General features: G+C 42.1%; 44 protein-coding genes (1 of these 44 only partly in view). 10 read left to right on the top strand and 34 right to left on the bottom strand.

Annotated features, from left to right (window positions below):
- The 13 genes from N4A56_RS12805 to N4A56_RS12865 all read right to left on the bottom strand — a co-directional run.
- On the bottom strand, positions 1 to 176 hold the beginning of the coding sequence (locus N4A56_RS12805) for a PTS sugar transporter subunit IIC (RefSeq protein ID WP_366519924.1). It extends 499 nt beyond the left edge of the window; the window shows 176 of its 675 coding nt (coding positions 1-176); its start codon is at positions 174 to 176; its stop codon lies beyond the left edge, outside the window.
- A 40-nt stretch (positions 177 to 216) separates the two neighbouring features.
- On the bottom strand, positions 217 to 675 hold the full coding sequence (locus N4A56_RS12810; protein ID WP_293669481.1) for a PTS sugar transporter subunit IIB: 459 nt from the start codon (positions 673 to 675) through the stop codon (positions 217 to 219).
- 3 nt (positions 676 to 678) lie between these two features.
- The gene (locus N4A56_RS12815) at positions 679 to 1,113 is read right to left on the bottom strand and encodes a PTS sugar transporter subunit IIA (protein ID WP_293669479.1); all 435 of its coding nucleotides are present in this window, start codon (positions 1,111 to 1,113) and stop codon (positions 679 to 681) included.
- A 29-nt stretch (positions 1,114 to 1,142) separates the two neighbouring features.
- A complete protein-coding gene (gene rapZ, locus N4A56_RS12820) occupies positions 1,143 to 2,033 on the bottom strand; it encodes an RNase adapter RapZ (protein WP_293669477.1) in 891 nt (296 codons plus the stop codon).
- Between the two features lie 12 nt (positions 2,034 to 2,045).
- A complete protein-coding gene (locus N4A56_RS12825) occupies positions 2,046 to 2,495 on the bottom strand; it encodes a PTS sugar transporter subunit IIA (RefSeq protein ID WP_293669475.1) in 450 nt (149 codons plus the stop codon).
- 8 nt (positions 2,496 to 2,503) lie between these two features.
- On the bottom strand, positions 2,504 to 3,040 hold the full coding sequence (raiA, locus tag N4A56_RS12830) for a ribosome-associated translation inhibitor RaiA (RefSeq protein WP_295547799.1): 537 nt from the start codon (positions 3,038 to 3,040) through the stop codon (positions 2,504 to 2,506).
- A 53-nt stretch (positions 3,041 to 3,093) separates the two neighbouring features.
- On the bottom strand, positions 3,094 to 4,521 hold the full coding sequence (rpoN, locus tag N4A56_RS12835; RefSeq protein ID WP_293669472.1) for an RNA polymerase factor sigma-54: 1,428 nt from the start codon (positions 4,519 to 4,521) through the stop codon (positions 3,094 to 3,096).
- Positions 4,522 to 4,720: 199 nt separating this feature from the next.
- Positions 4,721 to 5,443 (bottom strand): LPS export ABC transporter ATP-binding protein, encoded by a 723-nt coding sequence (lptB, locus tag N4A56_RS12840; RefSeq protein ID WP_293669470.1) that lies wholly within the window; start codon positions 5,441 to 5,443, stop codon positions 4,721 to 4,723.
- Positions 5,443 to 5,964 (bottom strand): LptA/OstA family protein, encoded by a 522-nt coding sequence (locus tag N4A56_RS12845; protein ID WP_295547802.1) that lies wholly within the window; start codon positions 5,962 to 5,964, stop codon positions 5,443 to 5,445. Before N4A56_RS12845 ends, lptB begins: the two co-directional genes overlap by 1 nt.
- Positions 5,964 to 6,551 carry an LPS export ABC transporter periplasmic protein LptC gene (gene lptC / locus N4A56_RS12850; protein WP_295547804.1) on the bottom strand — a complete coding sequence of 196 codons (588 nt, stop codon included), beginning with the start codon at positions 6,549 to 6,551 and terminating at the stop codon, positions 5,964 to 5,966. Before lptC ends, N4A56_RS12845 begins: the two co-directional genes overlap by 1 nt.
- Positions 6,552 to 7,073 carry an HAD hydrolase family protein gene (locus N4A56_RS12855; protein ID WP_293669464.1) on the bottom strand — a complete coding sequence of 174 codons (522 nt, stop codon included), beginning with the start codon at positions 7,071 to 7,073 and terminating at the stop codon, positions 6,552 to 6,554.
- Positions 7,063 to 7,887: a 3-deoxy-8-phosphooctulonate synthase gene (gene kdsA / locus N4A56_RS12860; RefSeq protein ID WP_293669462.1), complete on the bottom strand. Its 825-nt coding sequence runs from the start codon at positions 7,885 to 7,887 to the stop codon at positions 7,063 to 7,065. Before kdsA ends, N4A56_RS12855 begins: the two co-directional genes overlap by 11 nt.
- Positions 7,888 to 8,140: 253 nt before the next feature.
- Positions 8,141 to 9,775, bottom strand: a complete 1,635-nt coding sequence (locus N4A56_RS12865; protein WP_295547805.1) for a CTP synthase — start codon at positions 9,773 to 9,775, stop codon at positions 8,141 to 8,143.
- 280 nt (positions 9,776 to 10,055) lie between these two features.
- Here N4A56_RS12865 and N4A56_RS12870 point away from each other — a divergent pair, with 280 nt between their 5' ends.
- Both N4A56_RS12870 and N4A56_RS12875 read left to right on the top strand, forming a co-directional pair.
- A complete protein-coding gene (locus N4A56_RS12870) occupies positions 10,056 to 10,865 on the top strand; it encodes a phosphoribosylformylglycinamidine synthase subunit PurQ (RefSeq protein WP_295547807.1) in 810 nt (269 codons plus the stop codon).
- Between the two features lie 68 nt (positions 10,866 to 10,933).
- On the top strand, positions 10,934 to 11,389 hold the full coding sequence (locus N4A56_RS12875) for a hypothetical protein (RefSeq protein ID WP_295547809.1): 456 nt from the start codon (positions 10,934 to 10,936) through the stop codon (positions 11,387 to 11,389).
- 97 nt (positions 11,390 to 11,486) lie between these two features.
- On the opposite strand, the gene N4A56_RS12880 is transcribed toward N4A56_RS12875, so the two are convergent.
- Complete coding sequence (locus N4A56_RS12880) at positions 11,487 to 12,326, bottom strand: MBL fold metallo-hydrolase (RefSeq protein WP_295547812.1); 840 nt, start codon at positions 12,324 to 12,326, stop codon at positions 11,487 to 11,489.
- A 416-nt stretch (positions 12,327 to 12,742) separates the two neighbouring features.
- On the opposite strand from N4A56_RS12880, the gene wtpA reads away from it, so the two are divergent.
- Positions 12,743 to 13,726, top strand: coding sequence for a tungstate ABC transporter substrate-binding protein WtpA (gene wtpA / locus N4A56_RS12885; protein ID WP_293669453.1), 984 nt, complete (start codon positions 12,743 to 12,745; stop codon positions 13,724 to 13,726).
- Between the two features lie 170 nt (positions 13,727 to 13,896).
- Here wtpA and N4A56_RS12890 read toward each other — a convergent pair whose 3' ends face one another.
- Positions 13,897 to 14,994 (bottom strand): choloylglycine hydrolase family protein, encoded by a 1,098-nt coding sequence (locus N4A56_RS12890; protein ID WP_295547814.1) that lies wholly within the window; start codon positions 14,992 to 14,994, stop codon positions 13,897 to 13,899.
- Positions 14,995 to 15,123: 129 nt separating this feature from the next.
- Entirely contained in the window at positions 15,124 to 15,756 is a 633-nt protein-coding gene (locus N4A56_RS12895; protein WP_293669450.1) for a queuosine precursor transporter, read from the bottom strand.
- Positions 15,757 to 15,916: 160 nt separating this feature from the next.
- Between N4A56_RS12895 and queF the strand changes: the two genes are divergently transcribed.
- Positions 15,917 to 16,420: a preQ(1) synthase gene (queF, locus tag N4A56_RS12900; RefSeq protein ID WP_295547816.1), complete on the top strand. Its 504-nt coding sequence runs from the start codon at positions 15,917 to 15,919 to the stop codon at positions 16,418 to 16,420.
- Positions 16,421 to 16,918: 498 nt separating this feature from the next.
- Here queF and N4A56_RS12905 read toward each other — a convergent pair whose 3' ends face one another.
- Entirely contained in the window at positions 16,919 to 17,548 is a 630-nt protein-coding gene (locus tag N4A56_RS12905) for an NAD(P)H-dependent oxidoreductase (protein ID WP_295547818.1), read from the bottom strand.
- Between the two features lie 418 nt (positions 17,549 to 17,966).
- Here N4A56_RS12905 and N4A56_RS12910 point away from each other — a divergent pair, with 418 nt between their 5' ends.
- A complete protein-coding gene (locus N4A56_RS12910) occupies positions 17,967 to 21,713 on the top strand; it encodes a DUF748 domain-containing protein (RefSeq protein ID WP_295547819.1) in 3,747 nt (1,248 codons plus the stop codon).
- Positions 21,714 to 21,863: 150 nt separating this feature from the next.
- Here the strand turns inward: N4A56_RS12910 and N4A56_RS12915 are convergent, their stop codons facing one another.
- Both N4A56_RS12915 and N4A56_RS12920 read right to left on the bottom strand, forming a co-directional pair.
- Entirely contained in the window at positions 21,864 to 24,173 is a 2,310-nt protein-coding gene (locus tag N4A56_RS12915) for an Orn/Lys/Arg decarboxylase N-terminal domain-containing protein (protein WP_295547821.1), read from the bottom strand.
- A gap of 24 nt (positions 24,174 to 24,197) precedes the next feature.
- Positions 24,198 to 25,502: an amino acid permease gene (locus tag N4A56_RS12920; RefSeq protein ID WP_295547822.1), complete on the bottom strand. Its 1,305-nt coding sequence runs from the start codon at positions 25,500 to 25,502 to the stop codon at positions 24,198 to 24,200.
- 646 nt (positions 25,503 to 26,148) lie between these two features.
- Between N4A56_RS12920 and N4A56_RS12925 the strand changes: the two genes are divergently transcribed.
- A complete protein-coding gene (locus tag N4A56_RS12925; protein WP_295547825.1) occupies positions 26,149 to 27,372 on the top strand; it encodes an outer membrane homotrimeric porin in 1,224 nt (407 codons plus the stop codon).
- Between the two features lie 134 nt (positions 27,373 to 27,506).
- On the opposite strand, the gene N4A56_RS12930 is transcribed toward N4A56_RS12925, so the two are convergent.
- From N4A56_RS12930 to N4A56_RS12940, 3 genes are all read right to left on the bottom strand, one after another.
- A complete protein-coding gene (locus N4A56_RS12930) occupies positions 27,507 to 27,956 on the bottom strand; it encodes a methylglyoxal synthase (RefSeq protein WP_295547827.1) in 450 nt (149 codons plus the stop codon).
- A gap of 162 nt (positions 27,957 to 28,118) precedes the next feature.
- A complete protein-coding gene (locus tag N4A56_RS12935; RefSeq protein WP_295547829.1) occupies positions 28,119 to 31,196 on the bottom strand; it encodes an efflux RND transporter permease subunit in 3,078 nt (1,025 codons plus the stop codon).
- 11 nt (positions 31,197 to 31,207) lie between these two features.
- The gene (locus tag N4A56_RS12940; RefSeq protein ID WP_295547832.1) at positions 31,208 to 32,296 is read right to left on the bottom strand and encodes an efflux RND transporter periplasmic adaptor subunit; all 1,089 of its coding nucleotides are present in this window, start codon (positions 32,294 to 32,296) and stop codon (positions 31,208 to 31,210) included.
- Between the two features lie 301 nt (positions 32,297 to 32,597).
- Here N4A56_RS12940 and N4A56_RS12945 point away from each other — a divergent pair, with 301 nt between their 5' ends.
- Entirely contained in the window at positions 32,598 to 34,211 is a 1,614-nt protein-coding gene (locus N4A56_RS12945; RefSeq protein WP_295547835.1) for a cation:proton antiporter family protein, read from the top strand.
- Between the two features lie 507 nt (positions 34,212 to 34,718).
- On the opposite strand, the gene N4A56_RS12950 is transcribed toward N4A56_RS12945, so the two are convergent.
- On the bottom strand, positions 34,719 to 37,085 hold the full coding sequence (locus N4A56_RS12950; RefSeq protein WP_295547836.1) for a hypothetical protein: 2,367 nt from the start codon (positions 37,083 to 37,085) through the stop codon (positions 34,719 to 34,721).
- Between the two features lie 644 nt (positions 37,086 to 37,729).
- Here N4A56_RS12950 and N4A56_RS12955 point away from each other — a divergent pair.
- Positions 37,730 to 38,686: an MBL fold metallo-hydrolase gene (locus N4A56_RS12955; RefSeq protein WP_295547838.1), complete on the top strand. Its 957-nt coding sequence runs from the start codon at positions 37,730 to 37,732 to the stop codon at positions 38,684 to 38,686.
- Between the two features lie 243 nt (positions 38,687 to 38,929).
- Here N4A56_RS12955 and N4A56_RS12960 read toward each other — a convergent pair whose 3' ends face one another.
- The gene (locus N4A56_RS12960) at positions 38,930 to 41,932 is read right to left on the bottom strand and encodes a hypothetical protein (protein WP_295547841.1); all 3,003 of its coding nucleotides are present in this window, start codon (positions 41,930 to 41,932) and stop codon (positions 38,930 to 38,932) included.
- 665 nt (positions 41,933 to 42,597) lie between these two features.
- Here N4A56_RS12960 and N4A56_RS12965 point away from each other — a divergent pair.
- Together N4A56_RS12965 and N4A56_RS12970 are read left to right on the top strand one after the other, a co-directional pair.
- The gene (locus N4A56_RS12965; protein ID WP_293669431.1) at positions 42,598 to 42,915 is read left to right on the top strand and encodes a hypothetical protein; all 318 of its coding nucleotides are present in this window, start codon (positions 42,598 to 42,600) and stop codon (positions 42,913 to 42,915) included.
- A 414-nt stretch (positions 42,916 to 43,329) separates the two neighbouring features.
- Entirely contained in the window at positions 43,330 to 44,259 is a 930-nt protein-coding gene (locus tag N4A56_RS12970; RefSeq protein WP_295547843.1) for a DMT family transporter, read from the top strand.
- Positions 44,260 to 44,466: 207 nt separating this feature from the next.
- On the opposite strand, the gene N4A56_RS12975 is transcribed toward N4A56_RS12970, so the two are convergent.
- The 10 genes from N4A56_RS12975 to N4A56_RS13020 form a co-directional block, all read right to left on the bottom strand.
- On the bottom strand, positions 44,467 to 48,423 hold the full coding sequence (locus tag N4A56_RS12975; protein ID WP_295547844.1) for an efflux RND transporter permease subunit: 3,957 nt from the start codon (positions 48,421 to 48,423) through the stop codon (positions 44,467 to 44,469).
- A 9-nt stretch (positions 48,424 to 48,432) separates the two neighbouring features.
- A complete protein-coding gene (locus tag N4A56_RS12980; protein ID WP_295547845.1) occupies positions 48,433 to 50,607 on the bottom strand; it encodes an efflux RND transporter periplasmic adaptor subunit in 2,175 nt (724 codons plus the stop codon).
- Between the two features lie 60 nt (positions 50,608 to 50,667).
- Complete coding sequence (locus tag N4A56_RS12985) at positions 50,668 to 50,928, bottom strand: hypothetical protein (RefSeq protein ID WP_295547846.1); 261 nt, start codon at positions 50,926 to 50,928, stop codon at positions 50,668 to 50,670.
- Positions 50,929 to 50,953: 25 nt separating this feature from the next.
- Complete coding sequence (locus N4A56_RS12990; protein WP_295547848.1) at positions 50,954 to 52,285, bottom strand: TolC family protein; 1,332 nt, start codon at positions 52,283 to 52,285, stop codon at positions 50,954 to 50,956.
- 488 nt (positions 52,286 to 52,773) lie between these two features.
- Entirely contained in the window at positions 52,774 to 53,790 is a 1,017-nt protein-coding gene (locus N4A56_RS12995) for a hypothetical protein (protein ID WP_295547850.1), read from the bottom strand.
- Between the two features lie 13 nt (positions 53,791 to 53,803).
- A complete protein-coding gene (locus N4A56_RS13000) occupies positions 53,804 to 54,772 on the bottom strand; it encodes a tetratricopeptide repeat protein (protein WP_295547852.1) in 969 nt (322 codons plus the stop codon).
- 59 nt (positions 54,773 to 54,831) lie between these two features.
- Entirely contained in the window at positions 54,832 to 55,635 is an 804-nt protein-coding gene (locus N4A56_RS13005) for a hypothetical protein (RefSeq protein WP_295547855.1), read from the bottom strand.
- The gene (locus N4A56_RS13010; protein WP_295547857.1) at positions 55,625 to 56,245 is read right to left on the bottom strand and encodes a glycogen-binding domain-containing protein; all 621 of its coding nucleotides are present in this window, start codon (positions 56,243 to 56,245) and stop codon (positions 55,625 to 55,627) included. The genes N4A56_RS13005 and N4A56_RS13010 overlap by 11 nt, the downstream gene beginning before the upstream one ends.
- Positions 56,238 to 56,798, bottom strand: coding sequence for an RNA polymerase sigma factor (locus N4A56_RS13015; RefSeq protein WP_295547931.1), 561 nt, complete (start codon positions 56,796 to 56,798; stop codon positions 56,238 to 56,240). Before N4A56_RS13015 ends, N4A56_RS13010 begins: the two co-directional genes overlap by 8 nt.
- A 223-nt stretch (positions 56,799 to 57,021) precedes the next feature.
- Positions 57,022 to 57,501, bottom strand: a complete 480-nt coding sequence (locus N4A56_RS13020) for a ferritin family protein (protein ID WP_293669418.1) — start codon at positions 57,499 to 57,501, stop codon at positions 57,022 to 57,024.
- Positions 57,502 to 57,671 lie beyond the last annotated feature (170 nt).

Raw genomic sequence — 57,671 nt, forward strand, 5'->3', positions numbered from 1 at the left:
AAAAGATCGAGCCAGAATAATTCATAAAAAATAGCGGCGGGAAGTGCTAACTCCCACTCCCCTGTTATTATTGCCCATAAAAAACCAATCGCCAGCGGACGTTCTACAAAGCCTATATTAATGTTTGTGCGTAATAGCGCTAGAATGGCAAAAAAAAAGCGTAGCCGCCAAGCCAGCTAATTGAGGATAATTGTAGAGCAGGAAATACGGCATCCATTACAATAACCCCTTAATTTGCAATGGTTGATTAGGGACGCAGCGAAAATCGAGATTGATTTCGTGGTTGGCAAAAAATTTCAGGCACTTTTCATCATAATCTGAAATTGCAATATGATCGCAAAGCTGCTTCTTACCAGGGGCATAATGAAGGTTGCCTATGTTTATTGATTCAAAGGAAAAGCCTTCGTCATGAATACGTTTTGCATCTACACAGTCAGCTAAAATAATGAGGGTATCTTGAAGATTGTTGCTTTGAGCATACGGCATAATTTCTGGAATATGGATAAAGTCTACAGAGATTCTGCCCGGAATTGCAAGTGTAGCAATTTGTTGCCGTAGAACATCTTCAGCAAAGTCATCATTAACGACAAGCAGATGTTTAGCGTTCGTGTATGGAATCCACGTTTCAATGACTTGTCCATGAATCAGGCGGTTGTCGATGCGAATCCAAGCCATACGTTACCCGTTAACCTTGCTTCGCAGGATTTCGCCCGCCATAACAATGCCCTTGCCTCCTGCGTCCTTTGCTTCAATTGCAAGACGATCCAATGTCATTGTACGGCATCCAAAAACTTTGAGGAGCATCGGAAGGTTTACACCTGTAAGTACTTCTAAATGTCTGGTGCCAAGTAAAGAAAGGCTTAAGTTAGTTGGAGTACCCCCGAACATATCTGTAAGCATGAGAACGCCACGTCCAGCATCAACTTTTTCAACCATTTCTTTAATAGTTGCTACCGTTTCAGATACGTCTTTCTCACTGTCAACACTTACAGTTTCGCAGGAAGGCTGCTTGCCCATAATAACTTCCGCCGCACTCAAAAGAGCTGCGCCGTAGTTAGTGTGGGTAACGATAACTACACCAATATTTGTTTCTTCAGGAAATGTGCTAGGCATGAGATACTATATATAATTAGCTTATGGCGTTACACCAAGTTAATATGACGGTGCTCTTTTGATACAGCAAAGTCAGATTTTTTCAAAAATTCGTAAATCGCCTCAGTTACTGCAACGGAACGATGGCGTCCACCAGTACATCCAAAACCAATGGTGATGCGGTAACGCCCTTCTTTTTCCATTTGCATAAGCGTAAAATGCAATAAATCTTCGAGCTTTTTTAAATAAATTTGCCCCATACTGTTGTCGAGTACGTATGAAACAACAACAGAATCCTGTCCACTATAAGAGCGAAGTTTAGGTTCGTGGTATGGGTTTGGTAAAAAGCGTAAATCTAAAATCATATCAGCTTCAGAAGGCGTGCTGTGCTTGAACCCAAAGCTCATAAGGTGAACTTTAAGTCCTTTTGCATCACTTTCTTCAGACTGCCATCTACGTTGCAACACTCGGCGCAAATCGTGGATAGAATATTCTGATGTATCAAATATAAAGTCTGCTTCAGCTCGCGCTGGAGCCATTAACTCGCGTTCGCGGGTCATGGCTTGCTCAAGCCCTGTGCCACTTCCCTCAAAAGGATGCGGACGTCTGGTCTCTTTGTATCTACGCAAAATCACGTCAGCACGCGACTCTAAAAAAATAACTGTAGGTGAATATCCGGCTGACGCCAACTCTTTGATTGTTGCCGCCCATTCGTCTCTGAATGTGCTTTGCCGAACATCCACCCCTAATACTATCCCTTTATAACTTTCGAGCGCACAGTTTGTAAGCACTTCGATAAATTGCGATGTCATTGATACCGGAAGACCGTCGATTGTGTAATACGCCATGTCTTCAAATACTTTAAGGGCACTACTTTTGCCTGCCCCGGAAAGTCCTGCAACTATAATTACAGGAATTGATCGCGAAGATACCGAAGTCATAATACTCTCACGCTACGCAGCAGATAAAAGGTTCCACAATGTCTCTTGTGTGTCGGATTCCATGAATAACTGTTTGAAATCTTCATCCTTCAAGAGTCGGGAAATTTGAGCAAGGATGCGTAGATGAGTACCGGCTACATTTTCCGGTGCTAACACCATAAAGAAAATCTTACACGGCTTTTGGTCAAGCGCATCAAAGTCCAGCCCGTCAGAGCTTCGACCGGCAACAACTACAATTTTATCAAGCGAAGATAATTTCCCATGAGGAATGGCAATGCCATTGCCAATGCCTGTGGTGCCGAGAGCTTCTCGTTCCATAAGTACGTTAAATACATCTTCAGCATTTAACGATGGATTTTTATCAACGACAGGAGCCAAGAGCTCCGCCAGCGCCTCTTGTTTGGTGCTGGCGGTAAGCTCCGGCAATACAAGTTCTTTTTCCAGGTATTCACCCAGTTTCATTGCGTTTCCTAGAGAACAGGGTCGATCAGCCCGAAATTATTATCTTTTCGGCGATAGATTACATTGACCCGTTCGGTTTCGGCATTAAGAAAAACAAGGAAGTCATAATCCAGCGCATCAAGTTGCATAGCAGCTTCGTCAAGTCCCATAGGTTTCGGCACAAAGTTGTCCATACCTATGATGGTTCTTTCTGATTCGGCTGCCTCTTCGGGAGGCATAGTGCCTTCGAGTACAAACTTTTCTGCACCCTTGCGTTTCGCTTGCGATTTTTCCGTACGACGTATGATCTGTGCTTTTAGTTTATCACGAACAAGATCAACAGTTGCATACATGTCTTCTGACTGTTCGGTAGCGGATAAGTTCAGGTTGTCCGATACCAATAGAATTTCTGCTTTGTGGCGGAAATTGTCAACAGAAAGTGAGACTTGCATTTCCATATGTTCAGGGTTCGGTAAGAATCTGCCAAGTTTGCTAAAGCGACGTTTGGCATATGCTTTCAGGTGATTGGAAGGCTCAAAGTTCTTGAAAGTGAATACGATGTTCATGGTGCCTCCTAATAGGATACTTTTGAAACCCTGTGAGTCAGCTGGTTTCGCTTCTAGAATACCACCTTTCTCTTGGATGATGAAGGGATATTCATTGCGGTACGGTATTTTGCAACAGTTCTTCGTGCAATGTTAACCTGTAGTTTTTCTTTTAAGATTTCTCCGATTTTTTCATCGCTAAGTGGTTTTTTAGTATTTTCTTCACTAATGAGTTTTTTAATGAGGGCTTTGACGCTCTCTGATCCGACCTGACTTCCATCATCAAGGCCAATTGCACTGTTAAAAAAGAACTTTAACTCAAAAATACCATGCGGGGTCGAAATATATTTATTTGTAGTAATTCGGCTGACGGTAGATTCGTGCATGCCGATATCATCTGCAATGTCTTTCAAAATAAGTGGTTTCAGCGCTGTCACACCATTTTGAAAGAATTCTTTTTGATATTTTATAATGCTTTCGACTACTTTATATAAAGTTCGTTGGCGTTGGTACAGACTTTTTATAAGCCAGGATGCAGAACGCATTTTGTCCTGATAGTAGTCTTTTTCTTCAGCATTCGTGGTTTTAGGAAGCTGCTCGGTTAACTCACTCAGCTGCAACTGCGGCAATCCGTCTTCGTTTAAAACGATGACAAAATCGCCTTCATATTCATAGATGTAAACATCTGGAGAAACATACTGCGCCTCTCCACCACCAAAGCGTGCACCCGGCATAGGGTCAAGACTTTGGATTACATCCAAATATTCTTTGAGATCTTCGAGAGAAATTTTGTATTTACGAGCAAGCGGTTTGTAACGACGCTTTTCCAAGTCTTCGAGATGATTTGTAACGATATCTACAAGAATTGGATCACGGTCATAGTTAAGCGCTTTAATTTGAACGAGCAGACATTCCTGCGGGGTGCGAGCAGCCACACCAACAGGGTCAAACTGCTGAATATGTTCGATCATTTCTTCAACAGTTTCTGTATCGCTTTGAGCAAGCTGCGCTAGTTCTTCAACTGATACATGTAAGTATCCGTTAGAACTAATGCTGCTTATGATAACCTCTCCTACTTTAATTTGTTCTTCAGTAAGCGGAGAAAGCATCAACTGCCAGTTCAAGTGTCCATCTAACGTTGGAGCAGGAGCAAGACGAGCTTCGAAGGAGCTCATTTCTTCTAGTGCTTCAGATTCTCGCATTGAGACCTGTTTGGTAGTGCTTGAAAAATCACCGAGATAGTCTTCCCAGTCAGCGTTATTAGAAAGCTCTTTATCATAAGCTTCCTGTTCATCTTTACGCTGTTCTGTAGCGGAAGTTTTGTCTGGATTGGCGGCTTCTTCCAAGGACTCTTCCAAAAAAGGATTCTCCAGCAACTCTTGCTGAACGGTTTCAGCAAGTTCCACGCGGGAAAGTTGCAGCAGTTTGATTGCCTGCTGTAACTGCGGAGTCATTACAAGCTGCTGAGCAAGTTTCAATTGTTGGCGAAGTTCAAGAGCCATATATAAGAATGTCCTATGTGGTTCGACTAGCTAAAAAGCTGAAATATAATGTATGAGTACTGCCTATCAAAAAACATTCCAAATCACATAACTAATCTCTTTTTTGCCATATAGGAACGTTATATGCAACAAAGAAAAAAGCCCGTTAGACGGGCTTTTTTGTGTTGCAAGGTCGCAAATTATATTTTTTATCAGCACACTAGAGTGTGAAACCTTCGCCAAGGTAGACACTGCGCGCCTTCGGGTTGTTTACAATCTCTTCCGGCGTACCGGAAAGAATAATTTGTCCTTCGTACACAAGGTTCGCACGGTCACAAATTTTTAGTGTTTCTCGAACATTGTGGTCGGAAATGAGTACGCCCATTCCTTTGTCACGCAGCTTACGAATAATATCCTGAATGTCATCAACCGCGAGAGGGTCAATGCCTGCAAAAGGTTCATCAAGAAGAATAAACTTAGGATCACGAATAAGTGCGCGTGCGATTTCGAGACGTCGACGCTCGCCACCTGAGATATGCATAGCGTGTGTGTCACGGATATGCGTAATCCCAAATTCTTCCAGCAACTCTTCTTCACGTTTTTTTTGATCGGCACGCGAAAGTTCTGTCTGTTCTAAAATAAGCTGCAAGTTTTGCGAAACTGTTAATTTTTTAAAGACAGAGCTTTCCTGCGGAAGATAACTTAGACCAATTCGCGCACGTTCATGGAGTGGCCAGTCTGTAACTTGCATATTATCTACACGTACAACACCGGCATTAGGTTTAACAATGCCGATAAGCATGTAGAACGTTGTAGTTTTACCCGCACCGTTAGGTCCGAGAAGCCCGACTATTTCCCCCTGCTCCATTTGCAGGTTGATATTTCGGACGACTTCGCGCTTGCCGTAGATTTTGCAAAGCCCCTCTGCTTGAATAACAGACATTATTTCTTCACCTTACCCGGTGCTGAGAAGATGGCTTCAACAGGTTTTGAAGAAGAACCGAGAACTTCGCTGCGGTTTTCTTTTACCCAGAATTTAATGACATCGCCGGTAATGGTATTTTTACCTTCGCTTAATTTCGGGGAACCAGTCATTACTAGAAGCTCTTCGTCTAATGAGTATGTTGCAGTCTGACAGAAGCCGGATCGATTTTTTTCCATTTCGATTCGTACGTTCCCTTCCGCAACAATCTTGTCCAATTTACCTGCGTCTACCCCGCTGGTAGAATCAGTTTTTTTTGAGCCTTCGTTGTTGCGTAAGTATACAGTGACTTTATTCGCCCACATATCTGCCTGTGGGTGCTTAACGACAACATTGCCTGTGAATACAACTGTTTGACCATCAGCACTGTATGTCATTTTTTCTGACGTTACTTTAACGTCTTCCATTGCAGGAGCTGCAAATGCGCCTGTAGCGGTTAAAAGGCACAGTGACAACACCAGAACTCGAAAAAGAGCTTTCATTATTTTTCTCCACCAACGGCGTCATTCAATTTTGCAGCGCGAAACTGCACAGTGACATTACCGGTTGCTGTGATTTGATTATCTTTTAAATTCCAACTTGCTTCATCGGAAGAACCGGCAAATCCTTCGCCGGTAAACGTAACGCTGCCAGTCATAAACAGCATCTTCTTTTTATCTTCAAAGGAGAGTTCGCTGCTTGTAATTGTCCCCTTAGGATTGCTGACTGTAACATCGCCCCACAATCGGGCTATGCCTTCGCGCTGGTTGATTGTTCCGTGTGGAGCAACAATATGTACTTTATCCCGATTTGGCTGAACGAAGTACATAATGTCCGGCTCGGCAAGGTCAATAATACTTTCATCTTTTTGATACCAGCCGTTACTGGCTTTGAGGGTCCACAGCTCTTTGCCGTCTTCCCCTTGTTTCAATTCGATGCCTTGCAAAGAAAGGTCTACATTTGTTTCAGCGTCGTTGCCGATGACATCTTTTACCTCTTCAGCAATCTGTTTTTCTACAGATGTTTGCAGGTAATATAATCCGCCACCTATCAGGACTAACAACACACCCCAAATCAACCATTTTCTCATTTATCCACCTATGGAATTGACAATTCCCTCAAGTTTTCCTTGAGCTTTCATAATAAAGTTTAATGCTTCACGAACAGCACCATGTCCGCCAGCAGCATCTGTGTGGAAGATAGCAACGTCCTTCACTTCAGGCATTGCATTCGCAACGGCAATTGGAAGTCCCACTTTTCGCATTGGTGGCAAATCAATCCAGTCGTCGCCAATGTATGCAATTTGATTCCACTCTAGATCATATTTATCTTTAATCTCTTCAATGCACACCATTTTTTTCAAATGTCCTGCATAATAATCAACAATACCTAGATCGTTCATTCGTGTGGCAACGGACTTAGCATCAAGTCCCGTAATGACGCCTATAACAAGGTCGCATGCTTGTGCTGCCTTAATGCCGAGTCCATCAAGAACATTAAAGCGCTTGGTCACATTACCATCGTGGTCGTAGTATAATCCACCGTCGGTGAGCACGCCGTCACAATCAAGAATAATTAGTTTGATGTCTTTGGCAAGACAATCAGCTTTCATAGGTCATACTCCAAAGTGCAGAGAGGTCTCGCAGCAGATGAGGAAGTTTGTCTAATGGCCAGCTGTTAGGACCATCACAAAGAGCGTTATCAGGGTCTGGATGAGTCTCAATAAAGACACCGTCTACACCGGCTGCAACAGCTGCACGGGAAAGACGTGGAACAAATGATCTGTCACCACCGGACGAGCCGCCCTGTCCGCCAGGAAGTTGTACAGAGTGGGTCGCGTCAAAAACTACTGGAACACCATAGGACTGCATAATTGGGAAAGAGCGGAAATCAACAACTAAATTGTTGTAACCGAAGGATGCGCCCCGCTCTGTCAGCATGATGTTTTTGTTCCCTGTAGAAAATAATTTGTCTAATGCAGGCTTCATATCCCATGGTGCAACAAACTGTCCTTTTTTCACATTGATAACGCGCCCTGTGGAGGCTGCAGCAATGAGAAGGCTAGTCTGACGGCATAAAAAAGCCGGAATCTGCATAACGTCAGCTACTTCAGCGACTGGTGCAGCCTGTTCCGGCTCATGAATATCTGTCACAACCGGCAAGCCGGTCTCTTCTTTAATACGGGCAAGCCACTCAATGCCTTTAGAAAGCCCCGGACCTCTGAAGCTGGAAAGCGAAGTACGGTTTGCTTTATCGTATGAGCTTTTGAACACAGCCTTTAAGCCCGCTGCCTCGGCAGCTTCTTTTACGGCATGTGCTGTTTCCATTGCAAGCTCAAAACTTTCAAGCGCACAAGGTCCTGCAAAAATAAAGGGAGATGTTGTCAGTTCTGCATAGAGCGCAGACCCGTTTTTGATATGTTTCATGGTCGGTAATCCTGTTTGGGAATGTAAAGTGTAAAATTACTCGAATCACAGGGGGATTGAAAGAGAAAATCGGGACATGCAATCCGCATATCCCGATTTTTTATATAACTGATAATAGTATATGTATTCTATGTTCGCTGAACTATCTATTGAGCCTAGCCATTCTACTGACTACTGCCAGATCATCTGTAAAATGATGTTAAGATAGTTCGCATGGCTCCGACATCAGTTTTGTCGAGACAACTAGCGGTAATTATTTTTTGCTTGTTTTTGAAGCCTTAATGAACTCACGGAAAAGTGGATGCGGGTTCATTGGTGTTGATTTAAACTCTGGGTGGAACTGACAAGCGAGGAACCATGGATGATCTTTTACTTCTACAATTTCAACAAGAGTTTCATCCGGAGATACGCCAGAGAAGGTCATGCCAGCTTCTTCAAGGCGTTTGTAGTATGCATTGTTGAATTCGTAACGATGACGATGGCGTTCTGAGATCATCTCTTCACCGTACGCAACCTGTGCATTGGTTTTTGGACGAACTTTACATGGGTAAGCGCCAAGACGGAGAGTGCCGCCTTTGTCTGTTTCTTCATCACGCTTTTCAACTGCTTCTTTACGGAAGTCGTACCACTCAGTCATAAGGTAGATGAGAGGCTCTTTCGCGTTTTCGTCAAACTCAACAGAGGTAGCATCTTTAATGCCAACAACATTTCGAGCGTATTCGATAACAGCAAGCTGCATACCGAGGCAGATACCGAAGAATGGTACTTTTTTCTCACGTGCGTAGCTGATTGCAAGCATTTTGCCTTCTACACCGCGATGACCAAATCCACCCGGTACGAGGATACCGTCGAGACCTTTCAATTTAGAAGAAACATTTTTTGCGTTGATTTCTTCAGAGTTAACATATTCAAGATCAACAGTAACACGGTTTGTAAGACCACCGTGCACCAATGCTTCGTGAAGGCTTTTGTACGCTTCTTTAAGGTCAACATACTTGCCGACGATACCGATTTTTACGTTGCCTTTTGGATTATTGAAGTTGTGCAGCAGATTTTGCCAAGGAGCAAGGTCTGCGTTTTTCGCTGGAAGGCGAAGCATGATTGCGATTTTTTGGTCAAGACCTTCATCGTAGAATGCGAGAGGAACTTCGTAGATGTTTTTAACGTCAGCACAAGAGAATACCGCGTCACGATCTACGTTACAGAAAAGAGCAATCTTATGTTTAAGATGGTCGTCGATTGGTTTTTCACAACGGCAGATAATCATATCCGGCTGAATACCAATAGAACGCAGTTCTTTTACACTATGCTGTGTAGGCTTGGTTTTGTGTTCACCAGCAGCTTTAAGGTAAGGAACCAGTGTGAGGTGGATGTACATGCACTGCTCACGACCAAGATCTGTACGCAGTTGGCGAATTGCTTCGAGGAATGGGAGTCCTTCGATATCACCAACAGTACCGCCGATCTCGATAATTGCTACATCGAGATCATCGCTTGCAAGGCTGAGAACACATTTTTTGATTTCATCAGTAATATGCGGGATAACCTGCACAGTACCACCGAGGTAGTCACCACGACGTTCTTTGGTAATTACTTTGTGGTAGATGGAACCGGAGGTGTAGTTGTTTTTCTGAGAAAGAGGAACGTTGAGGTAGCGTTCGTAATGACCAAGGTCGAGGTCAGTCTCTGCACCGTCATCCGTTACATATACCTCACCATGCTGAAACGGGTTCATTGTGCCCGGGTCAACGTTGATATAAGGGTCGAGTTTTTGAATGGTTACATTTAAGCCTCGAGCTTTTAAAAGAACACCGATTGATGCAGCTGAAAGGCCCTTCCCTAAAGAAGACAAAACCCCACCAGTAACGAATATAAACTTAGTTTTCATTCTTTCTCGCCTACAACGTAGTTATTAAAAAATTAGTTAATGACCAAGGGTACATATATTTTTGTTTCGAACGTATCCCGTCCGTATACACTTTTTTTGAAGTTACGTCAGCCGTTGACTGTTATCTCTGACGCAACTATAACTATCAGTCCCGAATTATTAAAACGGTGACTATTTTTTTGCTTTCAAAAACCGTGAGTCACTACCCGAACTAATCAGGTAAGTAAAGCGACTTTTTGTAAAGCCCCGTGTTAATCTTTTTTTAGGAGAAACTTGAGCAATGACCCAGATTAATACTCTGGTTATTACCGGCTATGGGACGAACTGCGAGGTTGAATGCGCGCATGCTGCAAAAATTTCTGGAGCTGACCGTGTTGAAGTTAAGCATTTTTCAGACCTTATTTCCGGTGACACCAGTTTAACAGATTTCAATTTTTTGATTCTGCCGGGTGGTTTTCTTGATGGTGACGATCTGGGTGCTGCTCAAGCTGCCGCAAACCGCTGGCGGCATGCGAAAACAGAGCAAGGCGAACCGCTTCTCGATCAACTTAAAACCTTTTTTACCAATGGCGGCATTATCTTCGGCATTTGCAATGGATTTCAATTACTTGTAAAGCTGGGGTTATTGCCTGCAATTGACGAATTGTACTTTGAGCGTCAGGTTTCCTTATCACATAACGATTCTGCCCGATATGAAGATAGATGGGTGCATCTTGCAGCTAATGCAAACAGCCCATGTGTTTTTACAAAGGGTGTAGACACGTTGTATATCCCCGTACGCCATGGCGAGGGAAAAATTATTGCCAAGGATGAAGCAACACTTGCTGCTCTGCAAGAAAACAACTTAATTGCATTGCAGTACATTGACCCAGAGTCTGGCGAAGTAACGCAGGAATACCCGATGAACCCGAATGGTTCTCCGTTAGGTATTGCTGGGTTAACAGACCCTTCTGGACGTATTCTGGGTATGATGCCGCATCCTGAGGCGTATAACCACCCTACTAACCATCCGGGTTGGACTGCTGGTGAAGAAGCAGAGCTTGGCACCGTTCTAATTAAAAACGGCATAGACTACTTAAAGAGTCTGTAGCAGCTTTTTGATATAGTATCAGATGGCTCCGACTCTTGTCGGAGCCTCATTTATTTTCAGGAGTGGATATGATTCCTTGTTTTATTTGTAAAAAAGATTCGATTGGAGGCTTTACGTATGGTCTCCCAACCACTCCTCTTGCTCTTCACGTGGGGCTTTGTCCTGAACACAACACGTTGGAAAATAGAAAAGCTGCATTGCTGCACTGGATTGAGTCAACCCAAGCTAGCGTAGCAGCCTATAACCAATCTCAAATGATGCATCACACAGAGTCTACTGAGTATATATTGACTGTATACTACCTTGCTGGCGGCTCTACTGATTTCCGTTGCACCAGCTGGAATGTACCCGATCAAGCGACGCTCAACATTGTTGATGCTGCTAAAAACAGCACTTTTATACCGCTTGCTCATGTAGAGTCATTTGAGGTTGTACCGGTTGACAATCCAAACAAGTTCACTCCTAATAAAACTGCACGCGAACGGTACTCCGTGGTACGCGGCACTCCGACACAGCTTCCATAGTTTTTATATAAAATTCACTGCAACGCTCGATGAATAGTGTGTGCCCGTATTTTATTTTCTTTCTTACAAATGTATGTCGGATCAATCTGTTGTGAGTTTAATGGAAGATGATAATGTCGCCCGTGGTTACCGGAACATTGTTTGGCAGCCATATTCCTCCTAAAGTCCCTGTACAATGACAGGCGTGTGAACGTGCAACGCCAGTGCTTTTGAAGAAATTTCTAATCTGAAATAAATGTGGAATACCCGCTGCGCGCAAATGAAGCCCCCCAACAATACCTGCTATGCGCTTTTCGCCTGTGATTTCTTGAGCTTTCTGTATAATATTACCTATTCCAGAATGGCTACAGCCAGTTATTATGACAAGCCCTTCTGCCCCTTTCCACACAATCGCGGTATCGTCGCGCAAATAGTCATCCACAAATTTCGTACCGTGCTTTGCAATACCAAATGCACCACCACCTAGGAATTCAGGACTTCTTGGTATTTCTCCCAAAAACAAAAATTTTGTTCCGATACGTTGAGGTTCTTTTGAGTCTTGCACAATGAAGTGATTTCTAACTTTATTTTCATCTAACCCCGCATCAAGTTTTCTCAAAAGACTGGGATGCGCTCCCTTTATTCTCTTGCCGACATAGCGCTCAATAAAACAATCAGGGTGACATGTAAGTATCGGGCGCTCCTTTTGTCCCTTTTGGACTTTCATAAGAGCCGGAATGCCACCGGCATGATCGTAATGTCCATGCGAAAGTGCGACCTGCTTGATGTTTTCCAGCTGTATTCCAAGCGTCTCTGCATTGTTAAGGAATGCCGCGTCTGCACCGGTATCCAATAAAAGCTTTTCGTCACCGTCTTCAAGAAGTAACGAAAGTGCTTTTGACGGAACAAGATCGTCCCGATGTGAAGTGTTTTCTACAAGGACTGTTATTGTAAGCATAAATATTCCTTTTGGGCGTATTGCAATAGCGTAGTAATGTAGCTTTGCAATTACTGTTAAAAATAAAGCCTATGAAGCAAATTTTCATTCTTTATTTTTCACATCTGACCTTGACGTAGCGTAGACTTGACGCACAAATGATGCTCTATCTGTTGTCAAGATGCCATCTTGTATACTTAGTTAGCTATATTAATGCAGGATAAAGTAACGTCTGGTGGTAAATTTAAAGAAAATTTCAATAGTATTGAATCAATTGTTGCCTTTAGTATCAATCTGTTACATGTAATTTAGTTTGAAGGTGTAACAAAATAATTTTTTTGAATTTCAAAATACATGCGTTTTTCCATTGACATACAAACATAATATGCTGATTTTACCTTTTAATATTTAATGCTTAATTTGCTATAGAGGGTATAATGAACAATAAATGGTTGCTTCGTGCATGTGCTTTGTTTTTGTTATTTTTTGGTTTGATTTGTACGCCTAACTTTTCGTTTGCTCAACCTTCTGGAACATTGACTATTTTTCATGCAGGTAGTCTTACTGTTCCGTTTGCTGCAATGGAAAAAGCCTTTGAGGCAAAGTATCCAGCCGTAGATGTTCAACGACGTGCTGGTGGTTCTACTAAGCTTGCCCGACTTATTTCTGAAAAAGGACAAGAGGCAGACATCATGGCTTCTGCTGATTATGTTGTAATCAACAAGAACCTCATTCCTAAATTCGCTTCATGGAATGTGCGTTTTGCTTCTAACCAGATGGTGCTGTGTTTTACAGATAAGTCAAAGTTTGCTGATAAAATTACCAGTGATAACTGGTACAAAATTTTGCAGAACAAAGACGTTGTTTGGGGACATTCTGACCCTAATCTCGACCCTTGTGGCTACAGAGCTTGCATGGTGCTCCAGCTTGCTGAGGAATTTTATAATATTAAAAACCTTAACGCTGACTTGATCGCAAATCGTCCAGCCAAAAATGTTCGTCCAAAAGCAACTGAACTTATTTCTCTCCTCAAATCCGGTCAGATGGATTACGCGTGGGAATATCGTTCTGTTGCTGTACAGCATGGTCTTAACTTTATCACACTTGACGCACACTTAAATCTTGGTGACTACAAGCTTACTCCTTTTTATAAAAAAGCAGTCGTAAAAGTTACTGGCAAAAAGCCGGGAACCTTTATTGAAAGAAAGGGTAAATCCATTACATATGGTATTACCATGCTGAATGATACCCAAAACAAAGAAGCCGCTGAACTTTTCCTTGCGTTTATGTTATCCCCTGAAGGTGGTATGCAGATTCTCAAAGATAAAGGACAGCCACCTTTCATCCCAGCGCGTACCACAGCTGAAGGCATGAAAGATATTCCTTTATCACTTCAGAAGTACATTGAAGTAAGCAACTAGTTTTCTGGAAAAGTTTATTTGCACTGAATTAAAAAATCCGGAGTAGTGTTTTTCACTATTCCGGATTTTTATTTTTGAACACAACAAGTAGACTGTCGCCTACCTAATTTATCAAGCGCCCTGCATAATGCTCATTACTTTTTCAAAAGGCTTTATGCTCTTCTTGATTGCTATAATGGCGCAGCCTTCCCTGTTGCATCATTAAAGTCAGGTTTTGTATCCCACAATGGAATCGAAAGAACTTGATCTCCATCCAGCGGGAGTTTGTCGAGCTGAACCATATTAATATCTTGGTTATTATAGCTTCTAAAATAGCACCTATGTCGTTTAAGGTCGTATACTGCTGTCCATTGCGTGTGGTCGTATGATGTTTTCCCGTTGCTGGAAGTTTCCCGCGCAATTCCTTTCACAATGGAAATATTATTAATGAGTAAGAATGCCTGATTAATAGCAGAGTCCGTTGTATCAACCTTTTCTGCTGCATTTCTATATAACGCTGCACGTACAAATCGGGAAGGTGGTGTTAAGTCTCCCGGAATCCCGAGTAAGCCTGTACCTTGACCAATTCCATTAATTATAAATTCGTCAATTTTTAATGGCTGGCTGTTACTTGGAGTAAGGTTTATATAGTTAGATAAATTTTGTAGATGCCAAGAAAATGTAGGGGAATTGGTAAAGACGCCAACCGGATTTTCTTTAACGACAACATTTCCTCCAATTGGCTCTATAGCTAACCCTTTTCCAGTGCTGTCCATTACTACCCAATGAAGAGGCAGCACCATGTTTAACTCTTTAAACTCTACACCCACTAGCGTGATTTCGGAAATTTTTTTCTGCACATCTTCAATTGTGGCACACGAACCAAGAACAAGCGTTGCAAGCATTTGTGGCGTGACTATGTTTGCTGTGTTTTCGCTTTCTTCTTGATATTTGGCATTCCCCGGGAACCAAAAGCAACCGATATATAGCCCTTTTTCATTCACGCCATCTATAAAGAATTTTTTATTAAAGGCGTTTACTCCAAGAAATGCGTATTGATTTTGCCATGTCATTCCATCTGAATTATTTGGCGCTTGGCTTATCCAGTTCTGGGCACGCGGAACAAACAGTATGTTTGATTTTAACGGCGTTCCAAACTCCATTGTTCGAGCAAAAACGACTGAACCATCTGTTGCCTGAACCTGTATGCCTGTGCATGCCGATACTTTGGTTGGCATTACACATGCCATGCAAACTAAAATAAAAAGCAAGTATTTGAAATTTCGCATTGTTTCACCTTCTTGTTCTAAAATTAGATACAAACACGATGATTGTATCACAATCTCTTACTTAAGACCGATGAGTTCTGTGTGAATTGTGGACATAAAAAAACGGGAGCGTTAGCCGCTCCCGTTTTTTTATGCAATTTGTGACAGTTGAGTTTTTCTGCGTATCCCGTAGCACAGCATATATACAATAGGTGTATCAATAAATGCTATTGCCATTTTGACAAGCCATTGTCCGAGAATGATTTCCCCAACCGGCAAAATACCCCAGAATGCAATACTTACAAATATGGTGGAATCAATGAGCTGAGAAATGACTGTGGATGCGTTATTTCGTAGCCACAAGTGCTTCCCGTTAGTTCGGCTTTTTAGAAAGTGAAATAACCAGATATCATGTTTTTGGCTCACAAGGTACGCAACAAGTGAAGCTGCAACAATTCTTGGGGTACTGCCAATGACGGCGGAAAAGCTTTCTTGCCCATTCCAGAACGGAGCGGCTGGCAGCGCAACAGCAAGCCAGGCAATGGCAGAAGTCATGACCAGGGTTATAAAACCACATTGCACAATCTCATTGGCACATTCTTTACCCCATACCTCACTCACAACATCAGAAATAATGAATGTAATTGAGTACGCAACAACTCCGGCAGGAACAGCAAAGCCCGCTACCATAATGATTTTGCTTGAAATTAACGCGGCAACAACAAGCCCGCCAATAAACAAGCTTAACAGCAAAGCAAGTGCCTTGCGGTCAAACGAATCCATACTATGTCTCCTTGGGATCAACAGTCCTAAAGATGGGGAACATCCCCTTCGCGATCGGGAAAACAGCCCCGGGCGAATTTTTTACCTGCGCTCCACTTGCCATTTGTGTTTTAGGAAGTCAAACTAACGCTCGTAAATAAAACAACAAGGAGCAATTGCTGTGACTATTACTAAAAGTCAGGATAAAACTGACCACCTTCAAGCGTTAGGCAAAGGTGGCGAGACTACATATACGTTGGAAGGACCTCACGCCGGAATTCTTGAAACATTCCCTAACAACTACCCAGACCGTCCTTATATTGTAAGCGTTGAATTTCCAGAATACACCTCGCTTTGTCCTATGACAGGGCAACCTGATTTTGGTGTTATTGTTATGGAATATATTCCTAAAGAACGGATTGTTGAATCAAAAAGCATTAAGCTTTACTTTTTTGCATACCGTAACCATCAGTCTTTTATGGAAACAATTGCAAATACAATGCTCGAAGATTTTGTAGAAGCACTTGACCCGCTTTGGTGCCGAGTAAAAGGACTTTTCAGCCCTCGCGGAGCGACAACCCTCCATGTTTTTGCAGAACATTTTGATACTCAGGCAGAAAATATCGATGAAATTCGATCAATTGTTTCAGAGTGGAAACGCGAAAACAACCGTCACTCTTCGTAACTTTTCAGCATAGGAAAAAACCAAAGGCTCTTGCAAAGATTGCAAGAGCCTTTGGGGTTTAATTTTAGGGCAATCAGATCAAACTATGCCATTGCATTAGAAACAAGAACAAAGAGCGCAAGCAGGCATAAGGCACAAATGATCCACTGTAGGACAGCATGAATAAATGAATCGGTACGCATAATTCCCCCTGTTCGTCTACAAGGTGTCGTATTTGCCAGCAAATATTGGCGATGAAAACTGTTATCCCTAGTAATATTTGAATGTCTGTTAGTGTCTAATGGATAACATCAAATAGCGAATAACTGAACTTATTTCCCATCATTCTTGTCCGACAACTAGCCACTGCCCCCTTCTTCTTTTGTTTCGTAGTTGTCTAAAAACAACACCTCTTTTTTTGCGCAATAAATTCAATTTACTATTGAAAATCAATTCGTTGTAATCTCTTTCAATTAAAGAACCTCCCTAAAAAATAGGGAGGTTCTTTTAAAGTCATTCCTATCGCATTGACTGGGCGATTGTTTTCGCCTGAGCCATTGCGCTTGCAATATTAGTTTCTTTAACTTCTGGAGCGCCTAAGGTTCCGTCAAGAATAATGCTTTGGATGTTAGTAAAGCCAATGAATGAGAGTAAAAATTCAAAGTATGTTTTTTGGTAATCTAGCGGCGCGGTTTGTTCGCTCGCATATTCCCCACCACGCGAATAAATAACTGTGCAAGGTTTGCCTGTTACCAATCCTTGATATCCAGTTTCGGGCGAGTATGAAAATGTAAGCCCTGGCTGCGTAATTATATCTATAAAATGTTTCAATTTATATGGAATAGAAAAATTCCACATTGGTAAACTAAATAAATAGTAATCAGCTGCCTTAAATCCATCCACAAAATGTGAAACTTCATCCCATGCTTCTTTTTCTTGCGGACTATGCTCTTTTCCATGCAGCACTTTGTATTTTGCGTTAATTCGTTCATCAGTGAATTCTGGTAAATTCATACTCCATAAATCAAGAGTTGTTATGTTGCAGTCAGTGTTATGTGCCCGAAAGACTTCTAAAAATTCTTGTGCAATTTTGATGGAAGTTGATCGTTCTTTTCGTGGAGAAGATTCTATATACAAAAGAGTACTCATACTATCTCCTTACAGGAAAAATATTTCATCCTGTCAAAATGTAATTTTTATGAAGAAAATTAATGTAAATCGTTATTACAGTATACATTGTATCATCACAATTATCGTATCTCTTTTTCTAGCCTTGTCATTTATTTAAAATACAACATATATATTAGCCAAACTTTTTATGGAATATTATGTAACTATTTTTAGACTGTAGAGAAAATTCTTTTTTTAAGTAACAAAAGAAAAAGTAAATAAGTAGAAGTAACGAAAAAATCGAGTTACTATTGTAGGTCATGAATTCTGTGAATAGGAAAAAAGCAATTCAAGAAAATAGTATATTACGCACTATAAATTTATATTTAAAAAGTAGTGCTTACTACATCTATAATAGATACTGATAAAGTTTATATAAAAGGACAAGAGGCATATTATGCATTGGAAGTCTTTTTTTGCAACACCATTACGTAAGATTACATCTATTTCTATACTTACTCTTATTTCTTTATGCTTGTTGTATATTACGGTTGGTTTTTTAGTCATTGCGCCTGTCGCAAAATGGCAGTTAGAAAAACAGCTCCCTCCGCTTTTGCATCGCAAGGTGTCCGTTGGAGAAATTACGCTTAATCCGCTCACATTACGCGTGCAGTTTAAAAACGTAATTATCTCTAAAAAGGAAGCCACCGGTAATCTTTTTTCTATCGAAATGTTGGAAGCGCAATTAGCTGGTGAATCGATTTATAAACTAGCACCAATTGTAGATCATATACGCATTGTAAAACCGTATATCAGTATTACACGGCATAAAGATGACCACTTATCTATCGACGACATCATCACAGAAGAGGAAGAAGCCAGTGAAAAGAAAAAAGAGCACCCTGTTGATAAGCAGGATGCTCGGATTTTTCCATTTAAAGTGCTGAATGTGATGCTTGAAGACGGAACAATTGAGTTTAATGATGAAAAAATGGATGCGGTGCAGACGATAAGCAACCTATCGCTATCAATACCGCTCGCCTCTTCTTTTCCCGTAGATCTTAATAGGCCCGTTAAACCTCAACTCTCTATGCAAATCAACGATACGCCTATTAAAGTTGATGGAGAGGCGTATCTTTTTTCTAATAATTATCTGACTAAATTTTCATTTACGACAGACAATATTTCGCTTGCCCGTTATTGGAGATATGTACCAATTCCTTCACCAGTAGCCCTTACATCCGGTGCTCTGAAGCTTGCAATTAATTTAGGGTTTAGCCGCCCTGAAGACAAACCGATTGATTTACACTTAGACGGGGTTGTAGAGCTAACAGATATTGGCATAACTAAAATGGACAAAGAGCCAGTCCTTACTATTCCTAACATTTCTTTAGCCCTTGAAGACTTTTCTCTTGCAGAAAAAAAATTGACTCTTAAAAGCATCGAAATTGACTCTCCGTTTGTTGAAGTTGTTAGAGAAAAAAATAACGCTATCAACTGGGCAACCTATTTTACTCCAGAAAAAAAAGAGTCAACGGCAAGTAACGAGACCACAGCAAAAAATACTTCGACAAAAAAAATAGATACAAGAAGTGTTGCTGAAGCTCCCTCTCCTTCAAAAGAGCCTTCTGAAAAATCTTCCAAGGCAGAAACCAGCACCGCGAAGAACACTTCCCCATCCTCAGAGCCACCTCAGGAAAAGGAAAAGGAAAAGCCCTTCACCGTGGTGGTTCAATCTTTCGCAATAAAAAAGGGGAAGCTCACTTTCAAAGATAATGCTGTTCCAAATACATTCAAAACAACACTCGAACCTGTTGATATCAGCATTCAAGGTTTTTCTACAACGTCTACTGATCCTGCCAAAGTGAATATATCCATAGGTCAAAAAAAGATGCTTTCTGTAGAAGGAGTTGTTTCACTGTCACCTTTTAGCGCTGATTTAAAGACAGCTGTCAATAGCCTTGCTGTTCCACAATTTATGCCATACATCGCTGCGGCAATCCCAGCCAACATATCCAGCGGAACCATCACAGCAGGAGCAGCGTTAAAAATATCCACCGCGCAGCCTTCCCGTACTGATATCACAATTACAAACGGTTCTGTTAATCTACAAAAGCTTGTTGTCACAGGGAAGAACTTTCAAAAACCGCCTATCGTGTTAGGGGGGCTGACTGTTGATGGAGCAACAATCGACGTTCCAAACAAATCGATCTCTTGCGGTAAAATTAACCTTTCAGCGCCGGACATAACAGTTACTCGTACTAAAAATGGTATCGATCTGACCTCACTTTTTAGTGCTGACTCAAAAAAGGGAGAGTCTGAAAAAAACACCTCATCTCAAGAAAAAACAGATACGTCATGGAAGTTACTTATTCAGACAATTGGAATACAAAACGGTACGATAACTTTTAATGACACAGCAGTTAAAAAAAGTGTCGTGACAACATTAAAAGATCTTTCGATTACCGCCAGTGACCTCACTCTTGCTCATAAGCCATCGAAATTTGCTGTATCGTCTGGAGTTAATGGTAATAGTTCCATAAAAGCAGATGGCACATTTGCCCATTCTCCTCTTATTCTTGATACAAAAATTGACATCAAAAATTTGAATATCCCTGACTTTGCGGGGTACATTGAAGAGTATTCTGCAATCAATGTTTCGAAAGGTGCTATTTCTGCTACAGCACAAACGAAAGTATCTGTGCCGGACTCTGGAACAGCGGCGTATAGTGTGGTCGGTAATGTCACTGTAGACAATATTGCAGCTGCGAATAAGGATACAAAACAGGCAATTGGCTCTGTCGGGCAACTAGCAGTTACTAATTTCGCATTTGACTCAGCAAAAAATAGCGCGGAGATAGGCTCTGTTAGCATTACATCACCTTCAACCAGCTTTACAAAAGAACGCGATGGTTCGTTGAGCATAGTGCGTGCTGTTGAAGGAAATCCAAGCAGGACACAAAGAGGACAAAATTCACAGGCTGCCGTGAAAGCAGCGACAAGCCCGTTCGGGCTGACAATTGGAGCAATTGCGATAAAAAATGGATCAGTTACGTTTGAAGATGCTTCTATTTCTCCACATGTTGTTTTTGATATACGCGATATCTCTGCTTCTTATAAAAAATTCAATTTGCAGCGAGCCAATACTTCGCCGATTAATTTTTCAGCAACCCTTCAGGGACAAAGAATTACTATTTCCGGTGCCGTCAACCCAATGGCGAAACCTTTTGCACTCGATATTACGGCGAAGCTTGAGGATATTGGCTTACAAAAATTCAGCCCGTACACAGTGAAATATATAGCGTATCCAATTAAAACAGGAGCGCTGGACGCTCATATTCAACTGAAAATACAGCAGAACAAACTTAATGCGCAAAATAAACTTGTATTCCAAGATATGACACTCGGAAAACGTAATCCAAATTCGAAAGCGCCTGCTGCACCAATAAAACTTGGCTTATCACTCATGCGCCAACCAAATGGTAATATTCCTATCAACTTGCCAGTTACTGGCAATCTCAATGATCCTAATTTTCATATTAACCAGATAATAACTTCAACATTAATTAATGTAATCGTTAAAGCCGCAACCTCACCGTTTGCTGTTCTCGGTTCAGTTATAGGCGAAATTACCCCTGAAGAAGCAAAGTTCGTTAAGTTTAAGCCAGGCTATGCAGCTGTAACCAAATCAGAAGCGGATGTTCTTAATAAGATTGGATCAGTTTTAGCTAAAAAAACGTCACTCAAGCTGGAATGTATTGGCTATTACAGTGCAGACGCCGACACAAACGGGTTGAAAGATCGAGCTGTCGAACTTGCCGTAATCAAAAAATGGTATGACAGTCTTTCCCGCGGGACACGGAAAAATATTGACCTAAACACTGCAAAAATTCCGAAGTATAATTACGAAAAATATCTGGAACAAGCGTATGAAGACGCACCTTCAAGAGGTGTTGATAAACGCCCGAGCGGGTTGTTTGGATATGATGACCAGACCCGAAAGCAAATGGAAGAATACTTACGCAGCACTGCCGATACTTCCCCAGAAGCGTTGAAAAAATTGGCAGAAGATCGGGCAAATGCTGTACGTGAGACCATACTCAAACGTTATCCGAACCTAAAAGACAGAGTTAAAGCAGTCGTAGGCGGAAGTGCTAAAAAAGGTGTGCCGAAATCGGCTGTTGAATTGAAAATATCCCAGTAAGCGTTGACCATAAAAAAGAGGCGACCCGCTATCGTATGGGTTGCCTCTTTTTTTATCGTCTATCCTCTTAGATGCTGCGCTATAAAGTAGTTAATCTTCATATGCTGTTTGAGCTTTTATACTCGCCCAACACTATAGCTCTGTATGGAATTATGGTTTTGCTGATTGCTTTACGCACAGCGTTTTAAAGTATGTTTTTCCATCCTTAGCAAACCGCTCTACTCCGTGAATGTCACTTTCATAACTAGGGAACGTATTTTCAAACGCTTCTCTTGCTGTCAGATATTCTAAAATTGGCAATGCGGTAGCATCAAGCATTTCTCCACCCATTAAAATCGGAATACCGGGTGGATACGGAACCAGCATCACGGCGAGAACGCGATTACGTAATTCGGCAAGGGGTACAAACTCAACGTTACGCTTCACTACCTGCTGATAAGCATCGGAAGGTTTCATGACCTGATGCGGTATGATCTCAAAAGCATCATGCATTTTCCCAAGCAAATCATGCTGTTTGTAGTATTCATGAATTGCGTCGCAATGTTCACGCAACCCCACATGGGCGTAATGTTCTGGATGCTGTTTAACAAGATTTGGGAATACTTCTGAGAGCGGAACGTTGTTGTCGTATCGTTCTTTAAACTTCAATAGTGCTGTCAGTAGGGTTCCTTGCTTGGCTTTTGTGGTGCCAATGGAGTTGAGCATTAAAAAAGAATAGTAATCTGTTTTTTCGCATACAATGCCATGATTGATAAGATAATTAGTCACAATCATGGCAGGTATGCCCTTACGCTGATACGAGCCATTTGTTTTCAAGCCCGGAGTTGTGATCGTAAGCTTTATAGGATCAAGCATGACAAAGTTGTCTTCAATATCGCTAAAGCCATGCCAGTCATCTTTGGACGAAAGAATCCACGGTTCCTGCGTAGAGCTCAAATATTCTGGTGGTACTTTTGTAAACGCAACGTGATTATTTTCATATTTAACTTGCTGTGGCTGCCACATGGAAAAGAACCAGCTACCTTTTTCTTTCATCTCCATAGCAATGCTGGCTATACGTTGTCGCAGCACAACAGCATCATATAAGCAATCAGAAAGAAGTACTGTTCCGCTATCTTCAACAATCTTGGTCGCAACATCTAAAGAAGCAATCATGCTGTACTGAGGGGAGGTAGAGCCGTGCATCATATACGACTCATTCATCTCCACTGGATTGATAGAAACATGGCTTCCATTTTTCACATGCAGCATAGAGGCTTGTGAAAATGCCGTCAGTAATTTGTGGGTGGATTGAGAGCAAAAAATAGGCGGGTGATTTTTGTGTTGCGTTTCTGCCATGCCAAAATGATTAGCATACATCGGATGAAATTTAGCATACGCGTACCATGCTTCGTCAAAATGCATATTTTGGACGCTATGCTCAAGCTCATCTTTAATTGTCGATACGTTGTAGCATAGTCCGTCATAGGTTGAGTTTGTCAATGCAGACATGACAGGGCTATGTTTTCGTTTTGAAGCTGGAATAATCGGATTTTTATCGATATTTTTTTGAATTGTGCTTTTATTGAATTCAGTCAGCCTACATGGACCAATAATGCCTAACTGGTTTCGTCGTGGCTGCATGTAGACAGGGTAAATGTCTGTGATAACCATCGCATAGTTAAGCGATTTATGGCAATTACGGTCAACAATAGCGATATCATCACGAACAGCCTGCGACCGCCAGATTATCTGATTAGCATTTGAGGTTCCGTTCAGCACATAGAATGTAAAATCTGCGCCAAATGTTTTTGCAGAGTTTTTCTCAGCGTCACCTGTCACACCGCTATGATCGAGCAATGATCCTAATTCTGGTACTGAAATAGATAGATCTGAGCGGAATACATTTTCGCCAAAAAATTTATGCATGCCGACACCAGCAGGGCTTTTAAGAAAACCCTCTCCCCCCATATGACCGGGGGTGTGCCATGCATATTTATATGCTTCTGCATATTGAACAAGCGCAGAAAAAAAGACAGGATTAATACGCTTAATATATTCTATCAATAACGTTTCTATCCTGCCTGCTAAAAAGTCGGCAGTATCTACGTGCTTCAACAACAATTCATCAAGCATGGACAACATTTTTGTCGTAATTTTTTCTTTTGTTTCATCATCCATAAGAAGACAGATTGGTATCTGCTTATTACGGATACGTATTTCTTCAAGTAAAGCTTGAGGTTTTCCACAACTCCCCTTCACTTCTTGGGCAATGTCCCAGTCGATGACTATGACACCAATATCTGCGCGGCTATGAACAATCTTGGCGGCATCGCTGTAGCAGTATGCACGCACCACACTGCAATGCTGCTCTTCGATGAGAAAGCCCTCTAATTCTCGAACCCGTTTGCCTGCATCATTTTTCATATCAAATAGACCGGAGACGATGAGTACCGGCCAATCTGCCTTTGTAAGCTTCATGTCACGCTCCTGCGTTCAATACGATTATTCACGATTACCTTTTTGATACGCAAAAACCAAAGAGTATGCCGCAAGTGCGAGCATAATACACACAACAACCATCCATAGTTCGGCAAAGTCCGCCGAGACAAAAGCAGAAATCAGGAACACGGAAGATAGTGAAGCGATGGTGATGTCAAAAACCGAGTGGTTTCCGCTTTCAAACCCCTTTTTAATAAGTGCAATGCCAGACCAGAAATATGGAAACAAAACCAAAAGTACTGAGATGGTGACTGTAAGATTAAAGGCTAATGCGATGTTACTACCAAAGAACATCAGCGCTATTTCAGTACAAGTCATCAATACAGCATTTACAAGCAGCCCACGACTGCCGACTTTGTATTTATTTGTGTACGAGTAAATTTTAGGAAGAAAGCCATGATCTGCGCTTGTCTTTGCTGCGCTGACAACAGAAAGGTTCCAAACAAGAAAGCTGGAAAGACAGGCGATTGCCATCACTAACGATGAAAGTTGTCCAAGAAGCTTAGAACCAAAAATATGGGCGATAGATAATGAAAACGAGGCGGGCTGCGCTTGAATAACCTTTGCAGTAAACATACCCTCAATCACAGTAGTTGAAATAATGTAAAGTACTGCAACAACGAGGAAACCAACAATTGTGGCGATGGGAACATTTCTTTTGGGGTTGTTCACCAGTTCATAATTGTTGGCGACAGCCTCAACACCTACATAGGAAAATAAAAGAACAGCAAAGCCAGAAAGAACAGCTCTGCCCTGCGGCAAATGTGAAACATTCCAATTTTGTTCAAAAAGTGAAACGTCAAACGACATCCAACCAAATACAGCCGTAATTACAACAGACAATAGCAAAGCAGTCACGGAGCATGAGACAACCATTGTAATAAATTTTGCGCCGCGTAGTGCAAGAAAAGTAAATACCCAAATGAGGGTAATCACCACGCAGCCAAGTACTATCGGATGGTTTAGAGAAGGTACAAAGTATGTCAGATACCCCAATCCAGCAATTAAGATCGAAACATTCGAAATAAGGTTAGAATATACATAAAACAATCCACTTTTAGCTCCAAGAAGTGGATTAACGTATGCAGACAACGCCGTTGGGCTTGGATTATCAAATAGCGCTCCAGCTCGAACATACACTAGCGTAAGGCAAAATGCCCCTGCCGTAACAAGTAGGAATGATAACAAGGTAATTGAGCCTACAGCAGCAAGCTGTTGTGGAAGCGCAATAACACCACTGCCTGCAAGACTGGCAATAATGAAAAATGTTGCCCCTACAAGTCCTAGCTTGTGTTTCGATGTGTCCATACCGCTCCCTATCTCAAATTGTTGAGAAGCCGCTGTAGGCTTAAATTATGGTATCTATCTATAAGTCTACAAAAAAACTCTTGTAGACTGCACTAACGCTTTACAGGGCAACATGCTGTTGCATCATTAGCTTCCTTTTTTGCACAGTTTGAACAGCGAAACGCATACTGTATTTTAAAGTATAGTGTCTCTTTCTTCTGTGATTTGTCTGCGAAAATGCAGAGTTGTACTGCGCAATTGAGAGAAGTTCATATGAAAAACTGTTGGGTATTTTTGTATTAGGCTAAATGTAAAAATGCCTGCTCTTTCTACTTTACTGATATTTTTCAAAATAAATTCCTGTTAATTTCTGACGTGCTATATAGCACAACTCAACAAAATGACATTTATTAGAAAACGTTGCTTGACAGCCGTCTGCATTCAGTTTTAAACAGGCTTCACATAATGATAACGGATTTCATTTTCATCAAAGAATTCTAGCCTCCTCACAATCACAATTTTTTTGTACATCTTCTCGCCAAAGAATTGTGCCGTAATTTGTGATTGCATACCCCGCGTTGGCTGCTTTTCTCAAATTGATGATAATGAATTTCATTGTCTGTTTCTAATCTGTCTTTGGAATACATGAATTAAGAAGGTAAATTTAATGAAACGCTTTATCGTTTTAGCTCTTGCTGCATGCATGATTTTGAGCGCTGCGGCAGGTGCATCTGCTACTGAATTTAAGGTTTCTGGCTCCATGTGGGCTGGATATGACTATGTTAACATTGATAGCTCTTCAGATGATACCAACAACTTTATCCAGCGTATGGATACTCAAGTAGATATCATCGCGACAGAAAATCTTTCCGCCACCACTCTCTTCCGTATTGAACAAACATGGGGTCAGTCTGGTAATAACCTTGGTGCAGGCTCTGGTGGTGCCCTTGGCGCTGACGGCGTTAACGTAAGCACTCTTCGTGCGTATGTTGACTTCCTCGTGCCTTCAACTTCTTTGAAAGTTCGTGCAGGTATTCAGGGTCTTGGTCTTCCGGGCGCAGTTACTGCATCCAGCGTGCTTGACAACGATGTGGCTGCGATTGTTCTTTCTCAGTCTTTTGATTCTGTTGAATTGACCGGTTTCTTCGCACGTCCTTACGACAGCACTGGTAGCAATTCTTCTACCATGGATCTCTTCGGTGGTGTTGTGGCTGCTGATCTTGGTGTTGCTACAATTTCCCCTTACTTCATGTTCGCAAACGTAAGCGGCTCTGTTGATGCAGACGGTAACATCTTCAACGATGATCTGTACTGGGCTGGTATTTCTGCTGAAGCTGCTCCAATGGCTAACCTTGCACTCGCATTCGACGGCGTATACGGTAAAGAAAGCGGTAAAGATGCTGGTTTTGCTCTTGCAGGTAAAGCAGCTTACACTACAGAGTTCATGGTTCCTGCACTCGTAGCTTGGTACGCTTCCGGTAATGATGACGACGGCGAAGGTCGTATGCGTAGCATTGACGATGACGATTTCTCCATGACTACTCTGATTGGTGCTGGCGCAATGGGTCCAGATAGCGACAACGTTTTCGGTAGCGCTCTTGGCAAATGGGGTGTTGGTCTTCAGTTCGAAGAAATCAGTTTCGTTGAAAAGCTTAGCCATACCGTTCGTGTAACATACGTACGCGGTACTAATGATGCCTCTGAAGATATCACTAATTGGGGTGATGACGACAGCGCAACTGAGTTTGACGTATCTACAATCTACAGCATGTATGACAATCTCGACCTCCTCGTTGACTTTGCATACGCAGTAACCGACTTTGATTCTGGTGCTGCTGCTGACGTAGATAACGTATTCAAAGCTGCTGCGATTGTTCAGTACAATTTCTAAAAACTAACTAGCTATTCCAAATACAGACAATAAACAAAAGGGTCACTTCGCCAGTGACCCTTTTTTATGTATCGATGTAATACTTAATTTTTACCAGACAAAGCACAATATGCAGCTCTGTCATCAAAAAGAGGTTATTTTATATGACCGCAATCCAGTATTTCATAAGCACTTTTGAAAAGCGGGGATGAAATAAGAAAGTCTGCGGAAGAGCGGTTGCTTGCTGTAGGAATATTATACAGAACAGCCAAACGAAGCAGCGCCTTTACATCTACATCGTGAGGCTGTGGCTCCATCGGGTCCCAGAAGAAAATCAACACATCAATTTTACCTTCAGCAATTAGCCCACCGAGCTGCTGATCGCCTCCAAGAGGACCTGACTTCATTTTATAAACGCCCTCAAATGGCTCCATCTCCGCTTCAGCAGTTTTTTCTTGCAACCGCTTTTCAACCATTCCACCTGTTGTTCCCGTTCCGAACAAGTTATGGTTAACGAGTATATCAAAGTGGCAATCAACAAATTCCAACATTGTTTTTTTACAATTATCGTGAGCAACAATAGCAATATTCTTCGTAAGTTCCATAACACCCTGTTCCTGTGTAGATTGTGACGGAGTAAAATTAGATATCTGCTCTATATAATTACACGTATTGTCTGCAACAACAATAGAATATCTGCGGAATGTTACGGTGATGTGAATGCACAACGGCAATCGATACGTATTTATTCGACTATTGTCGCTGCCCTATTCTTGAACTTTATCTAGAATACTTGCATCCCATTTGTAGTCTTTAAAACTGATTCGATACAATGTTGAATATAGAACCGGACACAACACGAGTGTTAACCCACTGGCTACTGTGAGTCCTGAAACCATCAGCACAGCCATAGGTCGCCACATTCCCCCACCGGAAATGATAAGTGGAACAAGCCCGACGATTGTTGTAATTGTAGTCATGATAATTGGTCGTGAGCGTTGTAAACCGGACAAAATGAGGGCATCACGAATATCAATATTTTTGCGCGAAAGCACATCTATCCTGTCGATAAGCATAATAGCATTGTTCACGATGATACCCAGTAAGCTTATCAAACCAAGAAGTGGCATGAATCCAAATGGTTGCCCTGTCAGTAACATCCCCGGTGCTACGCCTATCATCATCGGCGGCAGAGTAAGTAGAATAATTAATGGCTTTCGCACAGAGTTAAATTGCGTCACGAGAACAAGAATAAGCAGTCCCATCGCCAGCGGCATGTTTGCCATCAACGCAGTTTGAGCTTTTCTACTCTCTTCATCTTCGCCGCCAACTTCAAGACTGTAGTTCAACGGCCACTTGTCCGATTCCATCAATGCATTCAGTTCTGGTTGAATATCACGCAAAACGTCAGATGCGTATCGTCCGACAACATCTGCCATAACAGTCATTGTTCGCACTTCATCACGTCTACGCACATTCGAAGGCTGCCATATAAAATATGCACTGGCGACTTGTGCCAGAGGCGCGCTTAATTTTTCAGCGTAAGAATAGACATTCATGCCCGGAATTTTGCTTGCCTGATCTCGATAGTCATCATCCGAACGCAACACAATAGGGATAACTGTGTCACCATCGCGAAAATCAGAAACATGCAGCTCAGACATCTGCATTTGCATGGACATCGCAATATCTTGGCTGCTTAACCCTGCACGCCGTGCTCTATCCTGATTAACATTGATAACAAATTCTTTCGTCCATTCGCCCCAGTCGTCCCATACAACAGTCACGCCTTCTTGAGCTTCAAGAATTTTTCCTATCTGTTCACGCAAGTTGTACAAGGTTTCTATTTTATCGCCCGCAACTCGCAACTCAATTGAAGCACCAGCAGGAGGTCCCAGCATCATCTTTTTTAACCTGAAACGAGTATCTGGGAAATTTTCTACAAGTTCATGTTCTGTTTTTTCCATGAAACTATCGAGATGTTCGAATGAATCGATATTTACGATCAACGTTGCAAGGTTTTCATTTTGCTGTTCCAAATCCAGCGGTAAATACCAACGGGGACCACCCGTTCCTACAAACGTAAGTACAGATTCAAATTCATCTTGCTTCATCAAAAATTGTTCTAGCTTGTTGTAACGTCGTCCTGTTGCACGAATATCTGTTCCGTATGGTTGCCAGAAATCAATCATGAATTGCCCACGCTCGTTAGGTGGGAAAAAGATATTCGGCACCATTCTAAACCCCGCCATTGCAAGTCCAAACGCACCAAACACAATAAGTAGCGTGATAAGCCGCTGCCGCAAAGCATAGGTAAGCAATGTTCGATACGCGTTGTAGATTTTACTAGAAAAGCTCTCTTTTTTTTGCTCAGGCTTAAGCAAGTAATAGCACATCATGGGAACCATGGTCATGGAAAGCATCCATGATGCGACTAGTGTCAGTGAGATAACGACGAACAACGATACACAGTATTCACCAGCAGAACTTGGGGCTAGTGGAATAGGCAAAAAAGCAAAAATGGTTGTTAAACTTGCCGCAAGCAGTGGAAAGGCAAGCTCTTTTGCCGTACTGAACACAGCCTTTTCTCTATCTTCCCCAGCCCCCATTTTTACGAGTATATTTTCGCTGACAACAACACCGTTATCTACCAGTATCCCTAGAGCAATAATCATCGCGGCTATAGATATTCGTTCCAACATCACATCAAAAAATGGCATGAAAATAAGAGCCGTAAGCATTGCCATTGGCACTAGCGCTCCACAGATTATGCCCACGCGGAAGCCAGCGAAAAGAAGCATTATGATGATGACAAAGAAAAAAGCCTGCGCCAGATTTATAAGAAAATCAAAAATCGAAGTTTGAACGTATTCCGGTGTATATATAGCCATCTCAAGATTGAGACCGGCTGGAAGTTCGGCATTAATCTCCTTAAGTAACCCTTTTAGCTCTCGACCTAATTCGATGATATTATTCCCCACCTTCATGCTGACAGCTAACAGAATGGCAGGCTTGCCATTGTATTGCACCATGATTGTGGGAGGATCAACAAAGCCACGCTTAATATCAGTCAGATCAGAAAGTGCTACGCTTTCTTTACCACCAGGAAAGCGGAGAGAAAGGTTGCGTATGTCATCTACATTATTAAATTCACCAGTAGAACGTATGTTAATTCGCTCTGGGTCATCATAGACTTGTCCGCTAGGCTTGATGATGTTTTGTGCTTGAATAACGGATGCCAGCGCAAAGGGACTAATTCCTAACTCAGCAAATCGGGCATTGGAAAATTCTATAAAAATGCGTTCTTCTTGCTCACCCCAGAATTCAACTTTGGAAACCTTATTGAAACGCAAGATTTTGTTTCGGATGATGTCAACTTCATCCTTCATTTCGCGATAAGTAAAGCCATCACTGGTGAGCGCAATCAAAAACCCGAAAACATCACCAAATTCATCGTTAACAAATGGTACAGAAGCTTCTGACGGAAGAAACGGGCGTGCATCATCAACCTTGTTACGTAATTTTTGCCACACGGGAGCGACATTTCGGATGCTTTCCTGAATATTGACTTCAATGATGGATAGCCCCGTCAGAGATTGCGACTCCAAGTAATCAATTTCGCCCATCTCGCGAATTTTTTCTTCTAACTTGTCAGTCACAAGTTCTTCAACTTTTTGCGGAGAAGCACCGGGGAATTGTGTTGTAACGACAGCAGTTCTCACAATAAAGTCGGGGTCTTCCTGCCTTGGAATTGTAGCAAGAGTTATGACACCAGCTACCGCTATGATGACGAATATAACCAGAGACGTAATATTATTTCGCAGACTCCATTCCGTAATATTCATATGCTGCGTCCCTATTGCTTCTCTGGTCGTACTTTTTGACCATCTTTAAGACTGTGCACACCCCTAATCACTACAAGCTCTTCGGGCTTCAGTCCTTCTTGTATTACCACCCCGCCTTCCCCCGGAATACTCACTGTAACAGCTCGCTTGTGGACTGTATCGTCTTTAGGATCGACTACCCATACGCATCGTTTTCCATCTGGAAGACTGAATATTGCGGCAGATGGGACTGTTACCAGTCTATATCTTTCCGCTTGCGTAAAGTTGAACGTAACTTCTCCCACCATGCCGGAACGAATCCGCTTATCCTTCTCCCCAATGCTTATTGTTACAGGAAATGTTGAGGTTTCATTCGATCGGACACCTACCTCCTTAACAGTCCCCGGTAGTTTAACTTCGCGGAACACATCAAAACGGACGGTGACTGGTTGCCCTAACTTGACCAGCGCTATTAACCGATCCGGAACACCTATATCCATTTCCAGCATTCCTCTGGAGTTGAGAGTAGCTACAGGTTCTCCGATGACAACATTTGTATGAACTTCTGCCGGAACAGAGCTGATCGTACCAGCTTCCGGCACGTAAAGGCGGGTGTATGAAAGGTTGCGTTCTGCAATAGCAATCCGTTCTCGCTGCGCAGCTGCCTTTGCAGTGGTCGAATCCAGATACGCTGCGGCTAAATCGTATTCGCTCTGGCTAATTACATCCTGCTTTACCAATGTTTTTTTTCGGTCATAGTCCAGCTTGGCATTGCGTAATTCAGCAAGAATATCATTTAGTGAGGCTTTAGCCTCTCGCATTTCTAGCTGGTAGTCAGTCGGGTCAAGTTCTGCGACTAGCTCACCTTTAGTCACTTTTTGTCCGACCTTAACAGGCAGGTCGATAATCATGCCGTTTACTCGAAAAGAAAGAATTGTTTCGAGAACATCCTTAGCAGTACCAGATGTAGACCATGTGCGTGTTTTTAAAATATCCGGAACTTGATAGACGATGACTCTTTTGGGAGGAAGCACCTCTTCCACTTCGTCACTGCATCCGGTTAGCCCGACAGTACTCATCACTAAAAACAGCAAAAAATATACGCACTGCCGTATTTGCATAATTCACCCTCATACCCCGTTATGTGTTGTTCGCACTACAAAACTTTAATTCTTTCAAAAATAGCAAAGCGATATTTCTGCAACAACTATATCTTCATGGGGAATTGTCTTTTATGCTTTTCATAAACAGGCAAATAATACGCAGCAAAACTCGAAGATCACATTGTGGAGAGCACAATGCTTTATGGTGTATAAAACGTCTTATCAGTTGTATTCGATAATACTGTAAATTTTCAGTCATCGGCGAATAAGATAACAAAGTCCCCCTGTACTCCGATCAGCACAATAACCAGAGGCAACAATGGACCCTATAATTTTATCCGCAACATTCATGTTAGGATTGCTAGCTCACCGCATTCGCCTGCCCGCTTTGGCAGGGTTTATTATTGCTGGTTTTATTTTGCATACAATGGGGTTTACAGCATCTGAGAATATCAAAACGGTGGGCGATCTTGGTGTCACCCTGCTCCTCTTTACAATCGGACTGAAGTTAAAAATCAAACAATTGCTCCGACCAGAGATATGGGCAACCGGCACCATTCATATGGTCTGCACGGTGCTTTTTTTCGGAGCAATAATTCATGGTCTAACGCTTATCGGCTTCCACTATTTTGCGAACCTTTCCCTAGGCTCTGCCCTACTTTTAGGATTTGCACTGAGCTTTTCCAGCACGGTGTTTGCAGTAAAAATTATGGAAGAAAGCGGAGCTGCAAATGTTCTCATCGGCAAATTAGCCATCGGTATTCTTATCATTCAGGACGTTCTGGCGGTCATTTTCATCACCTGTTCGTCTGACTCTCCTCCCACTGTATGGGCGCTTGTTGTCATTGCTCTACTGCCCGTTGCACGCTGGTGCTTCAGTTACATTTTAGATCATACTGGTCATGGAGAGTTGCAAGTTCTTTTTGGTATGGCGCTCGCTTTAGCAGTTGGCGCCGGTGTTTTTGATCTTGTTGGTCTTAAGGCAGACCTTGGCGCACTCGTTATGGGAATGCTGCTTGCTACGCATCCGAGAGCAAGCGAATTATCCGATTCATTATTAAGCATTAAAGATTTTATGCTAATCGGTTTTTTCTTAAATATCGGATTAGAAGGACTGCCGGATATTACCACACTAGTGCTAGCCGTACTGCTTGTCTTATTCATTCCACTCAAAAGTGCTTTATTCCTTTTTTTGTTTACTCGATTCGATTTAAGTGCCCGCACATCGTTCATCACTTCCATGACGCTGACAAATTACAGTGAGTTTGGACTTATTGTTGGTGCTGTGGGTGTTTCCAGCGGCTGGTTAGAAACAAAATGGCTTATGATTATTGCAATTGCATTGTCTTTATCTTTTATTGCTGCGTCGCCCCTTAATATGTTTGCGGAAGAATTGTTTGAAAAATGCCGTAATGTGCTCAAGCGGATTGAAACAGATAGCCCGCATCCAGACGAAGAACGCATTCCAGCAGGCGTTGCATGGCAAATTATTATTGTAGGAATGGGGCGCGTAGGCACGCAAACGTATGACATCTTACGCGAGTTTTTCGGCGACATAATACTAGGAGTAGATGCTGACCAAGAAAAAGTTCTTCAGCATAAAGAGCTTGGGCGGGATGTTATCTACGTTGATGCGGCAGACGGCGATTTTTGGCGAGGTCTTGCTGAGCTTGGTTCTGTACAGATCAATGTACTAACTATTCCAAGTTTAGAAACAAAACTATATGCCATGAACATGGCAAAAAAAGTAGGATTAGGGGGTAAATTTATAGCAGTAACAGAATATGATGATGAGCTTGATGTATTGCGGGAGCACGGCGCAGACTTCGCGTTTAATACATATGACGAAGTCGGAATCGGTCTTGCCAGCGATATTTACGGTTGTTTAGATGCTGCTGGTATAGTGCTGCATAAAATTAGGCATATTGAATAGCATTCGTCTCAGAGTATTGCTAACTAGTTTTTTGTTTTTTGCAATAACCCAAATGCAATACGTATACTACAGTATAAAATGTAAAAGGGCGGAGGATAAAGCACAACCTCCGCCCCACTCTCTATGAATGCTCTTTCTCTAAATATACACCCAATGCATATATTAACAAAAGGAGCAACTCAAACTTACATAAATTTTTATCTTTATTTCCATGATAATATCATTATTATCACTGCAAAGAATATTGCATAGATAGCCAAAAAGCTTATTAATTCACTCACCATTCAGCAATGCATTAAAAAAACATTTTGTAGTGCGTTATAACATCAAAATAATACCAACGAAAGCATCTAACCTAAATTTTCAAAAGCTGTGATATCGTGCATAAATATGCTAGGTTAGATTGCACCTCCTGCGATTGTTCCAGCATTTGCACTTCAATTTATATATATGCATAAAAAAGCGCCCCCATTTCTGGGGGCGCTGTTGTTGGTTGTTTAGTTAGGATTAGTCATCTGCTTTAGGGTGGATAGTCAAAGCATTCTCAGTTACGAGAGGAGCGCCTTCACCTTCAGCAGGAGTGTATTTAAACTTAATCTGAACTGCGTTCTGACCGTCGATTAAGGAGCCAGAATCAAGCATAAACAACTCTTTGTCAAAGGCAAGACTCAGAGCGTCTTTTACAGGTGTTGGTGTCATGTTAGTAAGCTCATTAAACTTAGGTTTAATGTTAAGACCTACACCAGCTGATTCACCGAAGCCTGTTTTTACGTGTGGAGGAATGATAGGAGGAACTGGGTTAACAATCTCAGCAGTCCATTTTTCCTGATCTCTGTCCGCTACATAGCATGGGAGACCTGCAAGAGAGTTCCAAGACTTTACAGTCAGCTTCACTGTTGTAGTAAGAACTGACTTATCACTATCTTCTGAAAGCTTAACTGGCTGCATTGCTTCCATTGCAATAGACTGTGGTAAGCCTTCTGCGCCAGCAGCTACGATGTAAAGAAGTGTGCCATTTGCATTTTCTTCTTCTTCTGGATCTGCTTCAACTGCTGGTTCGCAAGCGCCGATGCATTCACCGTCTTTGAACACGCTAGTACGCAGTGCAACACGTTTTGCTTCCTGACCATTTTCACGAGAACGAAGTTCTAACTGAGCAGAAGCGCCACCCTGCATCATGCTTAAAGTGGAACCGTTGAATGTTGCATTCACGTCTTCATCTTCTGCTTTAGCTTTGTAAGTAACGCTAAGGTTGCCGTCTCCATCTACCATGTAGATTTCTTTGAATGCATCAGTTGGGTTACCAATGTAAGCAAACTCGAAGCCTGCAGGTGCGGTAACTTTAGCAACGAGCGTATCAGCTGCATGCAGGTGACCTGTTGCTACGATGTCGTAAGAAAGGAGTTTCTCAAGAAGCTCACCAGTAATGCGGAAGTAAGCATCTGCTGCTGCGCCATCTTTAAGAGCAAGCAAGGTAGGTTTAGTAAGATCTACGTCACCACCCTGAGCTTCTGCGCCGTAAACTTCATAAACCTGAGATGCTGGAAGAGCAGCACGTCCGATAGGGGCTTTGAATTTTCTGTGATGCTTGAAGCTAGAGATAGATACGTCGAAGCGATCAAGGTAGTTTATGCAAACTACTAATGGATCAGTGTAGCAACCGTTAACAGGGTTGAATGTAAATGTAACTTTTTGACCACGAACAATTTTGTACTCTTCAGGAGTCAATGAGTAGTAGAAACGTTGTGTTTCTTCAAACTCGTCACCAACTTTTACGATTCTGCCGTAACGAGTTTTCAACTTACCGCAAGAAGGAAGTGCTGCAACAACGAATTTACCTTTGTTATCACAAGCGTCGCCGCATTTGTTTGCTTTAGAAACAACATCGAAAACGAAAGGTCTTGGGCAATGTCTGTCGTATGGCATTACGCAGCATTCTTTCACTGGGCAGCACCATGCTGGAGGGTAAACACGACCGCGTTTCAATCCGATTGTGTATACTTCGTCGGTAAGTACGTCGTCTTCAGTGAGGCAAGTAATGGCTTGGTCGTACTCAGGACCAAGTACTGGACGCATTGCTTGTTTAACATCTTCGAATTTAACATCTTCGAAGCTTTCAAGCTTGCGGTAGTTCCAGTATGCGATGTAGCACACTGTTTTTTCGAGAGCTTCTCTGTACTCTGGGGTATTGCATGCAAGACCTTCTTCATCAGAACCCATGCCAAGCAAGAGAGCCTGAGCAATGTATTCGTACTTAACGAGGTCTAAGCAAGGGTTGCCAAGAGGATCAGGTAAAGCATCGATGCACATTACGCAGCAAATAAGTTTTCTTACTAAGTTCTGTGCTTTTTCGAATGGAACTTCTTTGTCTACAACCATGTCATGCACGATTGTGTTTGGCAGAGTCAGGTAAACTTCCTTTGCATCCGGGGCAAGAATTGCACGGAGTTCACCTTTGAAAGCGCATGATGGGTCGTCGCACTCGTCGCATGATGATGAAGAATCACCACAAGGTTCGCAACCACTTCCATCACAATTGATTGCACAATTAAACTGCTTACCGCCTTTGGAGAACAAGAACACATTTTTGGTGCGATCAAGTTTCGCAAGCGCATCTTCATCGAAAATGATGCAGCCATCATCGTTAGTTTCACCAACAAGCAGGGCTTTGTCTTTATACTCATGTTTTTTGTATTCTTCACGCAAGCAATCAAGCTTTGCGAATACCTTAGCACCCGCAATAGGCGCACCGGAAACACAACCGCGTAGTGTTTTCATAGGCGGTGGACAATCGTCGCTACCGCTACTACCGCCACAAGCTGTCAGGGCGAATGAGAGTGCGATCAACGCAACCATAAACAGTGCTTTTTTCATTGTTCATCCTTTTCTAAATTTCAATTAACCAGTTGAGACTGTAAAACCACTAACTTCCCAACTGATTAATTTCATTACACAAGAAGTAACAATGATAAAATTCTTACAGAATATAATAGAAAGAAACAAAGCCGCTAATTCAGCTATGAGGAGCAAAATAACACGTATTTTTAATAATAAATATACAGAAGTAGATTCTATTTTATTGTCGTTAGATTAAAATAACAGTTAAATAACATTATTTTTATAAAAACATCATTAGAACTCCACTCTTAACAATATTTTACCTTAAGTTTTATGCACTATAATTGTAAAATATCATTAGATTAGTTTTGAAATAGAATTGATATGTATAAAGAGAAAGGCACAATATATAACAGCAAGACTCTTTATGTATCGTGACTGCATTAGTTCTGTTATATTCAACGTTATTATTACGATAATTTCACATTACAGATTCTGTCAGCCCGCAGGATATGTAACGCTTTACTTGTACGTAAGTTAGCGCTTACACTGATTTCTAATACAAAAAGCATAGTATGTCTGATAGTTACGGGACACGCCTACCAACAAGGCGGTATCATGTAGTTTGAATAATGGTTATTTTAGCCAGCCGTCGGATAACTAGTAGAAAGGATTTATATATGGTTACAGTACATGAAGTAGACAGTGTTGAGATATTAAGCCTTCAAGATAACTATATTGATGCGCTAGCTATGGACAACTCTGATGTTATCCAGCGCCCTTCTTTATTCTCGCCTGATAGCGCCCATGAGGGCGTAGTGTCGAACGGACCACTTGCTGAACATGGCTTTTCGTCATTGATAACCGTAGAGTTTGAAGGTCAACGCAAGAGCATGCTCTTCGACTTTGGTTGCTCCGACAATGGCGCGTTATACAACGTAGATCTACTTTCTATCGATTTAACACAGGTCGAAGAACTAGCGCTTTCGCATGGGCATTTCGATCATTTTGGAGGCATGAAGCAGCTTGTTGAACGTGTAGGTAAAGACTCTATACCGCTTGTTGCTCATCCTTCTGTATTTAAAGATAGATACGTTCGAACACCGATGGGCTTAAAATTGTCTTTTCCGTCACTTGTAAAAGAAAACGTGCGTTCCATGGGCGCATCCATTCATGAAACAACAGCTCCATTACCTATGCTGGATGGATATGCTTTGTTCCTTGGCGAAATCCCACGAGAAACTAATTTCGAAAAAGGAATGCCAAACGCTTATTGCCTTAAAGATGGCGTTGAACAGACAGATGCTATCGAAGATGATTCTTCGATGATTTTTAACGTAAAAGATAAAGGACTGGTTGTACTTTCCGGCTGCGCCCATGCCGGAATAGTCAATACTGTCAATCATGCCATTAGCGTAACAGGCGTATCAACAGTACACGCAATTATGGGAGGATTTCATCTTTCTGGTCCGTATCATGAGCAATTTATCGAACCTACCATTTCTGCTCTACAGGCATTTAATCCTAGCTATATTATTCCCGCACATTGCACAGGCAGAAAAGCCACACTCGCAATAGAACGCGCCATGCCAGAGGCATTTATCTGCAACATGTCCGGAACTACCTTGCGATTTTAGAATGGCATTTATATGTCCAAAAAAAGCTGCATGTATTCATGCAGCTTTTTTTTTGGACATAATATTTAGTGGTCATTGTTGAAACTTTGCTGAACATCGTAACCTAACCTATCTATTTTCATGTAACACTATTTGCCGTAACCGTTTTAGTGAGTGCACAATAAAGATGCCCCTGCACGCGTTGTGCAGGGGCATCAGGAAGGAATAAAGCTCCCGCGTTAAAGGGGCTTTGGGGGTTAGGATTTATTGCTCACTAGAAGCATTGGTGAAGGTAATGCTGCCAGTGCCGACAACATCATCACCGTTTTTAATATCAACCGTTACAGTCTTCGAATTGTCTTCATTTGTAGCTGCTGTATAAGTAACCGCAGAAAGATCAAACGTAGCGATTCGTTGACCAGCAATATTAGTGTCAGCAGAATCAGTAGGACTACTGAGCTCTTTAGTCGACTCCTGACCAAACTTACCCGCCCCACTACCAGTCAAGGTAGCAGTTAGCGGGGTAGCGCCAGCATCTTTACCAGCTACAGTATTCCATGTTTTATAAGTGAACTTAATATTCCCAGTAAGAGTTAGGCCATCAGCAAGAACCCCTGGAACATCCTTAGGAGCCTCAACTTTGATTTCCTGCACTTTATCAGCAGTACCTTTAGCGCAGAGGACGAGGTCGGTGCTATCAGTAGCGTTATTCACTACGTCGTCATTTTTACGCTGAACCTGTGCTTTCAAGCTATATTTACCAGCGTCAGGACTTTGCTTAGCAGCCAATGTCTTACCAGTGAAGGTGTATTTTATAGTCTTAGCCTGTGCGTCATAGTTCGGCGCTGGCACTTGGGCTTCTGACAATGTAATTTTTGTGGCAGTTCGACCACCTTTCTCAACGGTAAACGCTACCTTGTAGCTATTTGTAAACTCTTCTAGACTGTTGAATGCAGCACTTTCACTTGCAGAAATTGTCAAAATTAAACCGCCAAGTGCAGCAGAGCTGCCAGAAAGTTTTTCTGCGGGATCAGTTTTCTCTTCACTACCAAATTCAACAGCAGTAGCAAATTCTCCTGAAAACTCCACAGTATCAACTGCAATTGGGTCTACCTGTGTAAGGGTTAATTTTTGAGTATCTGTTTTTCTATTACCAAAGTTGATGATAGCTTTATCATTGTTAATTTGAGCAAAGGAGATATCTACTTTTGCTGGGTCACTGTCTGCAGTAAGACTCCCGTTAGTGTATTTAGCACCTGTAAGATCAAACTCCATTGTCGCTACAGTAGCGTCTTCGGAACGGGTGTAGTTCTTGCCATCAATTTGGTCATCGTCCCATGTTCCAGATTCTGTAGTAAGGAATAACTTTACAGTGGGCTTAGACTCTCTTTTACCTAAGACCACTTTCGCCAAAGTATTCCAAGTAGTGACGTTAGCAGTAATGTTACCAGTTAGGTTAGCACCATGTTTGAAATCAGCACTCTGTGCTAATGTAGGAGCAGGATCCTGTGAAACCTCAATCTCCTGCACTACATTTTCATAACCGCTGTTGCAGATGTAGAGAGTGACTTCAACCGTATTATTTTCTTTGCTCTCTTTCTTAGGGAAAGAAATTTCAGCATTTTCAGCTTTCTCGAAAACAATCTCAAGTTTATATTGACCTGCTTCAGCCTTGTCCTGAAGTACTAACGAGGTCTGCCCTGCGTTGAATGTAGCTTTTTTGCTATCGGAATCAAGAGCTAAGCTATTCTTAATAGCTTGTGCAACAGCGCTTGCAGAAGCTTCAGTAAGGATTGTTTCATCCTGAGCACCTTTTTTAAGACTGACACTTACCTTTGCAATGGCAGCCTTTAAGTCTTCTGTAGAAGGAGTCGAAGAGCCTTGAGCAAAATTAATTTCACCACTAATACCTGAGGCTGAAAGTGTAGCACTTGCAGGTATAGTTTCTTTATATACGTTGCTCTCAAGACTAGCGCTTGGTGAGCCACCTGTGAACTTAAGCAGTTTTGGGAAAGCATCACCTGCTTTGATAGCAGAAATGGCGATGGTTTTATCTGTGATGTACTTAATAGTTAACTTTTTAGTTATCTTCTCACTTGTTGCTGTAAGCGTATAAGATTTTTCGCTACTTGGAGTAAGCTCAGAATCACCAGGAATAGTACATGTCAGTGTAATCGTTTTATCTAAAATAACAGATGCTTGGTTATCAGATACTTCTAACTTTTTACCACCAGTAGTAATGTCAAACACGCCCAATGCCGTACCAGACAAATCAACCTTCGGGGTAAGTTCTTTACCTTCGGATTGCTTAAATCCTAACGTAACGGTCACTGCTTTAGGGTTGGCGGAATCTTTAATGGTTGCTAAATCATCTTTAACATCATCACCACTAAAAATAAGCGCTGTCACTTTTGGAGAAGGATCAATAACAGTTCCACCAGAAGAGCTACCACCGTTGTTGCTGGAAGTATTCTGGTTAATATTATCCTCAGTAGCCTGCACATCTTCTGGTGTTGAGCTTTGAGTGCTCAGTGCAACAGCAGCACGCTTGGTAATTTCGGAGTAATGATCTTTAACAAAGGTAGCGAGGTTGTCACCAGCGTGAACATTCGGGTTTACACCAGAAGCTGCAATTGCATTAGCAAGGGAGCTTTCACCGCTTCTAATTTTAGCTGCAACTGGGGAGAACTGACGCTGGTAATCCAATGAGCTGGAGGTTTCAGTCAATTTAAATGTGTACAGGAAAGCCTGTGTCATTACTTCGTGAGACTGAAGTTCTTCGCCGAATGGATCTTCGAATGGATCGGTATTAGTAAACCCTAACTCACTAGTAACAAAACGCGAAACTTTAGCCTTCGCTTTAGCAACAGAATCAGCAGTTACAGTGCCACCCATAAGAGATACAGCGAAGGTGCTCATAGGGGTAAGACATACGAAAGCATCAGGGCCAGTCATAGCAGCACTAAGCTGACCGCCGTAGGCTTTGCCGTTAGGAAAGGTCCCGGCACCACGTTCTGTTTTAAGAATAACAGGGTAGCTGGTAATCTTATCAAGATTGGTGAAAGAGTTGATAATACCGTTTGCGTCAGATACCCCAACTTTGATTTTTTCACCGTTTACAGTTGCATATACATTGGCACCAGCAATTGGTGCTGCAACAACACCACCTGCATGTTCCGCAGAGGAAGAACTACCGCTGCTACCCCCACATGCTGTCAACAATGTGACAAGCATAAGCAAAGCAATAATACTAAAAAGCCTTTTCATTACTAAAAATCTCCTAAAAACTATAAAATATAAACAAACGCTCGGTATGCTTTGCAAAACTTTACGCTATTATCAAGTTATTTATTAAAAAATAACCTGAAATGTATAAAAATTGTAATTTCTTACAAAAAATATGAAAGCTACTATTTAGTTTATAATTTTAATGCGCTTAAGAGACACATCACGCCCCTTTTTTACAAGAGCAATGTTTGTGCTTAATAAATTCGTACACTACGTATAAGACACTCTATTATTTGAGGGTGATAATTCGGGATAAGAAGCTATAGCGAAGAACATAAAACCTGTTCTGGCTGTAGCACATCTATTTCTATTGATATTCGAATTTGTTTTCTCGAATCAATCATTGATTTTCGGCTTAGCTCGGCTCGAAACCCGCCCTCGACATTTTGATTCAACATCACGCAAATTAATCAACAGGCGGAATACAGAAAATGTTGCACACTTTCATATCCTGAATACTGCATACTCGACTGCAATAACGATAAGATTTTGTATTCAACCGCTCTGCCCCGCTCTGTAAAAGAAGAAAACGAAGGACGTTTAAAAGCCTCGCGGCTTGCGGCTTTTGTGGATGGTGATACCATAGACATTGCCAATTCAGAGTAGTTTTTCTGCTTGAAAAAAGAATTTAAGGAGGTTTTATAATGTCTATGTATATTTGTCATTTTACGTGTAATCCTTCACGATGGCCTGTTGATCGCAAAGGTCAGGTTGAAGTGTGGAAATCAATGGTTAAAGACGCCGACATGCTGGTTGAAGGAGAAGGACCGGTCAAATTTACCGGTTGGATCAACAACACAGAAGGCTATGCGCTTATTGAAGGTGCATCAAAAGTCGAAATCATCGAACTTTGTGCACGATTCTGGCCGTATTTCCATAATGAAATTCTAGAAATTGTGCCGACTCATGAAGCTGGCGATGCTATTTTAGCTGGAGCAAAGGAAGGTTGGGAAAGTACATAGCCAACAATTTGTTACACTTTGCCTGCATTTCTAGTAGCGCCGGAACACAATAGTCTACCCCGACTACCAGCGCATTACCATTTGCTCTAACATCGCAGGCTATGAATTCTTTTAGAAAGACTCTTACATTGATTTCAAAACTACTTTATTTCCATTTACATGCGCGACCTACCTTTCATCCAATATAGAAAGCGACAATCTATCAGATTGTCGCTTTTTTGTTTCATTACGAAAAAAAATTGCATCATACGCAGTGGATGCGTTGCGCTATCGGCACAATAGCGATACTGCATCTCTCTGCTGTACTTGAAAGATCGTCTGTAATTAAGAAATACATATTTCAATACTAAAAGCCCAAACATATTGAAGGCAGCATATTGCACCACATTAGAGAGTGAAGGAGAAAAAATTACAGTGTTTGAAAACAAAATATACTTGGGAACAGCCTGTGCTTCTTTAGCCACTATGCTCTGGGCAGGGTCGTTTGTTATTGCACGCCTTGCTGTTGGGCAGATATCTCCTATGCTCCTTGCTGCCTCTTGCTGGTTTATCGCCCTTCTGATTCTTTGTCCTTGTAACTTTTCGGTGATAAAAAAAGAGTGGAATGTCGTTACCAAGTTCTTACCACAATTTTTTTTCGCCGCACTTACAGGTGTCGCTGCATATTCTCCGCTTAGTTACTTTGCTGCCCAAACCACATCTGCCATCAACCTCTCGCTGATTTCAGTTACCAGCCCTATTTTTATCGTTATTATATCTTCATTGATGGGACAAAAGCAGCCAGTCAACACATGGGCTGGCTGTTCCGTAGCTCTCTTAGGTTCAATCTACCTTGTATGTAACGGTGAAATAGCACGCCTTCTCGAACTTCATTTTGCACTCGGTGACTTCCTTATGTTAATCGCGGCAGTGGGCTTTGCAATTTACAGTTTGATTCTTAGCAAAATCCCTGAAGGGCTATCGCATTTGATTGTTATGACCCTCATGGCTTTTTTTGCTGTGTTGCTACTTATTCCTTGTGTTTTATGGGAATACTCCCAAGGAATGATGCTATTCACATTAAATACTTCCGTGCTATTCAGCATCACTTTCATGGCGATATTTTCGTCAATTGTGGCATGGGGCACATGGAATATCGGATTGAAACATGCGGGCTCTGAAAAGGCTGGTATGATTTACTACAGCCTTCCATTATGGAGTGGTATTTTTGCTTTTGCTTTTCTTGATGAAACCATGGGAGCGGTACACTTAGTCAGCGGGATTCTTATTATTGGTGGGATAGCATGGGCAAGTCGCACGCCTCAGCTAGCAACGCAGCATGAACCATCTTCTACCAATGCGTAGCCGATTTACTAGTAGCAAAGCACTCTTTGCCTGTAACAACACTTCGCTTGGTTTATTTTTTACCTACAATAATCAGTGACTCTAATTTGTTAAATCATAATATTTACATTCAAAAAAGCCGTTATCACCAGCAGTGATAACGGCTTTTTATTGTTGATTTTGTACCCAGTGATTCCAAGGCACATCGTTGCTAAAAACTATGCATTATCATTTGTTACTCTTCAGTTTGTGTTCCTCAACCCAGCAATATAACACTGGGACAACAAAAACCGTCAAAAGAGCAATTGCCATGCCTCCAAACGAAGGTATCGCCATTGGAACCATAATATCCGCGCCTTTACCTGTAGAAGTCAGGATAGGTAGTAGCGCCAAAATGGTTGTCGCCGAAGTCATTAAGGCGGGACGAATACGTTTTTTTGCACCTTCAATGACGAAATTCCGAACAGCTTCCACATCGGTTGGAGTATTTTTAGCTTTGGATTCATCAAGGAAGGTTGCCATAATAACACCGTCGTCTGATGCTATTCCGAATAGCGCAAGAAATCCTACCCAAATGGCGACAGAAAGGTTCACTGGATGAACCTGAAACAACTCGCGCATGTGTGTTCCGAGCACAGAAAAGTTAAGGAACCAGTCCTGACCATAGAGCCATATCATAATAAAGCCACCAGACCACGCGACAATAATTCCAGAAAAAACCATAAGCGTTGTTGTAATCGCAGAGAACTGCAAATACAGAATAATTACGATAACAAACAATGCCAGTGGTAAAATCACCGACAGCTTTTTCTGTGCGCGTATCTGATTTTCATAACTTCCCGCAAATTCAAATGAGACACCTGCTGGTATTGTAAGTTCGCCGTCCGCTATTTTTTGATCCAAAAAGGCTTGAGCCTGCTCGACAACATCTACTTCAGCATAGCCTGCTTGTTTATCGAACAAAACGTAGCCAACAAGAAAGGTATCTTCACTTTTAATAACTTGTGGCCCACGAACATATGTGACTTCTGCCAGTTGTGACAATGGGACTTGCTCACCTGTTGCCGAAGCTACAAGAATATTTTCAAGCCCTTCCAAAGAGTCACGTAATTCACGTTGATACCGCACTCGAACAGGATATCGTTCACGTCCTTCCACTGTGGAAGTAATAACGCGCCCTCCTACTGCACTGTCGATAACGTTCTGTACTTTAGTGACAGTAATACCATGGCGGGCAATGGCATCTCGATCGATAACAATTTCAATATACGGTTTTCCGACAATTCTATCCGCAGTAACGGCAGCAGGCATAACAGAAGGAACCTGTTTTAAATACTTTTCAAGCTGTAACCCAAACTCTTCAATCACTGGCAAGGAAGGCCCCTTGACCTTTATCCCCATTGGCGCACGCATACCCGATTGCAACATAACAATACGCGCTGCAATAGGTTGAAGCTTTGGTGCACTGGTTACGCCTGGCATATCTGCGGCCTTAACGATTGCATCCCATATGTCATTCGAAGAGCGAATTCCGCCCCATGCTTCGCGGTCAGGGTTTATTTCAGGATCAAGAGCCATGCGCCAAATCCTAAATGGTCTGCCATCAGGATCAGGAATAAGTCTGCCAGCCGCATCACGCAGATAGTATCCTTGCACAAGGTACGGGTAGCCATCATTAGCAGGAAGCAGTTTGTTGTCTACCGATCGCATATAGTCTTTCTTTGATGCATCAAATTTAAAGCGCATCCTTTTACCATTTGCGTCTAGCAAATACTCTGGCTTGTAATTGATGACAGTTTCAATCATTGATACTGGCGCGGGATCAAGAGGAGTTTCCGCTCTACCTAACTTTCCTACAGCGCTTTGCACTTCAGGAATTTGTTGAATAGCCTTATCTTGTTTCGCCAAAATGTCCTGCACTTCGCCAATAGAAGCGTGCGGCATTGTTGTTGGCATATATAAAAATGAGCCTTCATCCAGTGGCGGCATAAACTCTTTTCCAAGTCCAGGGAAAGCATGTGCCAGTGTTGCCATTGGTGCGGTAGATCGAATTGAGTCCGGCAACCAGCTTGTCATAGAACCAAATCCCAGCCAGATAACCATACCAAAGATGGAAACACTTACTGGAATCAGCATAAAGAGCGCTTTATAGTGCAAGAAGGTTCGGAGTAACAATGGATACAGCTTTTGGAAGCCATAAAAGAAGGACATCAGTCCGCCGATGCTTACGGCTACGAAAATAAAGTTAACCCAAAATCCTTTTTCTGGCCCAAGAGGAAGCCAGTGGCTGGAAAGAACAGCTGTTATGGCAATAATGACAACCCAGTTTTCAACCCATTCAAGCGCTTTTCCAAGGTTAGGTGGCAAAAATACGTAAACAACACGCCGCACCCCAATATAACCAACTACAATCCCAAGCCACCATGCAACCATAGCACTCAGCAGAATGCCAGCCACAATAAGTATTGCGGGAACAGCATACCGCTTCACTAAACTGGTATACGATGCATTGCGCGCCTTAAAAAGCATGTGTGTCAACACAGGCAAGACAGTTAAAGAGAGAAGAATAGACGCGCCTAAGGCAAATGTTTTGGTATATGCTAACGGCTTAAAAAGCTTTCCTTCTGCACCATCCATAACAAATACTGGCAGAAAGCTAATAATGGTTGTTGCAACAGCAGTCAGAACCGCACTGCCTACTTCAGCAACACCTTCAAAAACAAGCGAAAATGAGTCTGCTCCTTCAGGAGCGTTTTCAAGTTTCTTTAGAATATTTTCACAGATAATAATCCCCATATCTACCATAGTACCAATGGCAATGGCGATACCGGAAAGAGCTACAATGTTGGCATCAACACCGAATGTCCGCATGGCAATAAAGCACATGAGTACAGCAAGCGGAAGCAAGGAAGAAATGACCAACGAGCTTTTAAAATGCATCACCGCAATGAGTACAACGATGATGGTAATAAGCACTTCTTCAGTCAGTGCGTTATCCAGTGTATTCAATGTCTCTTGAATAAGACCGCTACGATCATAAAAAGGAACAATCGTAAGTTTAGAAATAGTACCATCGGTAAGGATTTTGCTAGGCAATCCCGCGCTGATGGTCGCGATTTTCTCTTTTAAATTCTTAATTACTTGCAGAGGATTTTCACCATAGCGAACTACAACCACTCCACCTACAACTTCAGCACCGTTTTTATCCAGTGCTCCACGTCGTGTTGCAGGCCCAAGCGTCACAGTCGCCACATCCTTCACAGTAATTGGCGTATTATCTGTAACTTTGATGACTGCTTTTTCTAAATCAGACAGCTTTTTTACAAAACCAACACCGCGGATAAGATATTCCACATTGTTGATTTCCATTGTACGGGCACCGACATCAAGGTTTGATTGCTTAACGGCATTGATAACTTGCTGAAGTGTCACCCCGTATGCACGCATGGCATCTGGGTTAACATCAATCTGATATTCTTTAACAAAACCGCCTGCGGATGCAACTTCCGATACACCTTCAGCAGAAAGTAACCCGTAGCGCACAAGCCAGTCCTGTACGCTTCGTAATTCATCAAGTCCCCATCCTCCTGTCGGATTTCCTTTAGGGTCACGTCCTTCAATTGTGTACCAAAAAACCTGTCCTAGAGCAGTTGCATCCGGTCCTAGCGTGGGTTGTACGCCTTGCGGCAACGTTCCTGAAGGTAGACTGTTCAATTTTTCTAAAAGACGGGAGCGGGACCAATAAAACTCAACATTTTCATCAAAAATTACGTAGATAGAGGAAAATCCGAACATGGAATAGCTACGTACAGTTTTAACGCCCGGTATTCCAAGCAAAGCAACTGTAAGTGGATATGTAACTTGATCTTCCATGTCTTGCGGCGAGCGCCCTGCCCATGAGGTAAATACAATCTGCTGATTTTCTCCAATGTCCGGTATCGCGTCCACAGGCACAGGGTCACGGGGAATACCGCCAAGGTCCCAATCAAATGGGGCAACCATAGCTCCCCACCCGATCATAAGAACAGTAAGCAGCACCACTACAAGCTTACGTTTTAAACAAAAGTAAATAAGCTTTTCAGTAAGCGTCGTCGGGGTAACACTATGCTCAGCATCAAGAGCAGAAGTAGATGAGCACCCAGAAGGATAATCTGTTTTTTGCGGTGTTTTTTTCATATCAGCCATTACTGCCCCCTACTCTACAGCAAGCTGCTTTTTAACTTCGCCGCAATTAAACATTTTTGAGCCGAAATATGGGTTCCGGATACTTTCATCCTGTTGCAACCAGCTTGCACCTTTATCGCCAAAAGCCATTGGACAATGTATCTCGTACACCTCTCCATCTAAGGAGATTCCCATACGCTTTGTTACGTCCAGCAATCCATTTGATATGGTGAGGAATCCCTTTCGCATCTCCTCGATATCTGGAGCATTGCGCATCTCAGTGATCCCTGCTGTCATCAGGCGTTTTTTATCAATCCAGAATTTAGACGCAGTACTATCCAACCCTGTGTGCGAAACTGAGTGCAAAGCAGCTGTAAGTTTTTTTACTGCAAGGCGAGCACCTTCCGCATTATCCTGACTAAGCGCTTCGGATACGCCAATATAGGCGTTAAGAACTAAGCCTAGTTGTATCTTAAACCCTTCTGGTACCAGTAATGCAGGTTGCAGCGATTTCGCCATGCTTTGAACGCCGAACGCATTTTTCAAGGCAGTATAATGGGCATGAGCAAGTGCAAACAATTCATGTTGACGCTTGTATGATTCAGCCTCTGCACCGAGCACACAGTCATTGGAGAGCAACATTCCATACTCTTTCCATGCAAGAAGTGCTTTGCCTTCAAGCATCCATGTTTCAATACTGCCGAGTTTTTTCCCTATCTTAGTAAACAGAGCTTGCACTTCAGCCGTATTTTGCTGCTGCAAGGCACGATGCAGTGCTTCAAAATCTTTATTCATAAAATAAAGCTTAGAAATCATAATCGGAGGCGCGCCAAGGTGCTTTGAAGAGTGCTCTTTATGGGAGTCATGGGCTGACTCAGAGGGTACGGTAGCAGCACCACTCATCATACTAGGCTTCGCCATAATCTGGAGTGCGCTGTCGAGCTTGAATGCCCCTTTGCTTACAACAAGCTCCCCTTCATTAAGACCGCTTTTAACTATGTAAGTATTGCCAGATTTTGCACCAAGGACGATCTCTCTTCCTTCGTACACTCCTTCTTTTTCTGGATGCTGCACATATACAATAGCTCGCTTGCCAGTAATTAAAGGCGCTGAAGCCGGAATAATCAATGAAGACTGATCCTGAGTAGTGCTTTTGGTTTGTGAAGCCTGCACAAACATCCCCGGCTTTAATTTTTCATTAGGGTTCGGCACTTCAATTCGAACAGCCACAGTACGGGTCTGCTTATCTACAACAGGGTCAATGTAAACAATACGTCCATTAAAAGACTCCCCGGGGAAGGCTTCTACAGTAAATTCAACAGCGTCTCCTTCTTTAATCCACGGCAGGTCAGTCTCATACGCTTCCAGCACAACCCACACATCAGAAAGGTCGGCAATGGAATACAATGGCTCACCAGCTTTTACATACGCGCCTTCAACGACATCTTTACGAATAACAATGCCTGCCTGAGGTGCAAATACCGTCAAATTTCTTGAAGGAGTATCTTTTTTTGCGATGGCTGCAATCTGCCCTTCTGACAGTCCGAGAAGGCGTAATTTCTCTTTTGCAGCTGCAATATTGCTTGCAACGGATCGGCGAATAATTGAGGAACTTCTCGCAGAAAGTTTAGCTTGAGCAGCAGTCGCGTGAATCAACTCAGCCTGTGCTGAATACAACTCAGGACTGTAAATAACAGCCATTGGTTGACCCTTGCGAACCGTGCTACCTGTTTTGGCGATATATAATTTGTCAATTCGACCAGCAGTCCACGCGCTTATAGTTTCCACGCGCGACTCATCATACTCAATTTTGCCAATCATGCGTCTAGAAGTTGCAACAGACTTTCGGGAAACAGGCGTCACTTCAAGCTCTGCAAGCTTTCGAGCATCGCTATCCAATTCTATTTGACGATAGCTTTCAAGTGCAGCTTTATTAGCGTCAATTTCCAGCTTTATTAAATCCATAAAACAGATTGGACATTTTCCCGGTTGCGGCAATTGAATTTGGGGATGCATAGAACACGTCCACACAACTTTGCCTTCTGTCTGGCTTGTGTCAGCATTTTGGTCAGCAGACTCTACTTGAGCATCATGGTTGTGCTCATGGTCTGATGCACCCAAAAGAATTGACGCATACATTCCACCTGTAAAAAGTATGACTGCTGCACCAAACAAAAATTTTCGGATATCGAAAGGTAATTGCATCTAGCATCTCCAAAGCCATACGTGCTCTCAGATACCGCTCTGAGAGCACGTATGGATTGCTTATTTTGCAGCTTCTAATTTCACGCCCTGACTTTCGAGCTTTTTAATAAAAACAGTCGGATTCTTTTTAAACTTCGGCAAACACATCTGGCAGCAAAAATATACGCGCTTTCCATTATGGTCTGCATACAACTTTTTGTTAATGGTATTCCCCATAACAGGGCATTTAACTTGTTTAGAGCTTGCGAACGACGCAGTACCGGACACGACAAATGTTACAGCTACAAACGCTGCGACAGTAATTTTCAAAAATGATCTCATCTGTTATATTCCTTAGTTAGCTGTGCTACTCAACTGTTACATTGAGCTCTTGTTGCGGTAAGGGTACCTTTTTCTGCGTAAATATCTTTTTTTGCATCACAGGCAATTCCGTACCGACCAATTGTTCAAGTTGTGCAATGCGCTGAGCTTGATCTGTCAACGCACGGGCTTGAGCTATGTACAGCTCAAAATATGTATTTTCTGCTGAGATTACTTCTTGCAAATCTACCTTACCACTTTGGTATGTTTGCAAAATCACCTCTACAGATTGTTCTGCCTTTGGAATAAGGCTTTCTTCATAAAGAGTAATCTGACGTATGGCATCCCGATAACGGTATAAAGCCAGTTCAAGGTCAGCCAGCAAAACGTCCTTTCTCCCCTGTTTTGCCTGAATTGCTACAAGGCGTCGTTCACGCCCTTCTTCCACAGCGGCATCCCTGCTGTCCTGCCATAACGGGATATTGAGGCTGACGCTGGCAATAACAGGGTCATTGCCATTTTGTGTCGGATTACCAGATCGAGCTTTATCTGTGTAAATTGATTTGATTCCGAATGTGAGGTCTGGATAGTAATTTTTTTCAGCAAGGAGAACCTGAGCGTCAGCACGAGCAAGTTCCTGATCGAAGCTAATTAATTCAGGATTCTTATTTTGGAGCAATTTGCTAAGTTGTTCTTCTTCAACATCTAATCGAAGCTCGACAACACTTGAGAGATGTACAGGTTCATCTATGTTTCGCCCTACAACTGCGTTCACCCGTGCTTGAAGGGGGACAACCATATCTTTCAAAGAAAGCTGTCTATTTCTGGCTGAATCAAGTTCAACCTGAGCACGAAGTACGTCAGAATACAGTGCATTACCGGCAGAATAACGGGAGCGAATAGTTGCTTCCATAAATTCCAGTAACTCAACCTGCTCACCTGTTAGCTGAATAGCTTGTTGCAAATAAAGCAGTTCATAATAGGCTACTTTAACATCACGAAATATTTTTGTTTTGATACTATCAGCTTTTGCCTTGAGCACATCTGCTTCACGTAGAGCAACTTGTTCCTTTGCATCCAGCTTTCCTAGCCATGGAAATTTTTGGGTAAGACCATAGCTCATTCTTTGAGGACCGACTCGCGTTTCAACCGGCACAATGTACACGCTATAGGTTAACTGTGGGTCCGGTAATGTTGAAACTTGAGGTGCCTTTTGCACTGAGGCTTTCCAACGGCTAAACGCTGCTTGCAATTCACCGTTATTTTCTGCCGCTATTTGTAAATATGATGAAAGAGGGCTTCCTCCTCCTTCAAAAGCAGATGCATTACCAACAACGAGAACTAATAGTAACACTGCAAATATAGAACGTAAAACCATACACCCTCACTTAACTATAAAACGGTAACGAAATATCATTTGGTATAAGCAAGCTATCCATATGTAGTTATTATAGTATATACCGCATGTATAAAAATTATACATCAACTCTTCGTTATAAAAGTAACTCGCAAAAAGAAGACCACTTCATATTAATTCGTACTATTTTAGTCAGGTATATTTTTTTAAGAAAAAAACTTTTCTTACTCAAAAAAAAAAAGTGTCAAAAAATATGACACATGTTTGCTATCCGGCTATATCTGTATAATTATTTTACAGTCTTGTTTTCAATAAAAACAGTATGGCTGTCATGAGCGGTATCAAAACTTAGCTGCTACGCCTTCGCCACCGATACTCCGTTAATGATTCCCAAAATAGAACTGCGCTCTTCCCCAATTGTTCGATACGATTTGTATTTATTACTTGTTAAAATAAAAAAGGGCTTATGCGTGTTGCATAAGCCCTTGAATAATCATGTAGCGTAATAACTATTTTTTGCCACCACCGTTTCCGCCGCCTTTTCCATTGCCTCCACCTTTACCATTTCCACCAGCGTTTCCATTCGCGCCGTTATTGCCTGCATTACCGGATTTACCCGCACTGCTGGAGTTACCGCCTTTTCCTGAATTACCGGAACTAGCCCCTCGTGCGCCTTGCTTCGACTGTCCAAGTCCTACCGCTTTGCTACCGCCACCCTTTCCGGCTTTAGCACCCGGTGCAGTCGAGTAGCCTTTTTTAGTATTTCGCGCCGTTGTTGTATGCTTACTGCGGTTTTTTGCTCTTTTCGAAGGATCATTTCGTCCTTCAGCGTTACCTCTAGCCTCACCCTTGCTTTTTGCTTTTCCTTTGCCTTTAGCAAGACCAAGCACACTCGGGTGAACTCCAAGCTCATGCGCAATTTCTCCCCATCCCATATTCGCACTTCGCATTGCTGCTATATCAGCGGTTGTAACAGAGGTAAGGGAGGCCATTGCCGCTTCGCTTGCTGCTTGGGCATCTCTCAAAGCAGCTTCGGCGGCAGCAATACTATCTTCATCACCAGATTCCTTTGCAGCGGCTAATGCGCTTTCTGCATCTGCTTCAGCGGCTAATGCTGCATCTGCTTCGGCGGAAGGTTGAGCTGCTACAGCAGCGGCTAACGCTTCCGCTTTTGCTGCTTGAGCTGGATTTGCAAAAGAAGAAGTTTGCGAAGCATCGGTGTCTGTTTCTCCACCTGCACTACCCTCTTCATTTTCGCTTCCTTCCTCGCTCGTACCAGTTTCTTCGCCTGTACCAGTTTCTTCACTGGTGTCAGTTTCTTCACCCGCACTAGCCTCTTCACCGACAGAGTCTTCTGTTGCCACGCCAGCATCTGTGTCTGTGTCCGTACTGGGAGTCTCCCCAACTTCAGTGTCTGCTCCAGTAGAAGCAGTTGACTCGGTTTCGGCAAAAGAAACAGCAACAATAGAACACATAATAAGACAGCAACAAATACTTAGTACCGCTACTAATTTGCTATATTTCATCTCGACACTCCAGTTACTTTACATGAGTAATAAAACGGACTGATTCAGATAACAGTTGTGATTTCTTACCTGCCCCCACTAGTTCGGACTCTCCAAACCAGCTAGTAATCACCTGTTTTTTCTCAACATCCGGAACATATGTTGTTATATATTTTTTCACTGCAATAGCACGCGCTTTTGCAAGTGATGTATTCCCTTTTACATATACGACAACATCTACTGACAACTCTGGAGAATTTTTCAACATTGCTCCCAGTAATTTCAATGACGCTGTTGTATCTGTTTTTATTTTGGCAGTATTCTTTGTGAACTTAACAGCAAGAAAGCTAACCTTACGTTTTCCTATATAAAAATTTCGCCACGAATAATCACCAAGCAAATTAAGCCCTGAAACAGCTTTTAGGGCGATATGTCCGTCAGGATAATACTTAAGGTATTTAAGAAGGTCTTTGTGCTCTTGTTTGTAGTCCTTCAAGCCATGCCGTGCTACTGCTGAGTTGTACAATGCTTCTGGATCGTATTTGTTTTTTTTGAGTACGATCGTATAATGCTCGAGCGCTTTCTTCCACTCACGTTTGTCTAGATAATTATGCCCTAAATATAAGTGTGCATACGTAGCCCGCGAATTGAGTTCAATGGCTTTAAGATATTCTTCCCGCTCTCTTTTGTAGTCCATAACCGACCAGTAATTGATACCTAGCCAGAAGTGATAATCATCATCTTGAGGGGCTAATTGAACAGCCTTCTTCAGGTGCGGAAGCGCTGCTTCAGGTTTATCTTGCGCCAGCAGCATACGTCCAAGGTAGTAATATCCCATGGCATCGTCTGGGTTCTCGGCAATTACTTGTTCAAATTTTTTCTGTCCCTGACCGTATTTTTCCATTCCCAAATAGTACTGTCCTGTTATACCAGTACACCCAGTAACCATAACCGCAAACGCTCCGATAATTACTATACGGTGCAGCAAATTGACTACTTGCATTCAACACTCACAACATCTTAAAAGGTGGAACAGACAATATTTATACGCAGAATTACACCTTATTCTGTTACCCCTAGCGCTCGCGGTTGTAACGAAAGTTCGTTTGCAAGCGTATGGGGCAATTTACCGGACTTAACAGCCAGTATAGCCTTATTCATGAAAGCATTTGGTGAAATTCCACTTTTAACAACAATTGAAAAAAGCTGTGTAATTTCTTTCCAGCGCATCAGCGTGGATTCTTTTTGCATTACAAGCGCTATGAACGTTTCGAGGTTTTCTGAAGAAACACCAGCTTGATTCAGCAAAGCATGCAATCGTATTCCTTCCAGAAGTACCCCCATTTCTTTATCAGCATAGTGGGCAAAGAATTTTTGAATCTCATGCTGAGTAACCCCTTGCGCTCTAATTTCGTACAAAACAGCTAATACATCTTCCTGCAATACAATATCAGTCTGACGGGCTAGCAACGTTTGCAACTCAGACACTTCTTTACACATATGTTTTATTGCAGAGCATAGCTGAGAACCCAAAATTCTTTTCGCTTTTCCTTCCACTATCTTTTCTTCGAGAAGCGACACAGGCAGCCCATCATTTTTAGCATTCACCAAGTTTACCAAAAGACAAGATGCATCTTGCTCTTCAAGCGTATGTTCAAGCATGCTCTGTGTTATCAACAATAATGTTTCTTGCTGAATCTCAGTACGCTTGGCAGCTTCTACGACTTCTGAAAAAACATGTTGATCCTTGTTCTCAGACTGGCTGGCGGCCATCGCGCCTGTAACAAACGGTGAACAGCTGCAAAGCACACAGCCGAAACAAAACATACGAATTGCCCATACGTTCCCGATCGTTCTAAAGTTCATGCAAAGCTCCACCAACATGAAGCAACGAATTCTTATTTCCGAAGCTATCTTGAACGTAAAATACAGAGCTTGGGTCAGGCATTGGTGCAGTACCGTCAACAAAAAATACGTACTCATAGTCACCAGCAGGAAGTTCATGTTCAAGAACCCAAGCTTCTTGTGACTCATCGTAGCTCATTTCGAATCCACGACTTTGCCATTTATTGAATGATCCGATCACTACGGCAGAAGAATATTTTTTTTGCGGATCAGGTAGCGCAAAAGTAACAGGCTTAACACCTTGCTTACGCAGTGAAGCACTCATTGCGCTCTGCTCGCTTCTTTCTTCATTTAAAAAAGAGGTATGAACAGCCAGCATGCTGCAAAAAATGAGACAGAAGCATACTGCAACCCGTAACGGCGAAAAAGAAATTGTCCTTGGTTTTGACCAACTGTTCCAAATTTCCAAGCATGCTTTTGCTATTTTATTACTGAAAGCTACAGGGGATGATTCAGATTTTTTTACCTGTTGCATTACCTCCTCCGCAAAATTTTGCGGTGGTGCTACATCGTTAAATTCTTCTGAAAAAAGAATTCGAAGCTGTTCTTCTACAAAATCTTTTTTATTCATAATTCCCCCCTACTGTGGCTGAAACAATTTCGATCCCCCGTTTCAACCGCATCTTAGCCGCACTTTCTCCAATGCCTAAGGAATCCGCTATTTCCTTAATCGACAAATCATCGCGATATCGCAGCAACAAAGCTTCCCGATAAAGAACTGGCAACTGTTGGACAACTTGCATTAATTTATTTTTCAAAACATCCGTTTCAACAGTGCAATGGCATATTGTATGGTTACCATCCAATTCATCCATAAAAGATGCATTCTTACCATCCTTGCGCCAGTAATCACGTAATGTATTAATTGCGATAGCGTTAAGCCACGATGAAAACTGTTTTTCTTGCGAAAATTGCTCTAACTTTTCATACGCTTTTAAGAAAACATCTTGTGCCAGTTCTGCCGCTATTGCCTGCGACTGAACAGAACGAAAAAAAATACTATAAATTTTAGCCTGATACTTCGACACCAGCAATGCGTATGCGTCTGTGTTTCCATTACGTATAGAAACAACAATATCTCTGTCGGAAGGCGAAGAGTTTTGCTGAAAGGGAGTGTGCTGCATCACCAAGTACTACGTCGCAAAACGGCATTTGGTCACAAAAAAATTATATTTTTTATTTTAGTAAAAATACCAGCAGGTAAGCTTTCGGTGCTTTTTTTACGCCAAAAAATAGTTCTATCGCACTTAGCAAATACTTTTGGATTGCAACAAAAAAGGCTTAGAAGATAATATCTTCTAAGCCTTACGACCTGTCAAAATAATAAGTTAAAAGCTTGATTTAAAACTACAATTGCGAATAAATCGCCTGCAATTTTGAAAGATGAACTCTTTCTTCTTGAATACATTCACGAACAGCATCTTTTTCAGTATCTGGTACAAATGTTTCCATTTCCATAAAGAACAGTAAGGTATCTTTTTCAAAGCTCATAGCCATGCGTACAGCAGCTTTTTCATTATCGACAACTGCTGCTTTAAGATCACTATCTTGATCCGTGAATAATGCATGTGATTCAATAAGTCCTTGAATATATGCACCGTACTCTTCACTAGTAGCCCAAGCTGGCAATTCTATTTCACCGAGACGCTTCGCAAGGGACTGGAATATGCCCTGATGCTTGGCTTCTTCATTTGCTAAATAATGGAAAAGTTCGCGGGTCTTCGGATTAGTGGCAGATTTTTCAAGTGAAAGATAAAACTCACGACCTTTCTTCTCAATTTCAACTGCAATAGTAGCGATTTCATTAGCGCGGAAAAAACTTGCCATAGTATCTCCTGACGTTGAGGTGTTGTGCGGCTACTGGCACGCTGCACCATTACTGCTTGAGCTTCAGCTGCTGCGAATCCAGTACGCTTTTTTTGATTGTGCACATAAAAAAAATATATCGTCAATTCCCGTATGCAATTTCTTTAAACAAAGATAGATGACTGTACTTT

The sequence above is a fragment of the Halodesulfovibrio sp. genome, from assembly GCF_025210605.1.
In the GTDB taxonomy this organism is placed as follows: Bacteria; Desulfobacterota; Desulfovibrionia; order Desulfovibrionales; family Desulfovibrionaceae; genus Halodesulfovibrio.

Excerpts from the sequence above, each read along its gene's own strand:
- N4A56_RS12810 (WP_293669481.1), bottom strand. The coding sequence starts at position 675 with ATGGCTTGGATTCGCATCGACAACCGCCTGATTCATGGACAAGTCATT.
- N4A56_RS12815 (WP_293669479.1), bottom strand. The coding sequence starts at position 1,113 with ATGCCTAGCACATTTCCTGAAGAAACAAATATTGGTGTAGTTATCGTT.
- rapZ (WP_293669477.1), bottom strand. The coding sequence starts at position 2,033 with ATGACTTCGGTATCTTCGCGATCAATTCCTGTAATTATAGTTGCAGGA.
- N4A56_RS12825 (WP_293669475.1), bottom strand. The coding sequence starts at position 2,495 with ATGAAACTGGGTGAATACCTGGAAAAAGAACTTGTATTGCCGGAGCTT.
- raiA (WP_295547799.1), bottom strand. The coding sequence starts at position 3,040 with ATGAACATCGTATTCACTTTCAAGAACTTTGAGCCTTCCAATCACCTG.
- rpoN (WP_293669472.1), bottom strand. The coding sequence starts at position 4,521 with ATGGCTCTTGAACTTCGCCAACAATTGAAACTTGCTCAGCAGCTTGTA.
- lptB (WP_293669470.1), bottom strand. The coding sequence starts at position 5,443 with ATGTCTGTTATTCAAGCAGAGGGGCTTTGCAAAATCTACGGCAAGCGC.
- N4A56_RS12845 (WP_295547802.1), bottom strand. The coding sequence starts at position 5,964 with ATGAAAGCTCTTTTTCGAGTTCTGGTGTTGTCACTGTGCCTTTTAACC.
- lptC (WP_295547804.1), bottom strand. The coding sequence starts at position 6,551 with ATGAGAAAATGGTTGATTTGGGGTGTGTTGTTAGTCCTGATAGGTGGC.
- N4A56_RS12855 (WP_293669464.1), bottom strand. The coding sequence starts at position 7,073 with ATGAAAGCTGATTGTCTTGCCAAAGACATCAAACTAATTATTCTTGAT.
- kdsA (WP_293669462.1), bottom strand. The coding sequence starts at position 7,887 with ATGAAACATATCAAAAACGGGTCTGCGCTCTATGCAGAACTGACAACA.
- N4A56_RS12865 (WP_295547805.1), bottom strand. The coding sequence starts at position 9,775 with ATGAAAACTAAGTTTATATTCGTTACTGGTGGGGTTTTGTCTTCTTTA.
- N4A56_RS12870 (WP_295547807.1), top strand. The coding sequence starts at position 10,056 with ATGACCCAGATTAATACTCTGGTTATTACCGGCTATGGGACGAACTGC.
- N4A56_RS12875 (WP_295547809.1), top strand. The coding sequence starts at position 10,934 with ATGATTCCTTGTTTTATTTGTAAAAAAGATTCGATTGGAGGCTTTACG.
- N4A56_RS12880 (WP_295547812.1), bottom strand. The coding sequence starts at position 12,326 with ATGCTTACAATAACAGTCCTTGTAGAAAACACTTCACATCGGGACGAT.
- wtpA (WP_293669453.1), top strand. The coding sequence starts at position 12,743 with ATGAACAATAAATGGTTGCTTCGTGCATGTGCTTTGTTTTTGTTATTT.
- N4A56_RS12890 (WP_295547814.1), bottom strand. The coding sequence starts at position 14,994 with ATGCGAAATTTCAAATACTTGCTTTTTATTTTAGTTTGCATGGCATGT.
- N4A56_RS12895 (WP_293669450.1), bottom strand. The coding sequence starts at position 15,756 with ATGGATTCGTTTGACCGCAAGGCACTTGCTTTGCTGTTAAGCTTGTTT.
- N4A56_RS12905 (WP_295547818.1), bottom strand. The coding sequence starts at position 17,548 with ATGAGTACTCTTTTGTATATAGAATCTTCTCCACGAAAAGAACGATCA.
- N4A56_RS12910 (WP_295547819.1), top strand. The coding sequence starts at position 17,967 with ATGCATTGGAAGTCTTTTTTTGCAACACCATTACGTAAGATTACATCT.
- N4A56_RS12915 (WP_295547821.1), bottom strand. The coding sequence starts at position 24,173 with ATGAAGCTTACAAAGGCAGATTGGCCGGTACTCATCGTCTCCGGTCTA.
- N4A56_RS12920 (WP_295547822.1), bottom strand. The coding sequence starts at position 25,502 with ATGGACACATCGAAACACAAGCTAGGACTTGTAGGGGCAACATTTTTC.
- N4A56_RS12925 (WP_295547825.1), top strand. The coding sequence starts at position 26,149 with ATGAAACGCTTTATCGTTTTAGCTCTTGCTGCATGCATGATTTTGAGC.
- N4A56_RS12930 (WP_295547827.1), bottom strand. The coding sequence starts at position 27,956 with ATGGAACTTACGAAGAATATTGCTATTGTTGCTCACGATAATTGTAAA.
- N4A56_RS12935 (WP_295547829.1), bottom strand. The coding sequence starts at position 31,196 with ATGAATATTACGGAATGGAGTCTGCGAAATAATATTACGTCTCTGGTT.
- N4A56_RS12940 (WP_295547832.1), bottom strand. The coding sequence starts at position 32,296 with ATGCAAATACGGCAGTGCGTATATTTTTTGCTGTTTTTAGTGATGAGT.
- N4A56_RS12945 (WP_295547835.1), top strand. The coding sequence starts at position 32,598 with ATGGACCCTATAATTTTATCCGCAACATTCATGTTAGGATTGCTAGCT.
- N4A56_RS12950 (WP_295547836.1), bottom strand. The coding sequence starts at position 37,085 with ATGAAAAAAGCACTGTTTATGGTTGCGTTGATCGCACTCTCATTCGCC.
- N4A56_RS12955 (WP_295547838.1), top strand. The coding sequence starts at position 37,730 with ATGGTTACAGTACATGAAGTAGACAGTGTTGAGATATTAAGCCTTCAA.
- N4A56_RS12960 (WP_295547841.1), bottom strand. The coding sequence starts at position 41,932 with ATGAAAAGGCTTTTTAGTATTATTGCTTTGCTTATGCTTGTCACATTG.
- N4A56_RS12965 (WP_293669431.1), top strand. The coding sequence starts at position 42,598 with ATGTCTATGTATATTTGTCATTTTACGTGTAATCCTTCACGATGGCCT.
- N4A56_RS12975 (WP_295547844.1), bottom strand. The coding sequence starts at position 48,423 with ATGGCTGATATGAAAAAAACACCGCAAAAAACAGATTATCCTTCTGGG.
- N4A56_RS12980 (WP_295547845.1), bottom strand. The coding sequence starts at position 50,607 with ATGCAATTACCTTTCGATATCCGAAAATTTTTGTTTGGTGCAGCAGTC.
- N4A56_RS12985 (WP_295547846.1), bottom strand. The coding sequence starts at position 50,928 with ATGAGATCATTTTTGAAAATTACTGTCGCAGCGTTTGTAGCTGTAACA.
- N4A56_RS12990 (WP_295547848.1), bottom strand. The coding sequence starts at position 52,285 with ATGGTTTTACGTTCTATATTTGCAGTGTTACTATTAGTTCTCGTTGTT.
- N4A56_RS12995 (WP_295547850.1), bottom strand. The coding sequence starts at position 53,790 with ATGAAATATAGCAAATTAGTAGCGGTACTAAGTATTTGTTGCTGTCTT.
- N4A56_RS13000 (WP_295547852.1), bottom strand. The coding sequence starts at position 54,772 with ATGCAAGTAGTCAATTTGCTGCACCGTATAGTAATTATCGGAGCGTTT.
- N4A56_RS13005 (WP_295547855.1), bottom strand. The coding sequence starts at position 55,635 with ATGAACTTTAGAACGATCGGGAACGTATGGGCAATTCGTATGTTTTGT.
- N4A56_RS13010 (WP_295547857.1), bottom strand. The coding sequence starts at position 56,245 with ATGAATAAAAAAGATTTTGTAGAAGAACAGCTTCGAATTCTTTTTTCA.
- N4A56_RS13015 (WP_295547931.1), bottom strand. The coding sequence starts at position 56,798 with ATGCAGCACACTCCCTTTCAGCAAAACTCTTCGCCTTCCGACAGAGAT.
- N4A56_RS13020 (WP_293669418.1), bottom strand. The coding sequence starts at position 57,501 with ATGGCAAGTTTTTTCCGCGCTAATGAAATCGCTACTATTGCAGTTGAA.